General features: G+C 41.5%; 67 protein-coding genes, 2 rRNA genes and 2 other annotated features (1 of these 71 only partly in view). Of the genes, 1 reads left to right on the top strand and 68 read right to left on the bottom strand.

The genetic code is table 11. The annotated features are described in order from the left end of the window. Positions 1-114 precede the first annotated feature (114 nt). Entirely contained in the window at positions 115-1,569 is a 1,455-nt protein-coding gene (locus tag AC3ISB_RS00875) for a DHA2 family efflux MFS transporter permease subunit (protein WP_141994052.1), read from the top strand. Between the two features lie 169 nt (positions 1,570-1,738). Here AC3ISB_RS00875 and rpsI read toward each other — a convergent pair whose 3' ends face one another. From rpsI to AC3ISB_RS00535, 68 genes are all read right to left on the bottom strand, one after another. Continuing rightward, entirely contained in the window at positions 1,739-2,131 is a 393-nt protein-coding gene (gene rpsI, locus AC3ISB_RS00870; protein ID WP_034304957.1) for a 30S ribosomal protein S9, read from the bottom strand. 20 nt (positions 2,132-2,151) lie between these two features. Further along, positions 2,152-2,589 carry a 50S ribosomal protein L13 gene (gene rplM / locus AC3ISB_RS00865; protein WP_034304960.1) on the bottom strand — a complete coding sequence of 146 codons (438 nt, stop codon included), beginning with the start codon at positions 2,587-2,589 and terminating at the stop codon, positions 2,152-2,154. A gap of 267 nt (positions 2,590-2,856) precedes the next feature. Next, positions 2,857-3,597 carry a tRNA pseudouridine(38-40) synthase TruA gene (gene truA, locus AC3ISB_RS00860; protein WP_480340456.1) on the bottom strand — a complete coding sequence of 247 codons (741 nt, stop codon included), beginning with the start codon at positions 3,595-3,597 and terminating at the stop codon, positions 2,857-2,859. Between the two features lie 14 nt (positions 3,598-3,611). Next, positions 3,612-4,409, bottom strand: coding sequence for an energy-coupling factor transporter transmembrane component T family protein (locus tag AC3ISB_RS00855; protein WP_480340455.1), 798 nt, complete (start codon positions 4,407-4,409; stop codon positions 3,612-3,614). After that, positions 4,409-5,275, bottom strand: a complete 867-nt coding sequence (locus tag AC3ISB_RS00850) for an energy-coupling factor ABC transporter ATP-binding protein (RefSeq protein ID WP_098373562.1) — start codon at positions 5,273-5,275, stop codon at positions 4,409-4,411. Before AC3ISB_RS00850 ends, AC3ISB_RS00855 begins: the two co-directional genes overlap by 1 nt. After that, positions 5,251-6,087, bottom strand: a complete 837-nt coding sequence (locus tag AC3ISB_RS00845) for an energy-coupling factor ABC transporter ATP-binding protein (RefSeq protein WP_141994053.1) — start codon at positions 6,085-6,087, stop codon at positions 5,251-5,253. Before AC3ISB_RS00845 ends, AC3ISB_RS00850 begins: the two co-directional genes overlap by 25 nt. Positions 6,088-6,457: 370 nt before the next feature. Beyond that, positions 6,458-6,820 carry a 50S ribosomal protein L17 gene (gene rplQ, locus AC3ISB_RS00840; RefSeq protein ID WP_034304973.1) on the bottom strand — a complete coding sequence of 121 codons (363 nt, stop codon included), beginning with the start codon at positions 6,818-6,820 and terminating at the stop codon, positions 6,458-6,460. An 82-nt stretch (positions 6,821-6,902) separates the two neighbouring features. Continuing rightward, positions 6,903-7,847 carry a DNA-directed RNA polymerase subunit alpha gene (locus tag AC3ISB_RS00835; protein ID WP_034304976.1) on the bottom strand — a complete coding sequence of 315 codons (945 nt, stop codon included), beginning with the start codon at positions 7,845-7,847 and terminating at the stop codon, positions 6,903-6,905. 177 nt (positions 7,848-8,024) lie between these two features. Then, complete coding sequence (rpsK, locus tag AC3ISB_RS00830; RefSeq protein WP_028390438.1) at positions 8,025-8,414, bottom strand: 30S ribosomal protein S11; 390 nt, start codon at positions 8,412-8,414, stop codon at positions 8,025-8,027. 22 nt (positions 8,415-8,436) lie between these two features. After that, positions 8,437-8,802 carry a 30S ribosomal protein S13 gene (rpsM, locus tag AC3ISB_RS00825; RefSeq protein ID WP_063235804.1) on the bottom strand — a complete coding sequence of 122 codons (366 nt, stop codon included), beginning with the start codon at positions 8,800-8,802 and terminating at the stop codon, positions 8,437-8,439. Between the two features lie 22 nt (positions 8,803-8,824). Continuing rightward, positions 8,825-8,938 carry a 50S ribosomal protein L36 gene (rpmJ, locus tag AC3ISB_RS00820; protein WP_003156543.1) on the bottom strand — a complete coding sequence of 38 codons (114 nt, stop codon included), beginning with the start codon at positions 8,936-8,938 and terminating at the stop codon, positions 8,825-8,827. Between the two features lie 40 nt (positions 8,939-8,978). Then, positions 8,979-9,197, bottom strand: coding sequence for a translation initiation factor IF-1 (gene infA, locus AC3ISB_RS00815; protein ID WP_028390440.1), 219 nt, complete (start codon positions 9,195-9,197; stop codon positions 8,979-8,981). Between the two features lie 565 nt (positions 9,198-9,762). After that, positions 9,763-10,416, bottom strand: coding sequence for an adenylate kinase (locus tag AC3ISB_RS00810; protein WP_098373564.1), 654 nt, complete (start codon positions 10,414-10,416; stop codon positions 9,763-9,765). A 58-nt stretch (positions 10,417-10,474) separates the two neighbouring features. After that, on the bottom strand, positions 10,475-11,770 hold the full coding sequence (secY, locus tag AC3ISB_RS00805) for a preprotein translocase subunit SecY (RefSeq protein WP_098373565.1): 1,296 nt from the start codon (positions 11,768-11,770) through the stop codon (positions 10,475-10,477). Further along, positions 11,770-12,210, bottom strand: a complete 441-nt coding sequence (gene rplO, locus AC3ISB_RS00800; RefSeq protein WP_034304982.1) for a 50S ribosomal protein L15 — start codon at positions 12,208-12,210, stop codon at positions 11,770-11,772. Before rplO ends, secY begins: the two co-directional genes overlap by 1 nt. 32 nt (positions 12,211-12,242) lie before the next feature. Then, positions 12,243-12,425 carry a 50S ribosomal protein L30 gene (gene rpmD / locus AC3ISB_RS00795; protein WP_034304984.1) on the bottom strand — a complete coding sequence of 61 codons (183 nt, stop codon included), beginning with the start codon at positions 12,423-12,425 and terminating at the stop codon, positions 12,243-12,245. A 16-nt stretch (positions 12,426-12,441) separates the two neighbouring features. Continuing rightward, a complete protein-coding gene (gene rpsE / locus AC3ISB_RS00790; protein WP_034304987.1) occupies positions 12,442-12,942 on the bottom strand; it encodes a 30S ribosomal protein S5 in 501 nt (166 codons plus the stop codon). A 22-nt stretch (positions 12,943-12,964) separates the two neighbouring features. Next, a complete protein-coding gene (rplR, locus tag AC3ISB_RS00785) occupies positions 12,965-13,327 on the bottom strand; it encodes a 50S ribosomal protein L18 (RefSeq protein WP_063235799.1) in 363 nt (120 codons plus the stop codon). 32 nt (positions 13,328-13,359) lie between these two features. Beyond that, positions 13,360-13,896 carry a 50S ribosomal protein L6 gene (rplF, locus tag AC3ISB_RS00780; protein ID WP_076372861.1) on the bottom strand — a complete coding sequence of 179 codons (537 nt, stop codon included), beginning with the start codon at positions 13,894-13,896 and terminating at the stop codon, positions 13,360-13,362. A gap of 30 nt (positions 13,897-13,926) precedes the next feature. After that, on the bottom strand, positions 13,927-14,325 hold the full coding sequence (gene rpsH, locus AC3ISB_RS00775) for a 30S ribosomal protein S8 (RefSeq protein ID WP_034304995.1): 399 nt from the start codon (positions 14,323-14,325) through the stop codon (positions 13,927-13,929). A gap of 30 nt (positions 14,326-14,355) precedes the next feature. Further along, positions 14,356-14,541: a type Z 30S ribosomal protein S14 gene (locus AC3ISB_RS00770; RefSeq protein ID WP_034304998.1), complete on the bottom strand. Its 186-nt coding sequence runs from the start codon at positions 14,539-14,541 to the stop codon at positions 14,356-14,358. Positions 14,542-14,566: 25 nt separating this feature from the next. Continuing rightward, positions 14,567-15,106, bottom strand: coding sequence for a 50S ribosomal protein L5 (gene rplE / locus AC3ISB_RS00765; protein WP_063235797.1), 540 nt, complete (start codon positions 15,104-15,106; stop codon positions 14,567-14,569). A 29-nt stretch (positions 15,107-15,135) separates the two neighbouring features. Further along, the gene (gene rplX, locus AC3ISB_RS00760; RefSeq protein ID WP_063235796.1) at positions 15,136-15,447 is read right to left on the bottom strand and encodes a 50S ribosomal protein L24; all 312 of its coding nucleotides are present in this window, start codon (positions 15,445-15,447) and stop codon (positions 15,136-15,138) included. Between the two features lie 43 nt (positions 15,448-15,490). Then, a complete protein-coding gene (rplN, locus tag AC3ISB_RS00755) occupies positions 15,491-15,859 on the bottom strand; it encodes a 50S ribosomal protein L14 (RefSeq protein WP_034305005.1) in 369 nt (122 codons plus the stop codon). Positions 15,860-15,900: 41 nt separating this feature from the next. Continuing rightward, on the bottom strand, positions 15,901-16,164 hold the full coding sequence (rpsQ, locus tag AC3ISB_RS00750) for a 30S ribosomal protein S17 (RefSeq protein ID WP_034305007.1): 264 nt from the start codon (positions 16,162-16,164) through the stop codon (positions 15,901-15,903). 18 nt (positions 16,165-16,182) lie between these two features. Then, entirely contained in the window at positions 16,183-16,386 is a 204-nt protein-coding gene (gene rpmC, locus AC3ISB_RS00745; protein ID WP_034305010.1) for a 50S ribosomal protein L29, read from the bottom strand. Then, the gene (gene rplP, locus AC3ISB_RS00740) at positions 16,376-16,810 is read right to left on the bottom strand and encodes a 50S ribosomal protein L16 (protein ID WP_034305012.1); all 435 of its coding nucleotides are present in this window, start codon (positions 16,808-16,810) and stop codon (positions 16,376-16,378) included. Before rplP ends, rpmC begins: the two co-directional genes overlap by 11 nt. Position 16,811: 1 nt before the next feature. Next, the gene (rpsC, locus tag AC3ISB_RS00735; protein WP_034305014.1) at positions 16,812-17,468 is read right to left on the bottom strand and encodes a 30S ribosomal protein S3; all 657 of its coding nucleotides are present in this window, start codon (positions 17,466-17,468) and stop codon (positions 16,812-16,814) included. A gap of 3 nt (positions 17,469-17,471) precedes the next feature. Further along, positions 17,472-17,813, bottom strand: a complete 342-nt coding sequence (rplV, locus tag AC3ISB_RS00730; protein WP_034305017.1) for a 50S ribosomal protein L22 — start codon at positions 17,811-17,813, stop codon at positions 17,472-17,474. Positions 17,814-17,830: 17 nt separating this feature from the next. After that, on the bottom strand, positions 17,831-18,109 hold the full coding sequence (rpsS, locus tag AC3ISB_RS00725; RefSeq protein WP_034305018.1) for a 30S ribosomal protein S19: 279 nt from the start codon (positions 18,107-18,109) through the stop codon (positions 17,831-17,833). A gap of 60 nt (positions 18,110-18,169) precedes the next feature. Next, positions 18,170-19,000, bottom strand: coding sequence for a 50S ribosomal protein L2 (rplB, locus tag AC3ISB_RS00720; RefSeq protein WP_063595511.1), 831 nt, complete (start codon positions 18,998-19,000; stop codon positions 18,170-18,172). A gap of 26 nt (positions 19,001-19,026) precedes the next feature. Beyond that, entirely contained in the window at positions 19,027-19,311 is a 285-nt protein-coding gene (gene rplW, locus AC3ISB_RS00715; RefSeq protein ID WP_063595512.1) for a 50S ribosomal protein L23, read from the bottom strand. After that, positions 19,311-19,934, bottom strand: coding sequence for a 50S ribosomal protein L4 (gene rplD, locus AC3ISB_RS00710; protein WP_053349064.1), 624 nt, complete (start codon positions 19,932-19,934; stop codon positions 19,311-19,313). The genes rplW and rplD overlap by 1 nt, the downstream gene beginning before the upstream one ends. 25 nt (positions 19,935-19,959) lie before the next feature. Next, positions 19,960-20,589: a 50S ribosomal protein L3 gene (gene rplC, locus AC3ISB_RS00705; RefSeq protein WP_034305028.1), complete on the bottom strand. Its 630-nt coding sequence runs from the start codon at positions 20,587-20,589 to the stop codon at positions 19,960-19,962. 40 nt (positions 20,590-20,629) lie between these two features. Beyond that, positions 20,630-20,938 carry a 30S ribosomal protein S10 gene (rpsJ, locus tag AC3ISB_RS00700; protein ID WP_019244375.1) on the bottom strand — a complete coding sequence of 103 codons (309 nt, stop codon included), beginning with the start codon at positions 20,936-20,938 and terminating at the stop codon, positions 20,630-20,632. A gap of 422 nt (positions 20,939-21,360) precedes the next feature. Further along, a complete protein-coding gene (gene tuf, locus AC3ISB_RS00695) occupies positions 21,361-22,548 on the bottom strand; it encodes an elongation factor Tu (protein ID WP_034305030.1) in 1,188 nt (395 codons plus the stop codon). 120 nt (positions 22,549-22,668) lie between these two features. After that, on the bottom strand, positions 22,669-24,747 hold the full coding sequence (gene fusA / locus AC3ISB_RS00690) for an elongation factor G (RefSeq protein ID WP_061440380.1): 2,079 nt from the start codon (positions 24,745-24,747) through the stop codon (positions 22,669-22,671). Positions 24,748-24,791: 44 nt separating this feature from the next. Next, positions 24,792-25,262 (bottom strand): 30S ribosomal protein S7, encoded by a 471-nt coding sequence (rpsG, locus tag AC3ISB_RS00685; RefSeq protein ID WP_034305035.1) that lies wholly within the window; start codon positions 25,260-25,262, stop codon positions 24,792-24,794. A 41-nt stretch (positions 25,263-25,303) separates the two neighbouring features. After that, complete coding sequence (rpsL, locus tag AC3ISB_RS00680; protein WP_034305038.1) at positions 25,304-25,726, bottom strand: 30S ribosomal protein S12; 423 nt, start codon at positions 25,724-25,726, stop codon at positions 25,304-25,306. Between the two features lie 104 nt (positions 25,727-25,830). Beyond that, a complete protein-coding gene (locus AC3ISB_RS00675) occupies positions 25,831-26,079 on the bottom strand; it encodes a 50S ribosomal protein L7ae-like protein (RefSeq protein WP_034305040.1) in 249 nt (82 codons plus the stop codon). 293 nt (positions 26,080-26,372) lie between these two features. Continuing rightward, a complete protein-coding gene (gene rpoC / locus AC3ISB_RS00670) occupies positions 26,373-29,972 on the bottom strand; it encodes a DNA-directed RNA polymerase subunit beta' (protein ID WP_098373566.1) in 3,600 nt (1,199 codons plus the stop codon). 184 nt (positions 29,973-30,156) lie between these two features. Then, the gene (gene rpoB, locus AC3ISB_RS00665; protein ID WP_048677874.1) at positions 30,157-33,726 is read right to left on the bottom strand and encodes a DNA-directed RNA polymerase subunit beta; all 3,570 of its coding nucleotides are present in this window, start codon (positions 33,724-33,726) and stop codon (positions 30,157-30,159) included. A gap of 238 nt (positions 33,727-33,964) precedes the next feature. After that, positions 33,965-34,570, bottom strand: coding sequence for a class I SAM-dependent methyltransferase (locus AC3ISB_RS00660; RefSeq protein ID WP_260288212.1), 606 nt, complete (start codon positions 34,568-34,570; stop codon positions 33,965-33,967). Between the two features lie 192 nt (positions 34,571-34,762). Then, the gene (rplL, locus tag AC3ISB_RS00655) at positions 34,763-35,122 is read right to left on the bottom strand and encodes a 50S ribosomal protein L7/L12 (RefSeq protein WP_053349071.1); all 360 of its coding nucleotides are present in this window, start codon (positions 35,120-35,122) and stop codon (positions 34,763-34,765) included. A gap of 63 nt (positions 35,123-35,185) precedes the next feature. Beyond that, a complete protein-coding gene (gene rplJ, locus AC3ISB_RS00650) occupies positions 35,186-35,686 on the bottom strand; it encodes a 50S ribosomal protein L10 (RefSeq protein ID WP_063235792.1) in 501 nt (166 codons plus the stop codon). Between the two features lie 39 nt (positions 35,687-35,725). Next, positions 35,726-35,876: a sequence feature (ribosomal protein L10 leader region), on the bottom strand. 46 nt (positions 35,877-35,922) lie between these two features. Continuing rightward, positions 35,923-36,618, bottom strand: a complete 696-nt coding sequence (gene rplA, locus AC3ISB_RS00645) for a 50S ribosomal protein L1 (RefSeq protein ID WP_057276474.1) — start codon at positions 36,616-36,618, stop codon at positions 35,923-35,925. 104 nt (positions 36,619-36,722) lie between these two features. Continuing rightward, entirely contained in the window at positions 36,723-37,148 is a 426-nt protein-coding gene (gene rplK, locus AC3ISB_RS00640) for a 50S ribosomal protein L11 (RefSeq protein ID WP_034305057.1), read from the bottom strand. 174 nt (positions 37,149-37,322) lie between these two features. Further along, positions 37,323-37,856 (bottom strand): transcription termination/antitermination protein NusG, encoded by a 534-nt coding sequence (gene nusG / locus AC3ISB_RS00635; RefSeq protein WP_048677866.1) that lies wholly within the window; start codon positions 37,854-37,856, stop codon positions 37,323-37,325. A 257-nt stretch (positions 37,857-38,113) separates the two neighbouring features. Next, positions 38,114-38,296: a preprotein translocase subunit SecE gene (secE, locus tag AC3ISB_RS00630; protein WP_076372883.1), complete on the bottom strand. Its 183-nt coding sequence runs from the start codon at positions 38,294-38,296 to the stop codon at positions 38,114-38,116. Positions 38,297-38,346: 50 nt separating this feature from the next. Continuing rightward, entirely contained in the window at positions 38,347-38,496 is a 150-nt protein-coding gene (gene rpmG / locus AC3ISB_RS00625) for a 50S ribosomal protein L33 (protein WP_081113075.1), read from the bottom strand. A gap of 200 nt (positions 38,497-38,696) precedes the next feature. Then, positions 38,697-39,329: an RNA polymerase sporulation sigma factor SigH gene (sigH, locus tag AC3ISB_RS00620; protein WP_094246690.1), complete on the bottom strand. Its 633-nt coding sequence runs from the start codon at positions 39,327-39,329 to the stop codon at positions 38,697-38,699. 85 nt (positions 39,330-39,414) lie between these two features. Then, on the bottom strand, positions 39,415-39,924 hold the full coding sequence (locus tag AC3ISB_RS00615) for an NYN domain-containing protein (RefSeq protein WP_098373569.1): 510 nt from the start codon (positions 39,922-39,924) through the stop codon (positions 39,415-39,417). Between the two features lie 4 nt (positions 39,925-39,928). Further along, on the bottom strand, positions 39,929-40,672 hold the full coding sequence (gene rlmB, locus AC3ISB_RS00610; protein ID WP_063235788.1) for a 23S rRNA (guanosine(2251)-2'-O)-methyltransferase RlmB: 744 nt from the start codon (positions 40,670-40,672) through the stop codon (positions 39,929-39,931). Next, on the bottom strand, positions 40,669-41,091 hold the full coding sequence (locus AC3ISB_RS00605) for a Mini-ribonuclease 3 (protein ID WP_034305071.1): 423 nt from the start codon (positions 41,089-41,091) through the stop codon (positions 40,669-40,671). The genes rlmB and AC3ISB_RS00605 overlap by 4 nt, the downstream gene beginning before the upstream one ends. Positions 41,092-41,094: 3 nt before the next feature. Beyond that, positions 41,095-42,492, bottom strand: a complete 1,398-nt coding sequence (gene cysS, locus AC3ISB_RS00600) for a cysteine--tRNA ligase (RefSeq protein ID WP_489275285.1) — start codon at positions 42,490-42,492, stop codon at positions 41,095-41,097. A gap of 1 nt (position 42,493) precedes the next feature. Continuing rightward, complete coding sequence (cysE, locus tag AC3ISB_RS00595; protein ID WP_141994055.1) at positions 42,494-43,144, bottom strand: serine O-acetyltransferase; 651 nt, start codon at positions 43,142-43,144, stop codon at positions 42,494-42,496. Between the two features lie 84 nt (positions 43,145-43,228). Then, positions 43,229-43,477: a binding site (T-box leader), on the bottom strand. A 42-nt stretch (positions 43,478-43,519) separates the two neighbouring features. Beyond that, positions 43,520-44,977 (bottom strand): glutamate--tRNA ligase, encoded by a 1,458-nt coding sequence (gene gltX / locus AC3ISB_RS00590; protein WP_098373572.1) that lies wholly within the window; start codon positions 44,975-44,977, stop codon positions 43,520-43,522. 90 nt (positions 44,978-45,067) lie between these two features. Further along, positions 45,068-45,547, bottom strand: a complete 480-nt coding sequence (ispF, locus tag AC3ISB_RS00585; protein ID WP_098373573.1) for a 2-C-methyl-D-erythritol 2,4-cyclodiphosphate synthase — start codon at positions 45,545-45,547, stop codon at positions 45,068-45,070. Positions 45,548-45,561: 14 nt separating this feature from the next. Next, entirely contained in the window at positions 45,562-46,248 is a 687-nt protein-coding gene (gene ispD / locus AC3ISB_RS00580) for a 2-C-methyl-D-erythritol 4-phosphate cytidylyltransferase (protein WP_141994056.1), read from the bottom strand. A gap of 21 nt (positions 46,249-46,269) precedes the next feature. Then, positions 46,270-47,367, bottom strand: coding sequence for a PIN/TRAM domain-containing protein (locus AC3ISB_RS00575; protein ID WP_076372901.1), 1,098 nt, complete (start codon positions 47,365-47,367; stop codon positions 46,270-46,272). Positions 47,368-47,592: 225 nt separating this feature from the next. Further along, the gene (gene disA / locus AC3ISB_RS00570) at positions 47,593-48,666 is read right to left on the bottom strand and encodes a DNA integrity scanning diadenylate cyclase DisA (RefSeq protein WP_076372903.1); all 1,074 of its coding nucleotides are present in this window, start codon (positions 48,664-48,666) and stop codon (positions 47,593-47,595) included. A 2-nt stretch (positions 48,667-48,668) separates the two neighbouring features. Further along, positions 48,669-50,057, bottom strand: a complete 1,389-nt coding sequence (gene radA / locus AC3ISB_RS00565) for a DNA repair protein RadA (protein ID WP_076372905.1) — start codon at positions 50,055-50,057, stop codon at positions 48,669-48,671. Between the two features lie 205 nt (positions 50,058-50,262). Next, positions 50,263-52,704 (bottom strand): ATP-dependent protease ATP-binding subunit ClpC, encoded by a 2,442-nt coding sequence (gene clpC / locus AC3ISB_RS00560; protein ID WP_098373576.1) that lies wholly within the window; start codon positions 52,702-52,704, stop codon positions 50,263-50,265. Between the two features lie 130 nt (positions 52,705-52,834). Beyond that, positions 52,835-53,911 carry a protein-arginine kinase McsB gene (mcsB, locus tag AC3ISB_RS00555; protein WP_141994058.1) on the bottom strand — a complete coding sequence of 359 codons (1,077 nt, stop codon included), beginning with the start codon at positions 53,909-53,911 and terminating at the stop codon, positions 52,835-52,837. Beyond that, positions 53,908-54,459: a protein-arginine kinase activator protein McsA gene (gene mcsA, locus AC3ISB_RS00550; protein ID WP_098373578.1), complete on the bottom strand. Its 552-nt coding sequence runs from the start codon at positions 54,457-54,459 to the stop codon at positions 53,908-53,910. Before mcsA ends, mcsB begins: the two co-directional genes overlap by 4 nt. A 21-nt stretch (positions 54,460-54,480) precedes the next feature. Next, positions 54,481-54,942, bottom strand: a complete 462-nt coding sequence (locus AC3ISB_RS00545; RefSeq protein WP_098373579.1) for a CtsR family transcriptional regulator — start codon at positions 54,940-54,942, stop codon at positions 54,481-54,483. Positions 54,943-55,306: 364 nt separating this feature from the next. Beyond that, positions 55,307-55,422: ribosomal RNA gene (gene rrf, locus AC3ISB_RS00540) — 5S ribosomal RNA — on the bottom strand. A gap of 64 nt (positions 55,423-55,486) precedes the next feature. Then, a 23S ribosomal RNA gene (locus AC3ISB_RS00535) occupies positions 55,487-57,004 on the bottom strand; it runs 1,415 nt beyond the window's last position.

The following is a 57,004-nucleotide window of genomic DNA, read 5'->3' as shown; positions in this document are numbered from 1 at the left end:
GATTAGTGAACATTTTCAAGAAAACTGTTCATGGTAAGCAACATATATTTTTGTTACCATCGATTTTATCGACACGTTGTTGAGAATGCAAGTCAAAAATAAAGGAGTTTACGAATGAGTAATGATATAACAGAAAGAAATAAAAAAATTTTATTAATTGTACTGATTGCTGGTTGTTTTTTATCAACATTAAATCAGACTTTATTAAATGTTGCATTGAGTGGTTTAATGGACGTATTTCATGTAACTGCTGCAACTGTACAATGGTTATCAACAGGATTTATGCTAGTGAACGGTGTTTTAGTGCCGATTACAGCTTTTTTAATGAAACGGTTCACAACAAGGCAGCTATTTATTAGTTCGATGTTCTTTTTGTTAATCGGATCTGCACTTTGTGCATGTGCGGAGAATTTTGGCATGCTGTTAACGGGAAGAATGATTCAAGCAATTGGTGCCGGGATTATAATGCCTCTAATGATGACAGTTATTTTATATTTATATCCTAGCGAAAAGCGTGGAAGTATTATGGGGACAATCGGCTTTGCGATAATTTTTGCTCCAGCCATAGCTCCTACATTATCTGGTTTTATCATTGAATATGTTTCATGGAGATGGTTATTTATTGGGTTAACCCCATTTATAATAATCGTCATTGTTCTAGCGTTCAAATATTTAATGAATGTTGCAGAGACAACAAAAGCAAAATTAGATATCACAAGTGTCATTTTATCAACGATCGGTTTTGGCTGCATATTATTTGGATTTAGCAGCGCAGGAAGCAAGGGGTGGGATAATCTCGTTATCATTACTACAATAATCGCCGGAATAATCGTGACGGCTCTATTCTGTTTACGTCAAATGAAATCCAGCGATCCATTATTAAATTTATCTGTATTTAAGTACAAAGTTTTCACGCTCACATCTTTCCTCAATGTACTAATTACGATGATTATGTATGCGGATTTAATTCTTTTACCAATTTACTTGCAGAATGGACGAGGTTTTACACCATTTGAAGCAGGTTTACTGTTATTGCCTGGAGCTGTGATTAATGCCTTCTTGTCCCCTGTCACTGGTAAAATGTATGATAAATATGGTGCTAAACCACTCTTTATTACAGGTTTAGTATTTATCATTGTTTCGATGTGGGGAGTCATAGATATAAACGAATCCACAACCTATATCTATTTAATGGCCCGTACCATTATATTACGAATTGGATTAAGCTTTATTACCATGCCTTTAAATACAGCAGGGCTGAATGCTTTACCAAGAGAATTGGGTTCCCATGGTTCAGCTGTAAATAATACCATTCGCCAATTGTCAGGTGCTATTGGAACAGCAGTTGTCATCACAGTGTATACAATGCAAGCAACTTCACATGCCTCTGAGCTAACAGTGCAAAATGAAAACATTACAGCAATACAACTAGAGGCATTAGCTTCTACCTTCGGCTCAAGTGATGCTTATGTTTTTATGTTAATCCTATCTTTTGTGGCGTTAATTTTTGCATGCTTTATGCCGAAAAAAGCCGCAATTAAAAAAAGTGAAAGTGAATCCCCTAACTAAAATCGTTAACAATACGTTATTTAAAATAAAGCATATCTGGGATGTCCCGGATATGCTTTATTATTTTTAATATATAAGTTCACGGAGCGTGATGTGATCAAAATCTTTTTCCGGACAAAAAAAGACCCCCAACCAAAATGGTTGAGAGCCTTTCGAAACGGTAATAGAATTAACGTTTTGAGAACTGAGGTGCACGACGTGCGCCTTTAAGACCGTATTTTTTACGCTCTTTCATACGTGGGTCACGAGTTAGTAAACCAGCAGTTTTAAGAGATGGACGGTATTCTGGATCAACTTGTAGCAATGCACGGGCGATACCGTGACGGATTGCTCCAGCTTGACCAGTGTATCCACCACCGCTAACGTTTACTAGAACGTCGTAATTTCCAGTAGTTTCTGTTGCAACTAGTGGTTGGTTAACAACTTCACGTAATGCTGCGAAAGGAATATATTCATTAATGTCACGACCGTTAATAACGATGCGACCTTCGCCTGGTACTAAACGTACACGAGCTACTGAGCTCTTACGGCGACCAGTACCATAATATTGAACTTGTGCCAAGATAGTAACCTCCTTAGTAATTATCCGCGTAATTCGTATACTTCTGGTTGTTGAGCAGCGTGTGGGTGCTCAGCTCCAGCGTATACGTGTAATTTTTTGTAGATTTGACGACCAAGAGAATTCTTTGGAAGCATACCTTTGATAGCAAGTTCAAGCATTCTCTCAGGGTAGTTTGTACGCATTTCAAGAGCAGTTCTAGTTTTAAGACCGCCTGGATGCATAGTGTGACGGTAGTAAATTTTGTCTGTCAATTTTTTACCAGTCAAGTGGATTTTTTCAACATTGATAAGAATTACATGATCACCAGTGTCAATGTTCGGTGTAAAAGTTGGTTTATGTTTACCACGTAAGATGGATGCTACTTCAGTAGAAAGGCGACCTAAAGTTTTGCCTTCAGCGTCAATCACATACCATTTACGTTCTACTTCATTAGCTTTCGCCATAAATGTCGTACGCATGGTTAACCTCCTAAAAAACTTTTTAATTTTTTATATTTATTTTCAATCACAATAAACTTCCGGGGCTTATCGTGGGATTAAAATACATACCATATTATATTAACTTCTCCCAGATTCATTGTCAAGGGAATGTTACACTAGGATAAGTTGTCTATAAAACACTCTCTGCAACTCCATGAAAAGGTCAGTATAGCGACAAACCGCTCCATTACTGATTCCATCCCGTTTTCCAGTTGTAAAAAAACTGGTATCACTTCGAAAATATTTTTATTTGTAAAATACTTTCCATAAATATAAGCCTTGGGCTGGCGCTGTTTTCCCTGCAAAACTGCGGTCCTTTTTCTCCAAAATCCCGCTCATGTCACGGGGTGACATCTTGCCGCTGCCGACATCCAGTAGCGTCCCAACCAGGATACGGACCATATTATACAAAAAACCTTCGCCAACGAAGCGGAAAACCATGAAATCATCGCTCTCTTCAAAATCCATTTCTTTTATGGTTCGAACTTTATCGACCACTTCCGTTTTTGCCGAACAAAAACTTGTAAAGTCATGTGTCCCTATCAAATAGGAGATTGCTTCCTTCATCGCCTCCCCATCTAATGGGTAGGGATAATGATAGGCGTAATTCCGCTTAAACGGATCCCGTAGTTTCGAACGGGCTATGATATAACGGTACTCTTTCCCAGTCGTATGAAACCTCGCATGAAAATCGGCAGGCACGATATCGACTTCCAGAACGATGATATCGGTCGGAAGAAGGGCGCTGAACGCCTTTACCCAGTTTTCAGTAGGGAATGTAAGGGGCGAATCAAAGTGAAGTACTTGCCCCTTTGCATGGACCCCTGAGTCTGTCCTGCCTGAAGCAGTCACTTTTATAATTGTGCCTTTATGCATTTGGGCCAAGACTGCCTCGAATTCACTTTGTATGGTGCGTTTCTCTGGCTGCACCTGATAACCAGCAAAATCCGTGCCGTCATAAGCGATCACACATTTATATTTTGGCATAGTTCTCTTCCTTATTATGAACGTAATAAAAATAACATGAGCGTTAGAACACCTATTGAGACCATCAAAAGACTATCACTCGTCTTCCAGTCCAATTGGCGATATTTCGTGCGGCCTTCCCCGCCACGGTATCCTCTTGACTCCATGGCAGTTGCCAACTCCTCCGCCCGTTTGAACGAACTGACAAATAAAGGAACAAGCAGCGGTACAATCGATTTAACCCTGTCCTTTATCGGGCCAGATGAAAAGTCAACGCCCCTTGCAGTTTGGGCCTTCATGATTTTTTCCGTTTCCTCCATTAGCGTTGGAATGAATCGAAGGGCAATGGACATCATCAATGCCAGTTCATGTACAGGCATCTTCCACTTTTTCAAGGGCCCCAACAGCTCTTCCATCCCATCTGTAATGGATATCGGGGATGTCGTCAAAGTTAAAAGTGACGTAACAAGGATTAGTAAAGTAAATCTAACGGATATGAAAAAACCTTGAATCAGACCGCCTTCATAGATTTCAAACCAACCGTATTCAAAAAGCAATTCCCCTTCTTTCGTAAACAATATATGGAGAAGGAATGTAAAAACGATCAAGAAAAAGATTGGTTTTAACCCATTATAAAGATAGCGAAGCGGTATTTTGGAAAGACTGATCAAAAGGATGGTGAATACAGCAAGCAACCCGTAAGAAACGACATTATTCGCCAAAAAGACGACACAAACGAACAGGAACACGAGGAGCAATTTAGCCCTTGGGTCCATCTTGTGCATCAGTGAATTTGCAGGGACATAACGCCCGATGATCATTTTATCCAGCATCAGCGGTTCCCCCGTTTCATGGCTTTATCTATTTCTATCGCTAAATCACCGATATTAAGACATGGATGATCAAATCGAACACCAAGTTCCTTCTGGAGCTTTAGCTGAAAACGGACCGTATCAGGAACATCCAGGCCAAGCTCCATTAATTGTTCCGGCTCTGAGAAAATTTCCTGGGGGGTTCCTTTTTTGAACACCGTACCCTTATGCATGATAATGATGTCATCCGCATACTTGGCTGCATCCTCCATGCTATGTGTCACAAGAATCGTTGAAATGCCCCTTACTTTATGCAGATCATAAAACATATCCATGATTTCTTTGCGTCCTCGCGGATCCAATCCCGCAGTGGGCTCATCAAGCACCAATACTTCGGGCTCCATGGCAAGTACCCCAGCAATGGCCACCCGTCGCATTTGTCCGCCGGATAAGTCGAATGGTGATTTTTCAAGAATTTCCTCATCCAATCCGACTTGCGCGATGGCTTTCCTGGCCAGTTTCTTAGCATCGATTTCAGAAACGCCAAAATTCATAGGTCCGAAACATATATCCTTTTCAACCGTTTCATCAAATAACTGATGTTCCGGAAACTGAAAAACAATTCCGACCTTTTGTCTTATTGGCCGCAAAGCCTTTTCTTTTCTTCCGGCTTCAATCGTCCGATCCCCAATGAAAACCCGACCCTTCGTCGGTTTTAAAAGAGCATTCAAATGTTGCAGTAGCGTGGATTTCCCGGACCCTGTATGCCCGATGATTGCGGTATAGGTTCCCGGCTCCATTGAAATATTGACATCATGAAGGGCTAGATGTTCAAAAGGAGTATTCACCTGATAGCGGTATTCTACATCATCGAGTGTAATTCGCATAAATCCTTCACCAACTCTTCCTCTGTCAAATGCCCATCAACTACACGAACACCATTTTTTTGTAACTCCTTGGTTAGTTTCACTGAAAAGGGAATATCCAGACCAAGAGCAATCAATTCATCCTCTAACTCAAAAATAACCTGAGGCGGTCCTTCACGATATAACCGACCTTGGTTCATCACTATCATTCGATCAGCTTTCGCAGCTTCCTCAAGATCATGGGTGATTGATATGACAGTGATCTCGTTTTCCTGTTTTAATTCCCTAACTGTTTCAAGCACTTCTTCACGGCCTCTTGGGTCAAGCATGGAGGTTGCTTCATCTAAGATGATTATGTCTGGCTGCAAGGCTATTACACCTGCTATGGCCACTCTTTGCTTTTGACCGCCGGATAGATGGTGCGGCTCTTGATTAAGAAAGGCATTCATTTTAACCTTATTTAACGCACCATGAACACGCTCCACCATAACCTGCTGAGAAACACCGGCGTTTTCTAAACCAAAAGCCACATCATCCTGAACTGTAGTGCCTACAAATTGATTATCTGGGTTTTGAAAAACCATGCCAATTTTCTGGCGTACATCCCAAACGGATTCTTCTGTCAAAAGTTGATCATTAATCGTAATGGTACCTGAGTTAGCGAACTGAAGACCATTCAGTAACTTCGCTAATGTCGACTTGCCAGAGCCATTATGTCCGACAATCGCAAGCCACTCCCCCTGATGAATATCAAAAGAAACATCATCCAAGGCGTTTCGAGACTGACCCTCATATTTAAAAACAATATTATTTAAAGAAACCAGCTTCTTCACCGTGTGGGCCTCCTCATCCTCGACTGCACTCGTCTAATCTAAACTCTGCTCACTCAATATAAATATAGTAGTTTTTCCTTCTGAAAATATAAAAAAACGCTGCACCCCTTCCACCGAAAGAATTTTCGGTAAATTAAGAGCAGCTAACAGCGGGCCTGTTACGAAAAACAGGTTATCTTATAATCGCTTATCAAAAGCGGGAAGGGATGCTTGAGCTAGACGTGAAGGCTCCCTGAACAATCCAGGTTCCGCCAGCCATCGTAACACTCAATGCGAATTTCTAAATGACAGAATTTCTATTTTAAAAAAAGAAAAAGGGCATAGAACAAGTGAGTATATTCATTTGTCCCGCCCTTTTTCATCGTTGTTATTAAACTAATTCAATAACCACGACTGGTGCACCGTCACCGCGGCGTGGACCAACTTTCATGATACGAGTGTATCCACCTTGACGTTCTTCATAACGTGGAGCCACGTCACTGAATAGTTTTTGAAGGGCATCTGTGCCATTCTCAGCGTCAGCGATTTCGTTACGGATGAAAGATGCAGCTTGACGGCGTGCATGCAAGTCACCACGTTTACCAAGAGTGATCATTTTATCTACTACAGAACGTAATTCTTTTGCACGTGCTTCAGTAGTTTCAATGCGCTCATGGATAATAAGATCCGTAGCTAAATCACGAAGTAATGCTTTACGTTGTGCGCTAGTGCGTCCTAACTTTCTGTAACCCATTAGAGATTCCCTCCTTTGTTGAAGTTCTATATTGTGTGTCTATAACAAGGCTCACAACATAATGGATTGATCCGCCATGTTATCAGTCGTCTTTACGAAGACCTAAGCCTAATTCTTCTAGTTTCGCTTTCACTTCTTCAAGTGATTTACGTCCTAGATTACGTACTTTCATCATATCTTCTTCCGTTTTATGAGCTAGCTCTTGAACGGTATTGATTCCAGCACGTTTCAAGCAGTTGTAAGAACGAACAGAAAGGTCTAATTCTTCGATCGTCATCTCAAGAACTTTTTCTTTTTGATCTTCTTCTTTTTCAACCATGATTTCAGCATTTTGAGCTTCATCGGTTAAACCAACAAAGATGTTTAAATGCTCTGTTAAAATCTTAGCTCCAAGTGCTACCGCTTCTTGCGGACCAGTACTGCCATCAGTCCAAACATCGAACGTTAACTTGTCAAAGTTAGACAACTGTCCAACACGTGTATTTTCAACTTGGAAAGATACGCGTGAAACTGGAGTGTAAAGAGCATCGATTGGAATTACACCAATTGGCTGGTCTTCTCTCTTGTTTTGAACAGCAGGAGTGTAGCCGCGGCCGCGACGTGCAGATAAACGCATACGCATATGACCGTTTTTACCAATTGTAGCAATATATAAATCCGGATTAAGAATTTCTACATCACTATCATGAGTGATATCAGCAGCCGTGATGACTCCGTCACCTTGAACGTCAATTTCCAGCGTCTTCTCTTCATCAGAGTAAATCTTAAGAGCTAGTTTTTTCACATTAAGAATGATAGATGTTACATCTTCCACGACGCCTTCAATTGTTGAGAACTCATGTAGCACTCCATCAATTTGTATAGCTGTGACAGCAGCACCTGGGAGTGAGGATAAAAGGATACGACGTAAGGAGTTACCCAATGTAGTACCATACCCACGCTCTAGTGGCTCTACGACGAATTTACCGTATTTGGTATCGTCGTTGATTTCAACCGTTTCGATTTTTGGTTTTTCTATTTCGATCATCAATAAACCCTCCTTCAAAACGTCAAAACCCCGGCAAGTAAACGAAGTCACTTAAACCGAAATTCCCCATGTATACGTTCCCGCTGTGCGCAACAACTGAAAATTAATCCTCTGTAAGAACGCAAACTCAGTATTATATCCCATTATTGACAGGAATACAAAATCTATACAGAAAAATTAAACACGGCGACGTTTTGGTGGACGGCATCCGTTATGTGGAACTGGAGTTACATCTTTAATTGCAGTTACTTCTAGGCCAGCGGCTTGAAGTGCACGAATAGCAGCCTCACGTCCAGCACCAGGTCCTTTAACTGTAACTTCAAGAGTTTTCATACCATGTTCAATTGATGTTTTAGCAGCTGTTTCAGCAGCCATTTGTGCAGCGAATGGAGTGGATTTACGAGATCCACGGAATCCTAGAGCTCCAGCACTTGACCATGAAATAGCATTACCATGAGAGTCAGTGATCGTAACGATAGTGTTATTGAATGTTGAACGAATATGAGCAATACCAGTTTCTATATTCTTTTTCACACGACGTTTACGTGTATTAGTTTTACGTGCCATGAAAAGTAACCTCCTTTACTAATTATTTTTTCTTGTTAGCTACAGTACGACGAGGTCCTTTACGCGTACGAGCATTGTTTTTTGTATTTTGACCGCGAACAGGAAGACCACGACGGTGACGTAAACCACGGTAAGAACCGATTTCCATTAAACGTTTGATGTTTAGGGAGATTTCACGACGAAGGTCGCCTTCTACTTTAAGCTTGTCAATGATATCACGAATTTTGTTCAATTCGTCTTCCGTTAAGTCACGAACGCGAGTTTCTTCAGAAATGCCTGCTTCTGCAAGAATCTTAATCGCTGTTTGTTTTCCAATACCATATATATATGTTAATGAGATAACAATCCGTTTGTCACGGGGAATATCTACTCCAGCAATACGTGCCATGCTTGAGTGCACCTCCTTCTATTTAGCCTTGTTTTTGTTTATGTTTAGGGTTTTCGCAAATAACCATAACTTTACCTTTTCTGCGGATAACTTTACACTTTTCGCAGATTGGTTTGACTGATGGTCTGACTTTCATTGCTATCTAACCTCCTTATACAGATCGGAGCGTAACCGGATTATTTGAACCGGTATGTGATTCTGCCGCGAGTTAGATCATACGGGGAAAGCTCAACCGTAACTTTATCTCCAGGCAAAATGCGAATAAAGTGCATACGAATTTTACCGGATACATGAGCTAAAACAGTATGACCATTTTCTAATTCTACCTTAAACATTGCATTTGGCAAAGTCTCTTGTACTGTGCCTTCTACTTCAATTACATCATCTTTCGCCATTAAAGTGATTCTCCCTTCTCTATGCGTGAACCTATTAAAGGTACACATCTTTCCGTCAACATTACTACAGTCCAATTATCCTCATAAGTCTTACAATTCTGCATCAAGTATTCACCATTTTGTAGAACCAGGCTTAAACTGAGGACCTTTATCAGTTGGACCGAAATGAGGATTTTATGGGTCCTCATGTAAGTCTTGACCGATTCCGTGACCGACATACTCTCGAAATAGAGAAGCAATTAGTCTCGACATAGGTTTGAATAGCATGGGAGATGTTTGAAAGGCGCACGCCTGACATAGCTTCTTTCAACCCTCTATATCACGACTCTTTAGGAATCCCAATAGAGTCACTGCATTTCTTCATCAATTTTGCCGACCGGATATGTCCATGAAGATCACTTAAAAAGTAATCGCCCAATTCAGGGAATACCAAGTACAAGAACCTGATTAATAAATGTGCGAATGCTCTCGCGAAATCCATTATACCCTTTGTATTATAGGAATGCACCAAGTTTAATAAGTAAGTTATAAAAATGGTATGAATTTCATAAATCAATACGAATGATTAATTTTGTAAAGCACCAAGCAACACATCGATATTTTCAAATACCTTATTAATATCTTGCTGTCCGTTAATGTTGACCAAGTATCCTTTGTCTCCGTAGAAATCAAGAAGTGGTTTGGTTTGTTTCAAATTCACATCTAAGCGATTTTGAACCGTTTCTGCATTATCGTCGGCACGTTGATATAATTCTCCGCCGCAGCGGTCGCATACATCATCTTTAGCAGGAGGATTGAATACAAGATGGTATGTCGCACCACATGATTTGCAAATACGACGTCCTGTCAATCTTTCCATTAAAATGTTTTTATCAACATCGATATTAATGACAAAATTTATTTTGCGATCTAAATCAGTTAGAATGCTTTCAAGTGCCTCTGCCTGTGCCACAGTACGTGGAAATCCATCAAGCAAAAATCCTTTTAGGCAGTCTTCCTTGCTTAAACGTTCACGAACGATGCCAATGGTAACTTCATCAGGTACCAATTCGCCTTTATCCATGAATGATTTCGCCTTTAGACCTAATTCTGTTCCATCTTTGATAGCTGTTCGGAACATATCTCCAGTAGAAATATGAGGGATATTATATTTTTCTACGATTTGTTCAGCTTGAGTGCCCTTACCAGCACCCGGCAGACCCATTAACACTAGATTCAATTTTCTTCCCCCTCAAACTCTATAATGGGTAAAGGGAACAAGCCGTTCCCAAAACTCATTACTTTATAAAGCCCTTATAGTGTCTCTTCACAAGTTGTGATTCCAGCTGCTTCATCGTATCAAGGGCAACCCCCACTACGATCAGCAAACTGGTACCGCCAATCTGTGCAGATTGAGGTAAATCAGCAAGCTTAATGAAAAATACCGGTAAAACGGCAATGATGGCTAAAAATATAGAGCCTACAAACGTTAAACGGTATAAAACACGTGTTAAATATTCTTGTGTACTCTTACCTGGACGAATCCCCGGCACATAGCCACCTTGCTTTTTCAAATTCTCAGCCATTTGTTCAGGGTTAACCTGAATGAATGCATAAAAATACGCAAAAGCAATGATAAGAGCAACATATATGATCATACCAATTGGCTTGGTGTAATCAAGATTTGTTGATATCCAACTAGTCACGCTGTTCTTTCCAAAGAAAGAAGCGATTGTAGTGGGAGTAATGATAAATGCCATTGCAAAGATTACCGGAATAACCCCCGCAGCATTTACTTTCAATGGTAAATGAGTAGACTGGCCACCCATTTGTGTACGACCTACAGCAGCACGTTTCGCATACTGAATAGGAATTTTTCGTAATGCCTGCTGAATGAAAATAACAGCAACCACGATTGCTAATACTGCTAAAACAATGAGGATAATCGATATGATTCGCAAGAATAATTGATCACCGGCATTTTCAAATTGTTGGGCGTAAATCTGATTTGCCGTATTTGGCAAACTAGCTACGATACCAGCAAAGATTATGACGGAAATCCCATTACCCACACCCTTAGCAGTGATCAGCTCCCCTAACCACAAAAGAAAAGCTGTTCCTGCCGTTAAGACAGTCGCAATAAGCAAGTATGTTGCAATTCCAGGATTTTCAATCAACTGGCCACCTGACATATTATTGAACCCATAAGACATACCAACTGCTTGGATGAATCCTAGGATAATAGTGAAGTAACGAGTGAATTGAGCTAATTTACGGCGCCCTGCTTCTCCTTGTTTAGACCATTCAGTGAACTTAGGAACAACATCCATCTGTAACAGCTGAACGATAATGGATGCCGTGATGTACGGCATGATACCCATCGCTAATATAGAAAAGTTTTGCAGCGCTCCGCCGCCAAAGGTATTTAAAAGACCGATGACGCTCAGCTGGTCCTGTTCAGCGAGAAAATCGGCATTCACATGCGGTACAGGTATAAATGTACCGATGCGATAGACGATTAACATTAGAAGGGTAAAAATAATCTTATTCCTTATTTCACCCACGCGCATAAAATTGGAGATCGTGCGAAACATTAGATCACCTCTGTATTACCGCCAGCAGCTTCGATAGCTTCTTTAGCAGTAGACGAGAATTTGTGAGCTTTAACAGTAAGCTTTTTCTCAATGCTTCCTTTGGCAAGAATTTTGATTCCTGCTTTTTCTTTACTTACAACCCCAGTCTCAAGTAAAAGAGCTGGTGTTACTTCAGTACCGTCTTCGAAAAGATTTAACGTATCAAGGTTCACGATAGCATAGTCTTTACGGTTGATGTTGGTAAATCCACGTTTAGGTAAACGTCTGAATAGAGGAGTTTGACCCCCTTCAAATCCAAGACGCACACCGCCGCCGGAGCGAGCGTTTTGTCCTTTGTGTCCTTTACCTGCTGTTTTACCGTTACCAGATCCAATACCGCGACCTTTACGTTTACGTTCTTTACGAGAACCTTCTGCAGCTTTTAACTCATGAAGTTTCATGTTGGCACCTCCTTGTTAAGTTAAAAATTATTTTATTGTTCTTTTACAGTAACAAGATGAGCAACTTTGGTAATCATACCGCGAATCGCAGGGTTATCTTCTTGAACAACCGTTTGATGCATTTTGCGTAAACCCAAAGTGTTAACTGTAACACGTTGATCTTCAGGACGACCAATCAAGCTGCGAGTGAGGGTGATTTCTAATTTATTAGCCATAATTCGATTTCCCTCCTTATCCTAACAGTTCTTGTACTGATTTTCCACGTAACTTAGCTACGTCTTCAGCACGTTTCAATTGCTTCAATCCTTCAATTGTTGCGCGAACCATATTAATAGGTGTATTAGTACCTAGTGATTTAGACAAGATATCGCTAACTCCGCCTAATTCAAGTACCGCACGAACAGGACCACCAGCAATTACTCCTGTACCTTCAGAAGCTGGTTTCAATAGAATGTGACCTGCGCCATAGCGACCGTTCACAAGGTGAGGAATAGTAGTACCAACCATTGGTACAGTAATTAGATTTTTCTTAGCATCCTCAATAGCTTTACGGATAGCATCCGGAACTTCTTGAGCTTTACCAGTACCAAATCCAACATGACCATTTTTATCACCAACAACAACTAGTGCAGTGAAACGGAAACGACGTCCGCCTTTAACAACTTTAGCTACACGATTTACTGTAACTACGCGTTCTTCAAGTTCTAATTTATTAGGATCAATGCTACGCATCTGTTATGTCCCTCCTTATCCATTAAAATTCTAAGCCGTTTTCACGAGCAGCGTCAGCCAATGCTTTTACACGACCATGGAAGAGGTAACCACCGCGGTCAAATACCACAGCTTTGAAACCTTTTTCAACAGCACGTTTCGCAATAAGTTCGCCAACTTTTTGAGCTGCTTCAGCATTGCTACTAGCTTCGATACTGATCTCTTTATCAAGAGTTGAAGCACTTGCTAATGTTACGCCTTTTGCATCGTCAATTAATTGTGCGTAAATGTGTTTGTTTGAACGAAACACATTTAAACGAGGACGAGCTTCTGTTCCAGAAAGCTTAGCACGTACACGCGCATGTCTTTTCTGACGAGTAGCATTTTTATCAAGCTTCGTAATCATTTACGTCACTCCTTTCGTTTACTTATGCGGCATTACTTACCAGTTTTACCTTCTTTACGACGAACGAATTCGCCTTCGTAACGGATACCTTTACCTTTATACGGTTCAGGTGGGCGAACATCACGGATATTAGCTGCTAGAGCTCCTACACGTTCTTTGCTTGCACCTTTGATGATTACTTTTGTATTAGAAGGAACTTCAACTTCAACGCCAGCTTCTGGCTCTATTTCTACAGGGTGGGAATATCCTACGTTAAGGACAAGCTTGTTACCTTGCTTTTGTGCACGGTACCCAACCCCAATAAGTTCAAGTGATTTTACGAATCCTGTTGATACACCTTCAACCATGTTAGAGATAAGTGCGCGAGTAGTACCGTGTAAAGAACGGTGAGCCTTCTCGTCAGACGGACGTGTAACAGTTAACACGTTCTCTTCAACAACGATTGAAAGGTCAGGATTGAATGATCTAGTTAATTCACCTTTAGGTCCTTTAACAGTTACTTCACTTCCAGTAACAGTAACTGTCACGCCTGCAGGGATTTCAATAGGTTTTTTACCTATACGAGACATAATGTGCACCTCCATTCTTGTGAAAATGTATTACCAAACGTATGCTAAAACTTCTCCGCCAACTTGTTTAGAGCGAGCTTCCTTGTCTGTTAAAACTCCGTGAGAAGTAGAAACAATTGCGATACCTAAACCGTTAAGAACGCGTGGTACCTCTCCAGTTTTTGCATATACACGCAAACCAGGTTTGCTGATACGTTTTAGACCAGTGATAACACGTTCGTTGTTTGCACCGTATTTTAAGAAGATACGGATGATACCTTGTTTGTTGTCTTCGATTAATTCAAAGTCACGTACGAAGCCTTCACTTTTTAAGATCTCAGCAATTTCCTTTTTGATCTTTGAAGCAGGAACTTCCAGTTTTTCGTGACGAACCATATTCGCATTACGGATGCGAGTAAGCATATCTGCAATAGGATCTGTCATGACCATTATATTTTACCTCCTTCCCAAACTCGGGTTTTACCAGCTAGCTTTTTTAACGCCAGGAATTTGTCCTTTATATGCAAGTTCGCGGAAACAAATACGACAAAGTTTAAATTTACGTAATACAGAATGTGGACGTCCGCAACGTTCGCAACGTGTATATTCTTGTACTTTAAACTTTTGTTCGCGTTTTTGCTTTACGATCATAGACTTTTTAGCCACGATTTCGCCTCCCTTTATTTAGAGATTACTTTTGGAACGGCATTCCAACTTGAGTAAGTAGTTCACGAGCTTCTTCGTCAGTGTTGGCAGTCGTTACGATAACGATGTCCATACCACGAACTTTGCTCACTTTATCGTAATCAATCTCAGGGAAGATAAGTTGTTCTTTAACGCCTAATGTATAGTTTCCACGTCCGTCAAAAGATTTCTTTGAAACGCCACGGAAATCACGTACACGCGGTAAAGATACAGATACTAGCTTATCAAGGAATTGATACATACGTTCTCCACGTAATGTAACTTTCGCTCCAATAGGCATACCTTCACGCAAACGGAAGCCTGCGATTGATTTTTTTGCTTTTGTTATAACAGGTTTTTGACCAGTGATCAATGTAAGTTCTTCAACAGCTGTATCTAAAGCTTTCGAGTTAGATACTGCGTCACCCACACCCATGTTAATAACGATTTTCTCAATGTTTGGTACTTGCATTACTGATTGATAGTTGAATTTGCCCATCAATGATGGTGTAATTTCACTTTTTAATTTTTCTTTAAGGCGGCTCATTGCTTAGTGTACCTCCCTTCATTTATGACTTATTTATCTAAAGTTTCACCTGATATTTTAGCTACGCGTACTTTTTTACCATTTTCAATCTTATATCCAACACGAGTCGGTTTACCTGATTTAGGATCAAGTGGCATTACATTGGATACGTGAATAGCAGCTTCTCTGCTGATAATTCCACCTTGTGGATTAAGTTGAGATGGCTTGGAATGCTTTTTCACGATGTTAATTCCTTCAACAAGCACACGATTTTGTTTCGGATATGCAGAAAGAATTGTTCCTTGTTTGCCTTTGTCCTTACCAGAGATGACTACGACTTTGTCACCTTTTTTAACATGCATTAGCTTGGCACCTCCTTGAAAGGCTTTATACAAATTTTACATATTATAGAACTTCTGGAGCTAGAGAAACGATCTTCATGAAACTATTGTCACGTAATTCACGAGCAACAGGTCCAAAAATACGAGTTCCACGTGGGCTCTTATCGTCACGGATAATTACACATGCGTTTTCATCAAAACGAATGTAAGAACCGTCAGGACGACGCATACCACGTTTTGTACGGACAACAACAGCCTTAACGACTTCACCTTTTTTAACAACGCCTCCTGGTGTTGCCTGTTTAACTGTACAAACGATGATATCACCGATGTTTGCAGTTTTACGGCCAGAACCACCTAGGACTTTAATTGTTAGCACTTCACGAGCACCTGAATTGTCAGCGACTTTTAAACGAGATTCTTGTTGAATCATGTACGGTACCTCCCTTCGGAATTAGCTTAATCCGAACTATATTAAATGATTACTGCTTTTTCTACTACTTCTACAAGACGGAAGCGTTTTGTAGCTGAAAGTGGACGAGTTTCCATGATACGTACTACGTCGCCTGCTTTAGCTTCGTTTAGCTCGTCATGAGCTTTTAACTTTTTAGAGTATTTCACGCGTTTACCGTATAAAGAATGCTTTTTATAGGTTTCTACAACTACTGTAACTGTTTTATCCATTTTGTCGGATACTACGCGTCCAGTGTAGATTTTGCGTTGGTTGCGTTCGCTCATTCTGCAAACCTCCATTCATTATCGATTAGTGACACCGATCTCTCTTTGACGAACAACTGTTTTCATACGAGCAATCGATTTGCGAACTTCACGGATGCGAGCTGTATTTTCAAGTTGTCCAGTAGCTAACTGGAAACGAAGATTAAATAGTTCTTCTTTAAGAGATTTTAGTTTTTGTTCAATTTCAGCAGTGGTTAGATCTTTGATTTCATTAGCTTTCATTTGTTTCACCACCAATTTCCTCTCTTTTTACAAACTTGCATTTGATTGGAAGTTTGTGTGCTGCAAGGCGCAATGCTTCTCTTGCCACCTCTTCAGATACACCAGAGATTTCAAACATAACTTTGCCCGGTTTAACTACTGCTACCCAACCTTCAGGAGCACCTTTACCGGAACCCATCCGTACTTCAAGCGGCTTAGCTGTGTAAGGTTTGCTTGGGAAGATTTTGATCCAAACTTTCCCTCCACGTTTCATATAACGAGTCATCGCAATACGAGCTGCTTCGATTTGACGGTTCGTGATCCAGGAAGCTTCTTGAGCTTGAAGTCCAAATTCTCCGAAATGAACTTCAGTGCCGCCTTTAGCCATCCCTCTCATCTTACCGCGGTGTTCACGACGGTATTTTACGCGTTTTGGCAATAACATATTATTTTCCTCCTTCCTCAGATTTCTTCTTAGTAGGAAGAACTTCTCCACGGTAGATCCAAACTTTCACGCCTAGCTTACCGTAAGTAGTATCTGCTTCAGCATGAGCATAATCTATGTCTGCACGAAGTGTGTGAAGTGGAACTGTTCCTTCGCTGTAATGTTCAGCACGAGCAATATCAGCACCGCCAAGACGACCAGAAACTTGAGTTTTGATTCCTTTTGCTCCAGAACGCATAGTACGTTGGATAGCTTGCTTTTGAGCGCGACGGAATGAAACACGGTTCTCTAATTGACGAGCGATGTTTTCAGCAACCAATTTTGCGTCAAGATCTGCTCTTTTAATTTCGATGATATTGATATGAACTCTTTTGCCAGTCAGCTGGTTCAAAGCTTTACGAAGTGCTTCGACTTCAGTACCGCCTTTACCGATAACCATTCCTGGTTTAGCAGTGTGGACAGATACATTGATACGGTTAGCTGCACGTTCGATTTCAACCTTTGAAACTGAAGCATCATTTAGACGTTTCGCGATATATTCACGAACTTTAATGTCTTCATGCAAAAGAACTGCGTAGTCTTTATCAGCGTACCATTTGGATTCCCAGTCACGGATTATCCCGATACGCATACCGATTGGATTTACCTTTTGACCCACAGATTACCCCTCCTTCTTTTCTGATACAACGATTGTAATATGACTAGTACGTTTGTTTATAGCACTCGCACGACCTTGAGCGCGAGGACGGAAACGTTTTAATGTTGGTCCTTCGTTAACGTATGCCTCTGAAACGACTAGGTTATTAATATCCATTTCGTAGTTGTGTTCTGCATTTGCGATAGCAGATTTCAGAATTTTTTCTACGACTGGAGAAGCAGATTTTGGTGTTAAGCGAAGAATCGCTACTGCTTCACCTACTTGTTTTCCTCGAATTAAATCTGCGACTAAACGCACTTTACGAGGAGCAATACGAACTGTTTTAGCGACAGCTTTAGCTTGCATGAGATGCCCTCCTCTCATTAACGTCTTGTTTTCTTGTCATCACTTGCGTGACCTTTATAAGTGCGTGTAGGCGCGAATTCGCCTAGTTTGTGACCTACCATATCTTCTGTTACATAAACCGGCACATGCTTACGACCGTCATAAACGGCGATTGTGTGTCCGATGAATTGCGGGAAGATTGTTGAGCGACGAGACCAAGTTTTTACTACCTGTTTCTTGTCAGCTTCATTTAATTTTTCAACTTTTACCAATAAATGATCATCAACAAAAGGCCCTTTTTTTAAGCTACGACCCATGCGAGTACCTCCCTTCGTGACTGTTCTACGGTTCTATATATGAACCGTAGCTCAATCCCGTTATTTTTTACGACGACGTACGATAAATTTATCGGATTTATTTTTCTTCTTACGAGTTTTGAATCCAAGAGTAGGTTTACCCCATGGAGACATTGGTGATTTACGTCCGATTGGAGATTTACCTTCACCACCACCGTGTGGGTGATCATTCGGGTTCATTACAGATCCACGAACTGTTGGGCGTTTACCTAACCAACGGTTACGGCCAGCTTTACCAATGTTGATAAGTTCATGCTGTTCATTACCAACTTGACCGATTGAAGCACGGCAAGTAGCAAGAATCATACGAACCTCACCTGAGTTTAAACGTACAAGTACATAACGACCTTCTTTACCAAGTACTTGAGCAGATGTTCCTGCTGAACGGACTAATTGTCCACCTTTTCCTGGTTTAAGTTCGATGTTATGAATTACTGTACCAACTGGGATGTTAATAAGAGGTAGAGCGTTACCCACTTTAATGTCAGCTTCTGGACCTGACATAACTTCCAAACCTACTTCTAGGTTTTTCGGAGCTAGGATATAACGTTTTTCTCCATCAACGTAATTAATTAATGCAATGTTTGCAGAACGATTTGGATCGTACTCAATAGTAGCAACGCGTCCAGGTATACCATCTTTATTCCGTTTGAAATCGATGATACGGTATTGACGCTTGTGGCCGCCACCTTGATGACGAACTGTTAACTTACCTTGGTTATTACGGCCGCCTTTGCTGTGTAAAGGAGCAAGTAATGATTTTTCCGGTTTGTCTGTAGTGATCTCAGCAAAATCCGAAGTTGTCATATTACGTCGACCGTTAGAGGTAGGTTTATACTTCTTAATCGCCATTTGTATTTCCCTCCTTCTCTAATGAATTAAGCTTCGAATAGCTCGATTTCTTTGCTGTCAGCAGTTAATTTAACAATAGCTTTACGGCGCTTGTTAGTATAGCCTGCATGTTTGCCCATGCGTTTGAATTTACCTTTGTAGTTCATGATGTTTACTTTCTCAACTTTAACGCCGAAAATTTCTTGAACAGCATCTTTAACTTGAGTTTTATTAGCTTTAACATCAACTTCAAAAGTATATTTCTTTTCAGCCATTACGTCTGAAGAGCGTTCAGTGATTACGGGGCGCTTAATGATATCGCGTGCATCCATTATGCAAGCACCTCCTCTACTTTTTCGACAGCTGATTTAGTCAAGATCAATTTGTTGTGTGAAACAACATCAAGAACGTTAAGACCAACAGCTTCAACTACAGTAACACCAGGGATGTTACGTGCAGAAAGAGCAACTTTCTCATCTAAACCGTCAGTAACAACTAACGTTTTAGTATCAACAGAAAGATTTTTAAGTACTGCTACAAATTCTTTTGTTTTTGGAGCTTCGAAAGACAAGCTTTCAAGTACCAAAATGTTCTCTTCCAATGCCTTTGCAGACAATGCAGATTTAATAGCTAAACGACGTACCTTTTTAGGTAGCTTGTAAGCGTAAGATCTTGGAGTAGGTCCAAAAACAACGCCACCGCCACGCCATTGTGGAGAACGGATAGAACCTTGACGCGCACGTCCAGTTCCTTTTTGTTTCCAAGGTTTACGTCCACCGCCTGCAACTTCAGAACGGTTTTTAACTTTATGAGTTCCTTGACGTAAGGAAGCTCGTTGCATGATGATTGCTTCAAATAATACATGATTATTAGGTTCGATACCAAAGATGGATTCATTTAGTTCGATGTCGCCAACTTGTGAACCTGTTTGGTTGAACAATGTAACTTTTGGCATTCTATTGCTCCTCCTTTCTCAGAAATTACTTTGCTTTAACAGCAGTTTTAACTTTGATCAATGCTTTTCTAGCACCAGGTACATTACCTTTGATCAATAGTAGGTTGCGTTCAACATCAACTTTAACGATAGCTAAGTTTTGAACAGTAATTTGTTCTCCACCCATACGTCCTGGTAATAGTTTACCTTTGAATACGCGGTTTGGAGCTACAGGACCCATTGAACCTGGGCGACGGTGGTAACGAGAACCATGAGACATAGGTCCGCGAGATTGTCCATGACGCTTGATAGAGCCTTGGAAACCTTTACCTTTTGAAATTCCTGATACATCTACTAAATCGCCTTCAGCGAAAATACTAACATTGACTTCTTGACCGATCTCATATTCAGTAAGATCCGTTCCGCGGAATTCGCGAATGAAGCGCTTAGGAGTAGTATTTGCTTTTTCAACATGGCCCTTTTCAGGTTTGTTAGAAAGCTTTTCGCGTTTGTTTTCAAAACCAACTTGAACTGCTTCATAGCCATCAGTTTCAACAGTTTTCTTTTGAAGAACCACGTTATTAGCAGCTTCGATAACTGTTACCGGAATAAGTTCACCGTTTTCAGCAAAAACTTGAGTCATACCGATTTTTCTTCCTAAGATTCCTTTGGTCATAAGTCACACCTCCTAGAGTAATTGTTCATATTTATATGAATTATAATTTGATTTCAATGTCAACGCCTGATGGTAAATCTAAACGCATCAATGAATCAACTGTTTGTGGAGTTGGATTAACGATGTCGATTAGACGTTTATGCGTACGCATTTCGAATTGTTCACGAGAATCTTTGTATTTATGAACCGCACGTAGGATCGTATATACCGATCTTTCAGTAGGTAATGGAATTGGACCAGATACAGCCGCACCAGAACGTTTTGCAGTTTCAACAATTTTCTCAGCAGATTGATCAAGAATTCTGTGATCATATGCTTTTAAACGGATACGAATTTTTTGTTTTGCCATAATTTTCCCTCCTTTTCGCCTATTTTAAAATAGACCTTCTCAATGGAAATTTCCCACACACTCGCCATGGCAAAGCGGCCGGGTGTGTCAGCAACCTTCCATATCATCGCAGTCAAAGACCAACATTGTCTATTATACATAATGCACAAGTAAAATGCAAGTTAAACTTAAACTTTTCTTGTGCAACACACTTTTATTATTATACATACTATCACAAGTATTTACAAGTAGATTCTACATGGTCTTTCATATCCATTTTCTTCAATTCGAAAATCATCATGAAACTTAATAAATCCACTAATTTTTTTACCGATATTATAGAAGAAAAAAATGAAAAACCTTTAGAAAATAGAAAAGAAGCAGATGGCGTCCCATCTGCTTCTCCCGGAAGGCGTCCCTTCCAATATTGTTTTATGAATCAATTACTCTGTGATTGTAGCAACTACGCCAGCGCCTACAGTACGTCCACCCTCACGGATAGAGAATTTAGTACCTTCTTCGATAGCGATTGGAGCGATAAGTTCTACAGTCATTTCGATGTTGTCTCCAGGCATAACCATTTCTACGCCTTCTGGAAGGTTACAAATACCAGTTACGTCAGTTGTACGGAAGTAGAACTGAGGACGGTAGTTTGTAAAGAATGGAGTGTGACGTCCACCTTCTTCTTTAGAAAGAACATAAACTTCAGCTTTGAACTTTGTGTGTGGAGTGATTGTACCTGGTTTAGCAAGTACTTGTCCACGTTGGATATCTTCACGGGATACACCACGAAGTAGTGCACCGATGTTGTCACCAGCTTCAGCATAGTCAAGAAGCTTACGGAACATTTCAACACCAGTTACTGTTGTTGGTTTAGACTCTTCGTTGAAACCGATGATGTCAACAACGTCACCGACTTTAACTTGTCCACGCTCAACACGGCCAGTTGCAACTGTTCCACGACCAGTGATTGAGAATACATCCTCAACTGGCATCATGAATGGTTTTTCAGTGTCACGAGTTGGTTCTGGGATATACTCGTCAACAGCTGCCATTAATTCATGAATTTTTTCTTCCCAAGCTTCGTCTCCTTGAAGAGCTTTTAGTGCAGATCCTTTGATAACTGGAATGTCATCGCCAGGGAATTCGTATTCAGATAGAAGATCACGGATTTCCATTTCTACTAATTCAAGAAGTTCTTCGTCATCAACCATATCGCATTTGTTCATGAATACTACAAGGAATGGTACACCTACTTGACGAGAAAGAAGGATGTGCTCACGAGTTTGTGGCATTGGGCCATCAGCAGCAGATACTACTAGGATACCGCCGTCCATTTGTGCAGCACCTGTGATCATGTTTTTAACATAGTCAGCATGTCCTGGGCAGTCAACGTGTGCATAGTGACGAGTAGCTGTTTCATACTCAACGTGTGCAGTAGAGATTGTGATACCACGTTCTCTTTCTTCTGGAGCACCATCGATTTGGTCATAAGCGCGAGCTTCTGCGCCACCAGATTTAGCAAGTACAGTTGTGATTGCAGCAGTTAGAGTAGTTTTACCATGGTCAACGTGACCAATTGTTCCAACGTTAACGTGCGGTTTTGAACGATCAAATTTAGCTTTTCCCATTAGGAATTCCTCCTTAAAATTATAAATAAAAGATTAAGTATATAGGGCTGTGAAAGAAGACTAATTCTTCCATCACAGCTTACATAAGATAGTTATACTTTAATAAGAGATGAAAATCAATTATTCACCTTTATTTTTTTTGATGATTTCTTCAGAAATGCTCTTAGGTACTTCTTCATAATGATCGAAGTGCATAGAGAATGTTCCGCGTCCTTGAGTGTTAGAACGTAAAGATGTAGCATATCCGAACATTTCAGATAGTGGAACCATCGCTTTAACCATTTGCGTGTTACCGCGAGCTTCCATACCTTCTACGCGACCACGACGAGATGTGATATCTCCCATGATGTCGCCTAGGTAATCTTCTGGAATAACTACTTCCACTTTCATGATTGGTTCAAGGATGACAGGCTTACATTTAGATGCTGCATTTTTAAGTGCCATTGATGCAGCAATTTTAAATGCCATTTCGTTGGAGTCAACGTCATGGTAAGAACCGTCAAATAATTTTGCTTTGATGTCGACTAGCGGGTAACCAGCAAGTACACCACGGTCAAGTGAATCAACTAATCCAGCTTGTACAGCAGGGATATATTCACGTGGTACTACACCACCGACGATAGCATTTTCAAATTCGAATCCTTTACCTTCTTCGTTTGGACCAAATTCGATCCATACGTGTCCGAATTGTCCACGACCACCTGATTGGCGAACGAATTTACCTTCAACTTTAGCTGAACCACGGAAAGTTTCACGGTATGCTACTTGAGGAGCACCAACGTTAGCTTCCACTTTAAATTCGCGACGCATACGGTCAACAAGGATGTCCAAGTGAAGTTCACCCATACCAGCGATAATCGTTTGACCAGTTTCTTGGTCAGTATGCGCACGGAATGTTGGATCTTCATCTTGTAGCTTTTGTAAAGCTTGACCCATTTTGTCTTGGTCTGCTTTGGATTTCGGTTCAACTGACAGTGAGATAACTGGTTCTGGGAATACCATGGATTCAAGAATTACTTGGTTCTTGTCGTCACATAGAGTATCACCAGTTGTAGTATCTTTCAAACCAACAGCAGCAGCGATATCACCTGCATATACAGTTGAGATTTCTTCACGGCTGTTTGCATGCATTTGAAGGATACGTCCAATACGTTCACGCTTACCTTTTGTTGAGTTGATTACATAAGATCCTGATTCTAATGTACCTGAGTACACGCGGAAGAATGTAAGTTTACCAACGTAAGGGTCAGTCATAACTTTAAACGCTAAAGCGGAGAACGGTTCAGAATCATCTGAATGGCGTTCTACTTCATCTTCTGTATCCGGTAGAGTACCTTTAATAGCCGGCACGTCTAATGGAGATGGAAGGAAGTCGATAACGTTATCAAGCATTAATTGAACACCTTTGTTTTTGAAAGCTGATCCACAGATAACTGGGAAGAATTCAACGTTAACAGTTGCTGTACGAATAGCTGCTTTTAATTCAGCAATGCTGATTTCTTCGCCGCCAAGGTATTTTTCCATTAAGTCTTCATTAACTTCTGCTACTGCTTCAATTAACTTTTCACGGTATTCTTCAGCTAATTCCCTATGTTCTTCAGGAATTTCACCAACAGTGATATCAGTTCCTAGATCATTGGCATAGAAATGAGCTTTCATTTCAATAAGGTCAATGATTGCAGAGAATTGATCTTCAGCACCGATTGGTAACTGAACCGGGTGAGCATTAGCTTGTAGACGATCGTGGATTGTTCCAACTGAATATAGGAAATCCGCACCGATTTTGTCCATTTTATTTACGAATACGACACGTGGTACACCGTAAGTTGTAGCTTGGCGCCAAACTGTTTCAGTTTGAGGCTCAACACCTGATTGGGCATCAAGTACAGCTACAGCTCCATCAAGTACACGCAATGAACGTTCAACTTCAACTGTGAAGTCTACGTGTCCTGGCGTATCGATGATGTTTACACGGTGACCTTTCCACTGTGCAGTTGTTGCAGCGGATGTGATCGTGATTCCACGTTCTTGTTCCTGTTCCATCCAGTCCATTTGTGAAGCACCTTCGTGTGTTTCACCAATTTTATGAATTTTACCAGTATAGTATAGAACGCGTTCTGTTGTTGTCGTTTTACCAGCATCGATGTGAGCCATGATACCGATATTACGAGTATTTGCTAAGGAGAACTCTCTTGCCATTTGTCTTTCTCCTTCCTTTTATAAGGATTTTATAGTGATATATCTTACCAGCGATAATGAGCGAATGCTTTATTAGCTTCAGCCATTTTGTGTGTATCTTCACGTTTCTTAACAGCTGCTCCAGTATTGTTAGCAGCATCCATGATTTCATAAGCTAAACGCTCTTCCATCGTTTTTTCTCCACGAAGACGAGAGTATTTCACTAACCAACGAAGTCCTAGAGTTGATTTGCGGTCTGGACGCACCTCAACTGGTACTTGGTAGTTAGCTCCACCTACACGGCGTGCTTTTACTTCTAATACAGGCATGATGTTTTTAAGTGCTTGATCAAAAACTTCGATTGATTCATTGCCAGTACGTTCTTTGATTAAATCAAATGCAGAGTAAAGAATTTTTTGTGATTTACCTCTTTGTCCATCAACCATTAATTTGTTGATTAAGCGAGTCACAAGTTTAGAATTATAAATCGGATCTGGTAATACGTCTCTTTTCGTTACAGGTCCTTTACGAGGCATTATATTTCCTCCTTTCAAGAAAGTTTAATTTTTGTTTGAGATTATTTTTTTGCTGCTTTCGGACGCTTAGTACCGTATTTAGAACGGCCTTGCATACGATTGTTAACTCCAGCTGTATCAAGAGCACCACGTACGATATGGTAACGTACCCCTGGTAAATCTTTTACACGACCGCCACGGATAAGAACCACGCTGTGTTCTTGTAGGTTGTGACCGATACCTGGGATATAAGCTGTTACCTCGATACCGTTTGTTAAACGTACACGCGCATATTTACGTAACGCGGAGTTTGGTTTTTTCGGTGTCATAGTACCCACACGAGTGCAAACACCACGTTTTTGCGGAGATGATACGTTAGTTTGTGCTTTTTTAAAGCTGTTGTAGCCTTTGTTAAGTGCTGGAGATTTTGAATTAACCTCTTTAGACTCGCGTCCTTTACGCACTAATTGATTAATAGTAGGCATTACATTTTTCCTCCCTTCACGTTTTCATTTCTAGTACCACACATCCAGGTGGTTCATAAATGGGTAAAAACAAAGTCTTTGCAAATATAATTGCAAAAACATTTTTACTTTTTAATGGCAACAGTTGCTGCTCCGACATCAATACCACATGCTTTGCCAAGCATTCTCATCGAATCAACATATGTGATAGGAACATCCAATTCTTTGGCGGTCTCAACGACACGCCCAGTCAAGTATATATCTGCATCATCAGCGATGATAACTTCTTGAATTAAATTGTTTTTAAGAGCTCTAACTGCTTGTTTCGTCCCTATAATCACTGACTTTGCCTGTATTACTTTTTCATAAGACATGGTCCATATCCTCCAAAGTTACAGGGTAACATAGGAGCACCTTTGCTATAGTATCATTATTAGTCGGATACTGTCAACTTCTTTCAAGAAAATAATTTCAGCAAAAGGTTTTCCTTACATAATTCTATTAAGATAATCAATTTGCCTAAAGGAAATATTTCTGATCCTCGTAAGGCTGTTCAGTCAGCCATGAGTAATAAGAGAGACCAGCTCAATAAATTCTGATCCTTCAGCTCCAATAGGAAACAGGAGTGCGGTTTTCAGTTTAAATTATTGAGCTGGTCCTTTTTCCTTTAATCCACTGTTACTGTATCGGCACTTTCATCACCAACAACGACAGGGTTTGCTTTTCTGTATCTAAGCATTCCCGTTCCTGCAGGGACAAGTTTACCGATGATGACATTTTCTTTAAGTCCAAGCAATTCATCACGTTTTCCTTTTATTGCTGCATCAGTCAAGACTCTGGTTGTTTCTTGGAATGACGCGGCGGACAAGAAGGAATCCGTTTCTAGAGATGCTTTTGTGATACCTAGCAATACTGGACGACCTGTAGCTGGTAATTTGTTAGTCAGCAATGCATCTGTGTTTGCAGTAGTGAACTGGTTAACATCCAATAATGTTCCTGGAAGCACTTCAGTTTCGCCTGCATCAAGCACACGGACTTTACGCATCATTTGTCTAACCATTACCTCGATATGTTTATCACCGATCTCAACACCTTGCATCCGGTATACTTTTTGAACTTCATGAAGCAGGTATTCCTGAACAGTAAGCACGTCTGTAACCTTAAGCAATTCTTTCGGATCGATGGAACCCTCTGTTAACTCTTCACCACGACGGACAGGAGTATCAACAGTTACTCTTAAACGGGCAGTGTATGGCGCAGTATATGTGCGTGATTCAACTGCACCTTGAACAACGATTTCCTGTTGTTTATCCCGAATTTCATTAATCGAAACAATCGTTCCTTCGATTTCGGAAATGACAGCTTGACCTTTAGGATTTCTCGCTTCAAATATTTCTTGGATACGAGGAAGACCTTGAGTGATATCATCCCCAGCAACCCCACCTGTATGGAATGTACGCATCGTTAACTGTGTACCAGGTTCTCCGATTGATTGAGCGGCAATAATACCGACTGCTTCGCCCACTTCAACTTCTTGACCTGTAGCCAAGTTGCGTCCATAACATTTTTTACATACACCATGGCTGGTGTTACATGTAAAGGCAGAACGGATCCATGCTGTTTCAATTCCAAGTGATTCAATATAATTAGCAAGATCTTCAGTAATAAGATCATTTTCAGCCACGATTACATCATTTGTTTCTGGATGTTTGATCGCTTTTCTTGCATAACGGCCAATTAGGCGCTCTTCAAGATGCTCAATTATTTCAGTGCCCTCTCTCAAGGCTGAAATTTTCAAGCCGCGGTCGGTTCCACAATCGTCATCACGGATGATAACATCTTGGGCAACGTCAACAAGTCGACGAGTAAGGTAACCGGAATCGGCTGTTTTAAGTGCTGTATCGGCAAGACCTTTACGCGCACCATGTGTAGAGATGAAGTACTCCAACACTGTTAAACCTTCACGGAAACTTGATTTGATCGGTAATTCAATGATACGTCCAGCCGGGTTGGCCATCAAACCACGCATACCCGCAAGCTGCGTAAAGTTGGAAGCATTACCACGGGCACCGGAGTCACTCATCATGAAGATTGGGTTGCGTCGGTCCAGTGAGTCCATAAGTTTGGACTGAATGGTATCCTTGGCAGCACTCCAAATTGAAATGACGCGATCATAACGCTCATCCTCAGTAATAAGACCGCGTCTGAATTGTTTCAAGACATTATCCACTTTGGTTTGAGCCTCAGTAATGATTCCTTGTTTTTCTTTTAAAACGACAATATCAGCCACACCAACGGTAATACCAGCTTTTGTCGAATATTTGAATCCAAGATCTTTCATCCGGTCAAGCATTTTGGATGTTTCGGTAATTTTAAAGCGTTTAAAGACTTCCGCAATGATATTTCCAAGAATTTTTTTCTTGAAAGGATCAATAGCAGGTTGAGCCTCAATCAATTCAGGGATATTAGCGCCTTTTTCCACAAAATATTTCTCCGGAGTTTTCGTTTCCAAATTATATCGTGTTGGTTCGTTAATATACGGGAATGATTTTGGTAAAATTTCATTGAAGATCAATTTACCGACAGTGGTAATTAGAAGTTGGCCGTTTTGTTCTTCAGTGAATGTTTCATTATTTAGTGACGATGCATGTACAGCACAACGGGAATGCAAGTGTACATATCCGTTTTGGTATGCAAGTAATGCTTCACTTGTATCTTTAAAGATCATACCTTCACCGATAGCGCCTTCTCTTTCCAATGTTAAGTAATAGTTACCTAATACCATATCTTGAGAAGGTGTAACGACAGGTTTACCATCTTTAGGGTTCAAAATGTTCTGTGCTGCAAGCATAAGCATGCGTGCTTCGGCTTGGGCTTCAGAAGATAGAGGAACGTGGACCGCCATTTGGTCACCGTCAAAGTCAGCGTTGTAAGCTGTACATACGAGCGGATGCAACCGAATTGCGCGACCTTCAACCAACGTTGGTTCAAATGCTTGGATACCAAGTCTATGAAGTGTCGGTGCACGGTTCAATAGTACTGGGTGTTCTCTAATAACTTCTTCTAGTACATCCCATATTTCAGGAGATAAACGTTCAATTTTACGCTTAGCGGATTTGATGTTATGCGCTAAACCTCTTTGAACAAGCTCCTTCATAACGAATGGTTTGAATAATTCAATCGCCATTTCTTTCGGAAGACCACATTGGTACATCTTTAAGTTTGGTCCGACTACGATAACGGAACGGCCAGAATAATCAACACGTTTACCAAGAAGGTTTTGACGGAAACGGCCTTGTTTACCTTTTAACATGTGAGATAAAGATTTTAACGGACGGTTACCAGGTCCAGTTACCGGACGGCCCCGACGGCCATTATCGATAAGAGCATCGACAGCTTCTTGCAGCATACGCTTCTCATTTTGAACGATAATGCTTGGTGCTCCAAGATCCAGTAATCTTTTCAATCGATTATTACGGTTGATAACACGGCGATATAAATCATTTAGATCAGATGTGGCAAAACGTCCTCCATCAAGTTGAACCATAGGACGAAGTTCCGGTGGAATGACCGGAAGCACGTCAAGGATCATCCATGAAGGCTCATTTCCGGAGTTACGGAATGCTTCAAGCACTTCCAAGCGTTTGATTGCACGGGTTCTGCGTTGTCCTTGAGCTGTTTTAAGCTCCTCTTTCAACGACTCTACTTCCTTTTCCGTATCAATATCTTGTAAAAGTTTTTTAATAGCTTCCGCACCCATGGCAGCTTGGAATTTCTTACCGTATTTTTCACGGTATGTACGATATTCCTTTTCAGAAAGAAGCTGTTTCTTTTCTAAAGTTGTATCGCCCGTTTCAGTTACGACGTAAGATGCAAAGTAAATAACTTCTTCCAAAGCCCGTGGAGACATGTCAAGCACAAGTCCCATACGGCTAGGAATTCCTTTAAAATACCATATGTGTGAAACTGGAGCTGCCAGCTCAATATGACCCATACGCTCACGACGTACCTTAGCACGAGTGACTTCAACGCCACAACGGTCACAGACTACGCCTTTATAACGAACACGTTTATATTTTCCGCAATGACATTCCCAGTCCTTTTGAGGTCCAAAAATTCTCTCACAGAATAAACCGTCTTTTTCTGGCTTTAACGTACGATAGTTGATTGTTTCTGGTTTTTTAACTTCTCCATGGGACCAAGAACGAATCTTGTCTGGTGAAGCAAGACCAATTTTCATATACTCAAAATTATTAACGTCTAACAAGGGGCCTACCTCCCTTTTAATCTCCAGGTTTAACCCTTGATTGCCGTCAAATATCAGGCAATCTTACACCGGATGATGGTTGATTGAATCAATAAGGCTCTAACAAGGCAGCATGATCTTCAAACGAACATCTCGCTGCCAGTCAGAGCAGGTAATATATAACTAGATATGTTTATATTTAATTTTATTCTTTGACAGGTGCCCCTACTTCGGAAGCAACCATATCTTTAGTTTCTGAATCAAGGCTTAATTTGTCTGCTTGGTTGGCTTCATCTTCATCTTCCAAGTCACGCATTTCGATTTCACGATCTTCGGCATTGAGAATTTTAACATCCAATCCTAAACTTTGAAGCTCCTTAATCAATACTTTGAAGGACTCAGGAACGCCTGGTTCAGGGACATTTTCACCTTTGACGATCGCTTCGTACGTTTTAACACGACCTACGACATCATCTGATTTAACGGTTAGGATTTCTTGTAATGTATAAGCAGCACCATAAGCTTCAAGTGCCCATACTTCCATCTCACCGAAACGCTGTCCACCAAATTGCGCTTTACCACCAAGTGGTTGCTGCGTAACAAGGGAGTAAGGTCCAGTTGAACGTGCATGAAGTTTATCATCGACCATATGTGCCAGTTTGATCATATACATGACACCGACTGATACACGGTTATCGAATGCTTCACCTGAACGGCCGTCATAAAGGACAGTTTTTGCATCACGGGACATCCCGGCTTCTTCAATCGTACCCCAAACATCTTCCTCAGTAGCACCATCGAATACAGGAGATGCTACATGAATGCCAAGTGCGCGTGCAGCCATACCTAAGTGAAGCTCCAACACCTGACCGATATTCATACGTGAAGGTACACCCAATGGGTTTAACATGATGTCGACTGGAGTGCCGTCTGGTAAATAAGGCATATCTTCTTCAGGAAGAATCCTGGAGATTACCCCTTTGTTACCATGTCGTCCAGCCATTTTATCGCCTTCATGGATTTTACGTTTTTGAACGATATATACACGTGCGAGTTGGTTTACACCAGGAGGCAGTTCATCGCCGTCTTCTCTGTTAAATACTTTAACATCAAGAACGATTCCGCCGCCGCCGTGAGGTACACGAAGTGATGTATCCCTTACTTCACGTGCTTTTTCACCGAAGATTGCATGTAATAGACGTTCCTCAGCAGTCAGTTCCGTTACACCTTTAGGCGTGACTTTACCAACGAGAAGGTCTCCGTCTTTCACTTCAGCACCCACACGGATTATTCCGCGCTCATCAAGATTACGAAGCGCATCTTCCCCTACGTTAGGGATATCACGTGTGATTTCTTCAGGTCCTAATTTTGTATCGCGTGATTCAGATTCATATTCTTCAATATGAATGGAAGTGTACACATCATCTTTAACCAATCGTTCACTCATGATGATGGCATCTTCATAGTTATATCCATCCCATGTCATGAAGGCAACCAATACGTTACGTCCAAGTGCCAACTCACCTTTTTCCATTGAAGGACCATCAGCAAGAATTTCACCTTTTACAACGTTGTCGCCAACACTTACGATAGGGCGTTGATTATAGCACGTTCCTTGGTTGGAACGAATGAATTTTAATAGACGGTATTTATCAAGGTTTCCTTTTACTTGCTGTCCGTCAACCTCACTTACCCTACGTACCCATACTTCACGTGATTCAACGTGCTCTACGATACCAGGGTGTTTACAGATTACAGCAGCACCGGAGTCTTTCGCTGAAACATACTCCATACCCGTTCCTACTCGAGGGGCTTCCGGTTGCAGCAAAGGAACTGCTTGACGTTGCATGTTCGCTCCCATAAGGGCACGGTTGGAGTCATCATTTTCCAAGAAAGGAATACATGCTGTCGCAGCAGATACAACCTGTTTAGGAGATACATCCATGTAATCTACGCGGTCACGCGGAACAACGGTATTTTCACCGCGGAAACGTGCAACAACATCATTATCAAGGAATGAGCCGTCATCTGACAGTCGTACATTCGCTTGGGCAACTACATAATTATCTTCCTCATCAGCTGTTAAGTAGTCAATTTGGCTTGTGATTTTACCTGTTTCAGGGTCCACACGGCGGTATGGTGTTTCAATGAAGCCATATGGGTTAACCTTTGCGAAACTGGATAATGAGTTAATCAAACCAATATTCGGTCCCTCAGGCGTTTCGATCGGACACATGCGGCCATAGTGGGAATAATGAACGTCACGTACTTCAAAGCCAGCACGCTCACGTGTCAGACCACCAGGTCCCAATGCAGATAGACGACGTTTATGCGTCAATTCAGCCAACGGGTTCGTTTGATCCATGAATTGGGAAAGCTGTGAGCTTCCAAAGAACTCTTTAATGGATGCAATGACCGGGCGAATGTTGATTAGTTGCTGTGGAGTAATTGTATTCGTATCCTGAATGGACATTCTTTCACGGACAACACGCTCCATACGGGATAAACCAATTCTGAATTGGTTTTGCAGCAATTCACCAACGGAACGCAGACGACGGTTACCTAAATGGTCAATGTCATCCGTGATTCCCACACCATGCAATAAATTAAAGAAATAACTGATGGAAGAAATGATATCAGCCGGTGTAATGTTTTTGACCTGGTCGGTCACATAGGCATTACCGATGATATTGATCACTTTTTCGCCTTCAGCATCGTTTGGTGCAAACACTTTAATAGGTTGAAGAAGAGTTTCTTCCTCTACTACACCGCCTGATGGATGGAATGTTTTGAATCCGATTCCACCTTCGATATGAGGCAGGATCCTATCAAGAGTCCGACGATCAAGCATTGTCCCTTTTTCAACGATGATTTCACCTGTTTCAGGATCAATCAAAGTCTCTGCAATACGTTGTCCGAATAAACGGTTCTTGATATGCAGTTTTTTATTAATTTTATAACGGCCTACATTAGCTAAATCATAACGTTTCGGATCAAAAAAGCGTGATACTAAAAGACTTTTCGCGTTTTCGACAGTAGGCGGTTCACCTGGGCGTAGACGCTCATAGATTTCTAGTAATGCTTTTTCTACACTCTCGGTGTTATCCTTTTCAAGAGTGTTGCGAAGATATTCGTTGTCTCCGATCAAATCGATGATTTCTTGATCTGTTCCGAATCCAAGGGCACGCATCAATACCGTGATCGGTAATTTCCTGGTGCGGTCGATCCTAACATACACAACATCCTTGGCGTCTGTTTCATATTCGAGCCATGCGCCACGGTTAGGAATAACGGTCGCAGAGAATCCAAGCTTACCGTTTTTATCCATTTTCCCGTTGTAGTAAACACTCGGTGAGCGCACTAATTGGGATACAATTACCCGTTCAGCACCATTGATGACAAATGTACCTGTTTCAGTCATCAGCGGGAAGTCGCCCATAAATACATCCTGGTCTTTCACTTCCCCTGTTTCTTTGTTAACAAGGCGCACTTTCACACGAAGTGGTGCAGAATACGTAACATCGCGTTCTTTTGTTTCTTCCACAGAATACTTCGGCTCAGCTAAGCTGTAATCGATGAATTCTAACGATAAATTACCTGTAAAATCCTCAATAGGAGAAATATCCTGGAACATTTCCTTTAAACCTACATCTAGAAACCATTGATAAGAAGCTGTTTGAATTTCAATCAGATTCGGAAGATCCAAAACCTCACTGATTCTTGCATAACTTCTACGTTGGCGGTGTCGTCCATACTGAACAAGTTGACCTGTCAACTGATTCACCCCTTAAATCAAGCGTTATAAGGATCCATTTGCCTCGGAAAAGGAATCATTTCCATAGACAAAAAGAAAATGGTTTTTATTTTAAAAACCACTATTTCTCATAAAACGAACTATTATTTATATATTTTTTCCATATTATCCATTGATTATACATCAATGGTATAAAAATTGCATAGTTACGGAATTATATATATGCATTTTATAATACTAACATAGCGAAAATTTAGAGTCAAACCTTTTTGGATAATAGTATATAGTAACCTTTTTTCTTAACGGGCACTTCAACATTTCCAAATAATTGCTCCATTTTATCCATTGCGGATGGAGCCCCTTGTTTTTTTTGAATAACAACCCATAATTCTCCACCAGCTACCAAACTGCGATAGCCTTCTTCTAAAATTTCGTGGACTACACTTTTACCTGCGCGAATGGGAGGGTTCGTAAGAATCGCCGCGAATTGATTGGAGGCAACTTTGTCAAAACGATCACTTTCGTATATCTTCACATTTGCGATCCCATTAGAAGCCGCATTCTCTTTTGACAATTCAACTGCCCTGCTATTTATATCAATCATTTCTATCGTTCTATCGGGATAAGCTGCCGCAATCGATATTCCGATTGGTCCATATCCGCAACCAACATCGAGAATATCTCCTTCCACAGCTTCATCAAGGTTAAAACTCTCAACCAAAAGACGCGATCCGAAATCAACTTCCTTTTTCGAAAAAACACCATTATCACTTTTGAAGCGAAATGTACGTCCCTTTAATGTGAAATCCCAAAATTTCGGATTACTTACGACATCCGGTTTATGTGAGTAGTAATGCTCTGTCAGAGTCATCTCCCCCTATCAGAAAGGAATATTGAAGATTTAATGAGAGAAGAGAATTGAAGAATGGATGCTTGCACGCCAGAATGTTTGAATAACTAAACCCTATTAATCAAACCATTAACGGCTTTTTTTCGTCATTTCTTTAAAATGAAGAAAAAAGCCCGCCAGTGATAGCGAGCTTTTTTTTATGCAAGATTACTTAACTTCAACGCCAGCTCCAACTTCTTCAAGTTTAGCTTTAACTTCTTCAGCTTCTTCTTTAGAAGCGCCTTCTTTGATTGCCTTTGGAGTGTTGTCAACAAGTTCTTTTGCTTCTTTAAGTCCAAGACCTGTTACTTCACGTACAGCTTTGATAACTTTGATTTTTTGATCTCCAGCAGATGTAAGGATTACATCAAACTCAGTTTGCTCTTCAGCAGCAGCGCCACCAGCAGCAGCTACAGCTACAGGTGCAGCAGCAGTTACGCCAAATTCTTCTTCGATTGCTTTTACAAGGTCGTTTAATTCTAAAACAGTCATGTTTTTAACTGCTTCTAAGATTTGATCTTTAGTCATTGTTATTTCCTCCTCGAAATGGTTGGTTTTTTTTTGAATCATTAGGCTAAATAAGCGATTAGCTTACGCGCCTTGTTCTTCTTTTTGATCTGCAACTGCTTTTGTAGCAAGAGCAAGTCCGCGCATTGGTGCTTGTAGCACGCTGAGTAGCATTGAAAGTAGGCCTTCGCGTGAAGGTAGTTCTGCAAGAGCTTTAATTTCTTCAGCAGTTGCAACATTTCCTTCGATAACTCCAGCTTTGATTTCTAAAGCTTCATGTTTTTTCGCAAAATCGTTAAGGATTTTTGCTGGCGCAATAACATCTTCAGTTGAGAATGCAATTGCGTTTGGTCCTGTTAATGATTCGTTCAAAGCGCTAAGTTCAGCACTTTCCGCAGCACGGCGAGTCATAGAGTTTTTGTAAACTTTAAACTCAACGCCAGCTTCACGAAGTTGCTTACGAAGTTCTGTTAATTCAGCAACAGTCAATCCACGGTAGTCAACAACTACTGTTGATTGGCTTGCAGTTAATTTATCAGTAATCTCAGCAACGATTTTTTGCTTTTGTTCAATAATTGCGTTCATCCTTACACCTCCTGTAGATTTGCTTGAAAACATTTATACCGTTTCAAAGAAAAAGCCTTCATCTCTATTGCAGACATGAAGGCAGTAATTTCAAAAGTCATAGTCAAGGACTATTATTATCGAATTACCTCGGCAGGGAATTAAGCTCGTAACGAGCACCTACTGTCTACGGTACAAATGATATTCATTTATTCACAACAAAACTTATTATAACAATAATAGTTTTGGAATGTCAATTATTTATTGAAAGTAGAAGGATCAACTTTCACGCCAGGGCCCATTGTAGTTGTTACAGAAACGTTTTTCATGTAAGTTCCTTTAGCAGCCGCAGGTTTAACTTTCATTAATGTATCATAGATAGTAGTGAAGTTTTCCACTAGTTTAGCATCCTCGAAAGATACTTTACCGATTGGAGCATGGATGTTTCCAGCTTTATCTACGCGGTATTCAACTTTACCAGCTTTGATTTCATTAACAGCTTTTGTTACGTCGAATGTTACTGTGCCAGTTTTAGGGTTAGGCATTAATCCTTTAGGTCCTAATACACGGCCAAGTTTACCAACTTCACCCATCATGTCTGGAGTCGCAACGATTACATCGAATTCGAACCATCCTTGTTGGATTTTGTTGATGTAGTCAGATTCGCCAACGTAGTCAGCACCAGCAGCTTCAGCTTCTTTTGCTTTTTCGCCTTTAGCGAATACTAATACGCGTTGAGTTTTACCAGTACCATTCGGCAGAACAACTGCTCCACGAATTTGTTGGTCAGCTTTCTTAGGGTCTACGCCTAAACGGAAAGCAACTTCAACAGTCGCATCGAATTTTGCGAAGTTTGCTTTTTTAGCAACTTCGATTGCTTCAGTTACAGCATAAGCCTTAGAAACTTCTACAAGCTTAGCTGCTTCAAGATACTTTTTACCTTTTTTCGCCATGATATAAATCCTCCTAAATTGTGGTTTTAACGGAATGACCTCCCACGAATAAAGGTTGCGAGTATCAATCGCAACCCCGTAGAAACAAATAGCAATTACATGGATTAGTCTTCGATGACAATACCCATGCTGCGAGCAGTACCTTCAACCATACGCATTGCAGCTTCAACGCTTGCAGCGTTTAGGTCAGGCATTTTAGTTTCAGCAATCTCGCGCACTTGATCACGCTTGACTGTAGCAACTTTATTACGGTTAGGTTCACCAGAACCAGACTCGATACCAGCTACTTTCTTAAGCAATACTGCAGCCGGCGGAGTTTTTGTAATGAATGTAAATGAACGGTCTTCAAATACCGTGATTTCAACAGGAATAATTAGACCAGCTTGATCTGCTGTACGAGCGTTGAACTCCTTACAGAATCCCATGATGTTTACACCAGCTTGACCTAATGCAGGACCGACTGGCGGTGCCGGATTCGCTTTACCAGCAGGAATTTGCAATTTAACCATTTTAATTACTTTTTTAGCCACGAGACACACCTCCTTATAAGTCCGTGATGTGGTAATAGGGTAATACCCTCCCACTCATCTTGAATTCTTTATATATTAATAAAGAATGCTTGTATCGTTGAGGCCTAAAAATTGAAACATACTGACCTTTGAAATTTTACCACTTTCTAAAGGCAATTTCAAGTTTTTTTCCGTTTATAATTTTTCCACTTGATTAAAATCAAGTTCAACCGGTGTATCACGACCGAACATATTGACTAGGACCCTTACTTTCCCTTTGTCTTTATCAAGTTCTTCAATCGGCCCTGCAAAGGTTGCGAAAGGTCCTTCTTTAACTTGAACCGTATCACCGATTTCAAAATCAACTTCGATTTTGCTCTCATCAACGCCCATTCGTTTAAGGACGACTTCAATTTCTTCCGGAAGCAATGCAGTCGGTTTTGACCCAGCTCCAGATGAACCTACGAAACCTGTTACGCCAGGCGTATTCCGGACAACGTACCATGAATCATCCGTCATGATGATCTCAACCAATACATAACCTGGAAATACTTTCTTTTTAGTCACTTTCTTTTTGCCATCTTTCACTTCTGTTTCTTCTTCTTCTGGAACTACAACGCGAAAGATCTTGTCTTCCATCCCCATAGTTTCAACACGTTTTTCCAAGTTAGCCTTAACCTTGTTCTCATAACCTGAATAGGTGTGAACTACATACCAATTCTTTTCCATGTGTTAGGACTTTAACGTCCTTCCCTCCCTGCAATCAATCATTTTCTTTATTAATCTTTATCTTTGAACGTTTTAGCCAAAAAACCATACCAGCGTCATCCTGACTTAACTAGAAAATATTGTGATGATTCATATTACAGCAGTGCTCGATTTTGAGCTTCTTCACTTATTAAAAAAGACAAATTAAAAAACCCGTTTCCGGGCTTTTCTGCTGACACATATTATTCTATCACTATTATACCTTATTTTCGAATCTCTTATTCAATAACTAAGCGAATTAATTCGGAAATGCCCAAATCGACCACTGTAAAGAATAAAGCCATAAACAATACAGTCGTTACTACCACGATTGTATATTTGGTAAGCTCCTTGCGTTTCGGCCAGCTTACTTTTCGCATTTCGCGAGCGACTCCGCTGAAAAATTCGGTAAAACGTTTCATGAATGTACCTCCAAGCATTAGAAGCTTCTGTCAATCTATTTATAAAACGGTTATTTCGTTTCTTTATGAATCGAGTGTGAGTTGCATGTACTGCAAAATTTCTTGATTTCCAGTCGTTCGCCGCTTGTCGATTGTTTGCTCTCATAACTATAATTTCTTGAACCGCAATCAGTGCATGCAAGAACTATTTTTTTTCGCATTAGATACACCTATCCTATCTACTATATCCATAAAACCTTATCACGGCTGTTTTTTATTGTCAATATCAAAGCGGGTTTCACCTATTACGGACACCGGAAATCAAAACATCGGTTACTTAACATCCATTAAAAATTTTAGTGAATAATAAACATCCTTGTGGAGAAGGGACAGATGAAATTAAGCGGAAAAAGCGGAGGGATTATAAACTGATTTCCCTTACTTCCAGATAGCGCTCGAGCTTTCTTTTCACCCGCTGAAGGGCGTTGTCGATTGACTTAACATGCCGGTTCAACTCTTCCGAAATTTCTTGGTAGGTTTGTCCATCCAGGTAAAGAGCTAACACTTTTCTCTCAAGATCACTCAGGAGCTCGGCCATCTTTAATTCGATATCGTCAAACTCTTCTTGGTTGATGATCAGTTCTTCCGGGTCCAAAACTTTCGTACCCGATATAATATCCATTAGAGTTCGGTCCGATTCCTCATCATAAATGGGCTTGTCCAGGGAAACATAGGAATTGAGCGGAATATGTTTTTGACGTGTTGCTGTTTTGATAGCTGTAATGATCTGCCTCGTAATGCATAGTTCTGCAAATGCTTTAAAGGAAGATAATTTATCCCCTTTAAAATCACGGACGGCTTTATATAAACCAATCATACCTTCTTGCACGATGTCTTCCTTATCGGCACCAATCAAGAAATAAGTCCTTGCTTTCGCTCTTACAAAATTACGATACTTTTGGATCAAATAATCCAGCGCCTCACTGTCTCCAGTGTGCACCAACCCTATCAATTCATCATCCTCAAACTGCAGATACTTTTCGTTCAGCTTCATTCCGAATTTGAGACCCACATTATATCCCCCTGACCTGACTCAGATAGAAATATTATACAGCAGGTAAATTTTACCCGTCAATGGTTCAAATTTTACCTCGGCGCCATTTTTCAAAAATTTCTGCCACTTCTTCACTTAAAGGAATTTTGGCCACGGGTCTTATCGTCGTTGTTTTTCGTACATCTTTCTTGATTTCGCCTTGAATTTCTTCCATTTCAATAAGCAGTTCACGAGCGGATTTCCTTAGGGCCCCTTGGCCAAAGATCACCCACTGTTCCGTGAAGTCAGAGGTTGCCACTTGAATTTGCGTTTTGACATTATTCAGTTCAATGGCCATCTTTTCTATTCTTTCATCCGCAGTTTCATTTTCTTTTGTAAAAATTACGTCAACCTTGTGATTTTTGAATATGCGGGCAATTCCCTGAACATATTGAGCGTCAAATACGATAATTACACGGTATCCGGTAAATGCTTGATATTCCGCCATCATTTCTATCAACCGGTCTCTTGCAGCAGCAAGATCCCGTTCTTTTAATTCTCTCAGTTCCGGCCAAGCTCCAATAATGTTATAACCGTCCACCAACAGAATATTCATTCCATCATTGCCCTAGAGGATTTCTTTTTCTATAAACCTCATACATCAATAAACCGGCCGCTACCGATGCATTTAACGAAGTTACTTGTCCTGCCATAGGGAGACGGATGAGAAAATCACATTTATCCTTCATTAGCCGTGCCATGCCTTTTCCTTCGCTGCCGATAACAAGTCCGATAGGCATTTTTCCGTCCATGTTACGGTAATCATCGCTGCCTTTCGCATCGGTACCGACTATCCATACCCCTCGCTCTTTCAACTCTTCAACCGCTCGTGCCAAATTTGTAACGCGAGCTACCGGAATATATTCGATTGCACCCGTCGAAGCTTTTGCCACTGTTGCCGTCAAGCCCACCGCTCTTCTTTTTGGGATGATGATTCCATGGGCCCCAACTGCATCAGCCGTCCTCATGATCGAACCTAAATTATGCGGATCTTCAACTTCATCAAGGATCATGAAAAAAGGTGCTTCGTCCCGTTCAGCCGCTTTTGCGAATAAGTCATCCAGCTCCACATATTCATATGCAGCCACTTGTGCGATAACGCCTTGATGGATGCCTTCTGCCATTTGGTCAATTTTTTTCTTCGGTACGATTTGCACGAATACCTTCTTTTCCTTCGCCAGACCGATTAGTGGTTGCATCGAGCCTTTTTGCGAGCCCTCGGCTATCCAAATTTTATTAATATCCCGTTCGGAGCGAAGTGCTTCCAATACGGGGTTTCTGCCAATGATATATTCTTCGCTCATGGGTTACTCCCCTTTTCTTCTTCAATGTATTCAATGGATTTTTTGATGAGTTCTTCCATTCTTTCTATTCGACCGGATAAATACAAAAATCCCATAAGTGCCTCGAAGGCTGTACTGTAGCGATACGTTTGCACATCTGTATTCTTCGGTACCGTACCGGATTTTGCATTTCGGCCGCGCCGAACGACAGCGGATTCCTCTTCCGATAACCAATCTGACTCCAGGAAAAAGTGGATGATTTTATTTTGCGCTTTAGCAGCTACAAAAGATGTAGCTTTTTTGTGTAGTAGATTGGGCTTGACCGCTCCTTTTTGAATGAGGTGATGCCGTATATACGTTTCGTATACAGCATCACCTATATATGCCAAAGCAAGACTGTTCAGCATTTTTGCATCTACCTTACTATCGTAATGAAGCATTAATTACCCTCTTTTCCATCTTGTACCTTGAGGGGTATCCTCTAATATGATATTCATGTTTTTCAAGCGATCACGAATTTCATCGGACAACCCAAAATTGCGGTCTTTCCGCGCTTGAATTCTCTGCTGTATCAAGCCTTCAATTTCTTCATCCAAAAGCCCCTCTTCTTCAAGGGACAACCCTAGGACAGAAAATAAGATGTTGAATTTATCAAGGAAAGCATCAATCACTTCCCTGTCTGTGTTTTTCTCCATCAAGTAATAATTTGCCTGTTTGGAAAGTTCAAAGAGCATGGATATTGCATTAGCTGTGTTGAAATCATCGTCCATTTCTTTAATGAATTGTTCATGTAATTTATTCAGCTTCCCCAACCAAACATCATTATTCTCAGTCAATCCGTCACTAACTTGAAGGCGATGCTTTAAGTTTTGATAAGATGTCCTTAAGCGATCGAGGGACGCTTTTACATTTTCAAGCACTTCTTCACTATAATTGATGGGATGACGGTAATGTACAGATAACATAAAGAAGCGTAACACTTGTGGATCATGCTTCTTAATGATGTCATGCACAAGGACGAAATTGCCTAAGGACTTAGACATTTTTTCATTCTCAATATTTATATACCCGTTATGCATCCAATAATTCGCAAAAGTCTTACCCGTCAATGCTTCGGATTGTGCAATTTCATTTTCATGATGCGGGAAAGCCAGATCTTGACCTCCGGCATGAATATCGATTGTATCACCCAAATACTTTTTGACCATTGCAGAGCATTCGATATGCCAGCCAGGACGCCCTTTACCCCATGGGCTCTCCCAAGATATTTCATCATCCTTTGCCGTTTTCCAAAGGGCAAAATCAAGGGCATCTTGTTTTTTCTCCCCTATTTCAATACGTGCCCCCACTCGCAGCTCATCGATGGACTGATGTGAAAGTTTTCCATACCCCTCAAACTTACGAGTTCGGTAATACACATCCCCTTCGGATTCATAAGCGAATCCTTTCTCAATTAATGCCGAGATGAATTCAATGATTGCATCCATGTTCTCCATTACGGTTGGGTGAGCATCGGCTTTTTTGCAGCCCAATGCCGACACGTCTTCAAAATAAGCCTTGATGAAACGCTCTGATATGGTTGGGACATCTTCCCCCAATTCTTTTGCCGCACGAATCAGCTTATCATCCACATCCGTAAAGTTCGAAACGAATTGCACATCATATCCACGGTAATCCAAATACCTACGAACGGTATCGAATACGATTGCCGGTCTTGCATTACCAATATGAATGTAATTATAGACAGTGGGTCCGCATACGTACATCTTCACCTTTCCCTCTTCCATCGGGACGAAGGTTTCCTTTTTTCTTGTAGCTGTGTTATATATTTTAATCGCCATATTATAGACTCCTTTCCTTCTGCTTCTGTTCAGCCATCTTCGCTCTTAAAGCCCTGATTTCACTATCCAATTCCTTAAAGCGATCAGCGATTGGATCAGGAAGATCACAATGATTTAGATCTTTGTTGATTTTGATACCATCTTGAATGACCACTTTACCTGGAATACCCACCACTGTGGAATTAGGTGGCACTTCCTTTAAAACGACCGATCCTGCACCGATTTTTGAGTTTTCCCCAACAGTGATGGAACCCAGCACTTTTGCTCCTGTAGCAATCAAAACGTTATCCTTTATCGTAGGATGACGTTTTCCCTTTTCCTTTCCTGTCCCCCCAAGGGTTACACCTTGAAAGACAGATACATTGTCGCCTATTTCACAAGTTTCGCCAATGACGATCCCCATTCCATGGTCAATGAAGAAACGACGGCCAATCGTAGCCCCTGGATGAATTTCAATTCCGGTAAAAAACCTACTGATCTGAGATATACTTCTTGCCAGGAAAAAGAACTTCTTCTTAAATAGTGCATGAGCCATCCTATGACTCCAAATCGCATGTAAACCCGCGTACGTCAATATGACTTCCAAATAGCTGCGCGCAGCAGGATCTTGATCAAAAACCACTTCGATATCCTCTTTAAACATCTTTAACAAAATGATTCCCCCCTATGTTGCGTTCTTTTCCAACATCCCCTTTGAAGCTTTTAAAGCATATAAAAAAGCGTCTCTGTCCAAATAGACAGAGACGCTTTAAGCGCGGTTCCACTCTGTTTGGAATGTACGAAGCAGGTAAAGCTTTTTCCTGTTTTTTCATCCCCAACTTTAATCCCTGTAACGGAGGACATTCCGCCTGTGCCTACTATAGGTTAGTTCAGCAAAGGACTCAAGGGTGCATTTCAGAAAACGAGAGGCTTGAACCACTTTCAGCAGGTTATGGTTCTCTCTAAAAAGCTTCGTTTACTTACTTCTCCCCATCTACGCGTTCTTTTGTAAGATTATTAAATACTATATTACATTTTTGACAAATTGTTAATATAAAATACTCTGAATACGCTGTTTAATTTTTTCTTTGCCCAGTAATGAAATCGCCTTAGGCAAGTCAGGACCATGTGTTTGACCCGTGACGGCCGCCCTTATCGGCATGAATAATTTTTTCCCTTTATGGCCTGTGCTTTTTTGTACGGCTTTAATCGACTTCTTGATTTCATCCGCGTTAAATTCTTCAAGGCCATCGATCTCCTGAAGGAAAGCTTTCATGACTTCCGGTACCTGTTCTTCAGCCAGTACTTCCTTGGCTTCTTCTTCGAACACGACCTCATCCATGAAAAACAGTTCAGATAGCTCGACTATTTCCGCTCCATAGCTCATCTGCTCTTGAAAAAGGGAAACTAGCCCATGTACCCACTCTTCTTCTTCGGCGGTCAGTGTCTCTGAAACCTTCCCGGCTTTAATTAAGTGAGGCATTGACAATTCCACTGCACGATTTCCGTCCAATTGCTTCACATATTGGTTATTCATCCATGTAAGCTTTTGTTTATCGAAAAGTGCAGGTGATTTAGACAGCCGATCAGCATCGAAAAGATTAATGAATTCTTCCTTCGTGAAAATCTCTTCTTCCCCGACCGGAGACCATCCTAATAATGTAATGAAATTGAATAAAGCTTCAGGTACATAACCAAGCTCTTCATATTGCTCAATGAATTGAATGATGGACTCATCACGTTTACTCAGTTTCTTCCTGCTTTCGTTTACAATCAGCGTCATATGTCCGAATACCGGCGGTTCCCAGCCGAAAGCTTCGTAAATCATCAGTTGTTTGGGAGTATTGGAGATATGATCATCACCGCGAAGGACATGGGAAATCTTCATCAAGTGATCATCGACGGCCACTGCAAAGTTATAGGTTGGAATGCCATCTTTTTTAACAATGACAAAATCACCAAAGCCATCCGCTTCAAACGAAACCTCATCCTTAACCATATCTTTGAAAGTAAGGACCTTCCCAGCTGGAACGGCAAAGCGAATGCTCGGTTTTCTTCCTTGAGCCACTAGTTCCGCTTGCTCTTCTTCAGTTAAATGCTTGCACTTCCCTGAATATTTTGGCGTTTCATTCCGTTCGACCTGTCCTTCACGCTCTGCTTCAAGCTCTTCTTCCGTACAATAGCATTTATATGCCAAACCCTTATCTAAAAGCTCTTGATACAATTCCTGATAAAGGTCGTTCCTTTCGGATTGACGATATGGCCCGAATTCACCGCCAACATCAACACCTTCATCCCAATCCATACCAAGCCATTTCAAATATTTAAGCTGACTTTCCTCTCCGCCTTCAATATTTCTCTTTTGGTCGGTATCTTCAATACGGATGATGAATTTCCCGCCTTTATTTCGTGCGTATAAATAGTTAAATAAAGCAGTCCGTGCATTACCAATATGTAAATGTCCAGTCGGACTCGGTGCATAGCGAACTCGAATATCGCTGCTCATGATATATATAGACCTCCCAGTCGTTCTATTCTATTGTATATATTATCATTTAAATACATTGGGATAAAGGCATCCACTCTAAAAACGAAATTAGTTTGATTTAACCAATAAAACCACAGCCTGTGCCGCGATTCCTTCGCTCCTGCCTGTAAATCCAAGTTTCTCGGTAGTGGTCGCCTTTACATTGATTCTGTCTATCGGCGCATCTAAAAGTTCAGCAATCCTGCCGCGCATTTCCTCAATATACGGTGCCATTTTCGGGCTTTGTGCAATGATTGTACAGTCCGCATTGCCTAGGGAATATCCTTCTTTTTTTACGATCGCCCAAATATACTGCAGCAGTTTTGCCGAATCGGCATCTTTAAATTCAGGATCGGTATCCGGAAAATGCTTACCGATATCCCCTGCACCAATTGCCCCCAAGCAGGCATCAGCAACAGTATGCAGAAGGACATCCGCATCCGAATGACCTAGCAAACCTTTCTCATACGGAATCGTAATCCCGCCAATAATCAAAGGTCTCCCCTCCACAAGCTGATGAACGTCATATCCTTGTCCTATTCTAAACATATCATTCTCCCCAATCATCTTTTTCCATGTTGTTTATGTAAAATCGCTTCTGCAAAATAAAGGTCTTCCTGAGTCGTAATTTTAATATTATCATAATTGCCCTCAATAATAACTACCTGTTCATTGATCCGCTCTAGCAAACTTGCATCATCCGTCCCTAAAAATGCTTCAGCTTCTGCCTGTTCATACGCGCTTTTTAATATGGATACACGAAAAGCTTGTGGAGTTTGTACCGCCCACAAGCTAGATCGTTCCACTGTTTCCACTACCTTATTGTTTGACGCTTTTTTAATCGTATCCTTAACGGGCACTGCAATTACGGCACCTCCATGAAGGGAGGCGGCAGTAGTCAATTCACTGATTTGCCCAACATTGATAAAAGGGCGGGCACCGTCGTGGACCAGGACGATTTCTTCTCCTGCATGTTGCAGTCCATTATAAACGCTTTGTTGGCGCTCCTTGCCACCCATGACCAGTTTCTTGACCTTTTTAAGCCCATATGCTGCAATCAATTGACTGAAATAATCCTTTTCTGCCGGGTTTATCGAAAGGATAATCCCCCGACAGTCAGGATCTTCTTCGAAGACACGCAGTGTATAAACAATGATCGGGATACCCGATAGTTCAATAAAAAGTTTATTCTTGCCCGCCTTCATTCTTTTGCCTTGTCCAGCTGCAGGTATCACTACTTCATAAAACATAACGGTTTCTCCTACTCTTCTTTATAATGCTTTTTCTAATAGTTTCGGTTTAGCGAATATCATACGGCCTGCAGAGGTTTGCAATACACTTGTGACAAGTACATCGATGCGTTTCCCGATATGGTCACGGCCACCCTCGACAACGATCATGGTGCCATCGTCTAAATAAGCGATGCCCTGGTTCTGCTCTTTCCCGTCCTTGATGACCTGAACATTCATCTCTTCCCCAGGAAGCACAACAGGTTTTACGGCATTGGCAAGGTCATTGATATTAAGGACCGCCACATTTTGAAACTCGCATACTTTGTTTAAATTGAAATCATTGGTAACGACCATTCCGCCCGATATTTTGGCAAGTTTCACTAGTTTACTGTCCACTTCCTGAATGTCTTCAAAATCCCCCTCGTACATCTCCACTTTAATCGGAAGATCTTTTTGAATCCGATTCAAGATATCCAAACCACGTCTTCCACGATTCCTTTTCAATGCATCAGATGAATCGGCAATGTGCTGCAGTTCGTTTAATACGAATTGAGGAATGACTATGGTACCCTCCAGAAAGCCTGTCTGACAAATATCCGCAATTCTACCATCAATGATGACGCTTGTATCGAGAATCTTCAGCCGCTTGCTATACCCCTCTTCATCCTCTTCGCTCGCTTCACCATCAGTGTTCTTTTTCTTATTGCTTTTCGTGAATAAACTCAATAGCTCATCACGCTTTTTAAAGCCCACCTGAAAACCAAGATAACCAAATAAAAGCGTAAGGATGATGGGAACCACTGTATTTAAAATAGGAACCTTGATGGCACTGAAGGCGGAGCCAACCAAGAACGCCGCAAGCAGTCCCACTAAAAGACCGACGCTGCCAAAGATTATATCCGTAATTGGTATCTTTACAAGCTGTTCCTCCAGCCACTTCATAAAATAGATCACATGATCTACTGCCCAAAAAGTTATAAGATAAAAGATAATGGCACCCAACAGTACACTTACATAAGGATTGTTTATTAAAGCAATATCATCTGCATGTAAAACAATTAATAATTCTGGAATAAGTAACATACCAAGTGTTCCGCCGACTATTAAGAAGCATGCTTGTATAATGCGTTTTAACATCCCTTTCACCTCCTTCTATTCATTATTGACCAATAAAATAAAATGAAACCTTCGAAAATTCGTTTTCATTATATACGTTAAATTCACTTAAGGAATTAGTGGATTTACAAATATGATTTTTTCTCTTTTTCGTAATATTAGCCTAGCACCCTGAGTTTTGAGTGTCAAAAATAAACACCAATCAATTTCAAGCTAGTTCAGGGGAATTTAAAAGGCCAGCTGCACCTACATCCTTCTATTTGTGACAAGCTGATTTTTCAAAATCCGGAGTCCTTCTTTGATTTTATTGGCGCGGACTTCGCCTATGCCCTCCACATCGTCAAGGTTTTCAACCGTAGCTTTATTGACTTCACTAAAGCTTCCGAACTGTTTCACTAAATTTTCGATGATCAAACCCGGCAAGCGTGGGATTTTATGAAGAATACGGTAACCACGGGGATGTACTGACTCATCAAGGTGTATGTATCCATGATAGCCCAGCACCTTTAGAAGAATGCTTTCATCCAGTTTTTCCTGCATGGCCAACTCTTGAAGCCTAAAAATGATTTCCTCGGGATTTTCATCATTACTGGAGGTATAATCCTTGATAAGCCATTTTCCTTCCGTTTCAATATCTGCCAGGATTTCATTCATTTGCAAACGGATCAATCTTCCTTCCGTACCAAGCTCATTAAGGTACGTTAATAGCTCCGCCTTGATTCTGAGCACCATTACATATCGGTGAAATACCTGCAAAAGGTCGGCATAGGTCACGATTTCCTCAAACTCGAGTGCTCCTAAAACCGATATGCTCTGCTGCAGGACCACCTTGTATTTTTCCAAGGTCTGGATGGCTAAATTAGCCTTGGCAAGTATGACTCCTATATCTTTAAGGGCGTATCGGAAATTTCCTTGATATAAAGTGATGACATTCCGACGTTGTGAGATTGCGATGACCAACGACTTGGTCTCCCTTGCCACACGTTCCGCTGTCCTATGCCGCATTCCCGTTTCTGTGGAAGGTGTACTGTTATCCGGCACTAGTTGGGCATTTGCGAAAATGATCTTATCGGCTGTTTCATTTAAAATGATGGCCCCGTCCATCTTTGCCAACTCATATAATGTGCTGGGGGTACAGCTGCAATTGATTTCGAAGCCGCCATCCACGATCACTCGCACCTTCTCATTATATCCGACCACTATCAAACCACCTGTGTTTGCCCTCAGGACATTTTCAATCCCCTCCCGAAGCGGGGTACCTGGAGCAACAATTTGCAGAATTTCCAATTTTGTTTTCTCATACCCTTTTTTATCTGTCATACTTAACCCCCTAACGATTGTTTAAGAGCCTCCGAAACAGATGAAACACCAACGATCTTAATACCCTTCGGCGCGGTCCATCCCCCTATATTATTAGCCGGTATGATAACCCGCTCAAACCCTAATTTTGCTGCTTCCTGCACCCTTTGTTCAATTCTTGACACCCTTCTTACCTCACCAGTCAGCCCCACTTCACCAATGATGCAATCGGCAGGGTTTGTTGGTTTATCACGGAAGCTTGAAGCAATGCTTATTGCGACAGCGAGGTCAATTGCAGGTTCATCCAGCTTGACACCACCGGCAACCTTTAAATACGCATCTTGGTTTTGAAGAAGCAAGCCCACTCTCTTTTCCAGAACAGCCATTAAAAGCGAAACTCGATTGTGGTCGATTCCCGTGGCCATTCGCCTCGGATTGCCAAAACTCGTAGGTGAAATCAATGCTTGAATTTCGACTAGCACCGGCCTTGTGCCCTCCATGGATGCGACGACTGTGGAACCCGAGGCTCCCTGCGACCGTTCTTCAAGGAAAATTTCCGATGGATTAGCGACCTCTTCCAATCCATGTTCTTTCATTTCAAAAATACCCATCTCATTCGTCGAACCAAAGCGATTTTTAACCGCACGTATAATTCGATATGTATGGTGTCTTTCACCTTCAAAATATAATACTGTATCGACCATGTGCTCAAGCAGCCGTGGCCCCGCGATGGCCCCTTCCTTTGTAACGTGTCCGACGATAAAAATCGCGATTCCGTTCGTTTTAGCAATGCGCATGAGTGAGGCTGTGCACTCCCTCACTTGTGAAACGCTTCCTGGGGCAGATGTAACCTCCGAATGGTATACCGTTTGAATGGAGTCAATAATGACCAAATCCGGTTTTACATCCGTAATTGCCTGTTGGATATAATCCATATCGGTTTCAGCATAAACGAATAGATTTTCCGACATGGTCCCAAGCCGATCCGCTCTCAATTTGGTCTGCTTGACTGATTCTTCACCAGAAATATAAAGCACTTTTTTCTGTTTATGCGCCAATTGGGATGATACCTGTAAAAGCAGGGTGGACTTACCGATACCCGGGTCCCCTCCGATCAATACAAGTGATCCCTGTACGATCCCGCCCCCAAGAGCACGATTCAATTCCATTAAATCCGTCTTAATCCGGGGTTCTTTTTCTGATTGAATAGTCGTTATGGGTGCTGCCTTCTCCCGTTCCCCGGAACCTCTAACCTCTGAATTGGTAAAAGCGCCTTTTCTAGCAGGTTTAACGATTTCGGTTTCCTCGACCATTTTGTTCCATTCACCGCATCCTGGACATTTCCCCATCCATTTCGGTGACTCATATCCACAAGACTGACACATAAATTTTGTTTTCTTCTTTACAGCCATAAATTACTCCTTTTCCTCTGGAAAAAATATCTATATTAAGGATATTATACCTCGGTTTTATTTAAACCTTCTTAAGGCTAAGTTTTTTAAAAAAAATATTCACTCTGCACTCTGCTTGTCCCATTTATACTCAAATCTACCTATAGATAAAAAACAGAGGTACACTGCAAAAGAATCTGCGTGTACCTCGAAGTTTAGGATCTGGTTATTCACTTACATTAACAGGCTCGCCTTGTCGGATTGCAAACTCATTATTCACGACATCCATTACGACCGTTTGCCCTTTTTTCACGTTGCCCTTAAGCAACTCTTCGGATAGATAATCTTCTACATGCTTCTGAAGTGCCCTGCGGATTGGCCGTGCCCCATATTCCGGATCAAAACCTTCCGTAGCAATTTTTTCTCTAGCCGCATCTGTCAGCTCCAAGTATATCTCCTGTTCTTTCAAACGGGTAGTAAGCTGATTTGACATTAATGTAACGATTTGTTTCAAATGATCCTTCTCTAATGAGTGGAACACGATAGTTTCATCAATACGATTCAGGAATTCCGGACGGAATGCACGTTTGAGTTCTTCCATCACTTTCCCTTTCATATTTTTATAGTCCTGGCCAGTATCCTGGATATTAAAGCCGACATACTTATCAATTTTCAAGGCCGACGCCCCTACATTCGATGTCATAATCAGGATGGTATTCCTGAAATCGACAGTACGCCCCTTGGAATCTGTCAGTCTTCCGTCTTCCAATACTTGAAGAAGAATATTGAAGACATCCGGATGCGCCTTTTCTATTTCATCAAGCAGAACGACGGAGTATGGTTTCCTCCGCACTTTTTCCGTTAACTGACCGCCTTCTTCGTATCCAACATATCCTGGAGGGGATCCAACAAGACGTGAAGTCGAATGTTTCTCCATATATTCGGACATATCGATGCGGATCATGGCATCTTCATCACCAAAAATGGATTCAGCTAAAGCACGGGCTAGCTCGGTTTTACCGACCCCTGTAGGTCCTAAGAAGATGAATGAACCAATTGGACGTTTAGGATCTTTCAAACCTGCCCTTGCACGTCGTACTGCTTTAGAAACCGCAATGACAGCCTCTTCCTGCCCAATTACACGATCATGGAGGATTGACTCCATATTAAGCAGTTTGTCTGACTCTGTTTGTGCCAATTTAGTAACTGGAACTCCCGTCCAACTGGATACGACGTGTGCAATGTCATCCACAGTCACTTCACTGTTCTCCTGCCCTTGTTTTTCTTTCCAAGTCTTTTTCGTTTCTTCCAATTGTTCTCTTAAGCGTTGTTCTGTATCGCGAAGCGAAGCTGCTTTTTCAAATTCCTGACTCTGAACGGAAGCATCCTTTTCCTTACGAACATCATCCAGCTTCACTTCAAGTTCTTTTAAGTTAGGTGGCGTTGTGTATGAACGCAGCCTAACCTTGGAACCAGCTTCATCAATCAAGTCAATCGCTTTATCCGGTAAAAAGCGATCGGAAATATAACGGTCGGATAATTTGACTGCGGCATCAATCGCTTCGTCAGTAATCGATACGCGGTGATGTGCCTCATAACGGTCACGCAGCCCCTTGAGAATTTGGATGGATTCCTCAATAGTCGGCTCATCGACTTGGATTGGCTGGAAACGACGTTCAAGCGCGGCATCCTTTTCAATATACTTCCGGTACTCATCCAAAGTCGTGGCACCGATACATTGTAATTCACCTCGCGCCAATGATGGTTTAAGGATATTGGAGGCATCAATGGCACCTTCTGCACCACCTGCACCAATCAATGTATGCAATTCATCGATGAATAGGATGATATTACCCGCCTGACGTATTTCATCCATAACTTTCTTCAACCGGTCCTCAAATTCACCCCGGTATTTAGTACCAGCCACAACAGTACCCATATCAAGTGTCATTACGCGTTTATCACGTAAAATTTCAGGTACCTCATTATTGATGATCTGTTGGGCAAGCCCTTCAGCAATGGCTGTTTTACCAACCCCAGGTTCACCGATTAATACTGGGTTATTTTTTGTACGACGGCTTAATACCTCGATGACACGCTGTATTTCCTTACTTCTTCCGATAACGGGATCCAAACTTCCTTCCCTGGCAATCGCCGTTAAATCACGTGCAAGGCCATCCAGTGTCGGCGTGCTTGCATTTGAAGCGGCTGAACCTTGGTGACCACCTGATTCATTGCTTCCCAGAAGTTGTAATACTTGTTGTCGAGCTTTATTTAAACTTACTCCCAGATTATTCAATACGCGGGCAGCTACACCTTCCCCTTCACGGATAAGACCTAGAAGAACATGCTCTGTCCCAACATATGAGTGACCTAATTTTCTTGCCTCATCCATGGAAAGTTCAATGACTTTCTTGGCTCTTGGGGTATAATGTATCGTTTGAGCCGTATCCTGTCCTCGGCCAATTAGATTTTCCACTTCTTTCTGAATCTTATCCGGACCCAAGCCAAGAGCATATAACGCTTTGGCTGCAATACCATCACCTTCTCGGACAAGGCCCAGTAAAATATGTTCCGTGCCGATATTATTATGACCTAAACGGATTGCCTCTTCTTGGGCTAATGCTAATACTTTCTGGGCTCTTTCAGTAAAACGACCAAACATCATAGGGAATTCCTCCTTAAGAATTTTCGTTTTGAATAAAGTTGCTGGCAATTCTTTAAGTTATGGCAGAAGCTTCTTCTTGCTCTATATCTATTACATGAAATTTGATACTCCCTAAAGGGGTCAATGACCTCTATGAGGAGGAAGATTCCGTGAAATTCAAGCGTTCCCGGATGAGTGCCGCTCTACGGATATCCCTTTCATGGGGTCTTAAAGGGCCACCTGCGTACTTTTGTAAAAATCCCGACTGCGTCAAAATCATCAACTCATTTAGAATGCTTTTAGAAATATTCTTTATATACCCAAGATCTATCCCTAATCTAACATCGGAGATACAGGTAGCTGCTTCCTTGGTCTCGATGATGCGAGCATTGGACAAAATCCCATATGAACGGAAAATTCTATCTTCTAATTGTATGTGGGAAGTCCTCGCTAATGCATCCCTCGCTGACCGTTCCTGGGCTATGATTTGTTGCACTACACTTGTTAGATCTTCAACGATATCCCTTTCCGACTTTCCAAGAGTAATTTGATTGGAGATTTGAAAAATATTCCCCAAGGCTTGACTGCCCTCTCCATAAATCCCTCGAACCACCAACCCCAATTGGTTGATAGCCGGTATGATATTATTCATCTGCTGTGTAAGGACAAGGCCAGGCAGATGAATCATGACCGAAGCTCTTAATCCTGTTCCCACATTAGTCGGACAACTAGTTAGGTATCCTCTTTCCTCATCATATGCATAGTCTATGGATTCTTCAATCCAATCGTCAAGAACATTTGCAATCTTTAAGGTTTCCTTTAGCTGCAACCCCGACATTAAACATTGAATACGGAGATGATCCTCTTCGTTTATCATGATACTTATTTCTTCATTTTCCGAAAGGAGACATGCGCTTTTCGCTGAATCTTCAACTAAATGGGGACTGATTAAATGTTTTTCAACGAGAACACGCTTTTCCAGTGGCTGCAATTGGTCAATCTCTAATAGTTCCAGTTTTCCAATCTCTGGGGTTACTTCTTCTTCGATTCTTTTTTTGACCAATTCAATGATTTTTTTAGCTTCTTCGTTAGAAAAGGAGGTTGGGAAGGTAAAGTCTTTAAAATTCCTGGCCAGCCGAATCCGCGAACTCAATACAATATCGATTTCCGGCCCTTCGGCACTCATCCAGGAACTCAAGGCGTTTTCTACAAACTTTTCCAAGCTCATAATTCCTCGCCTCCCTCTTGCGCTTCATACCTTTTTTCAAGGGAACGAACCTTATCTCTTACCTCTGCCGCTTTCTCAAACTCCTCTTGATCAATGTGGACCTTTAAAACTTCTTTTAAATCCAAAATTTGCTTTCGAAGATATATGGTGCCACCAATCCTTTTTGGAATTTTCCCTATATGTGCTGTATTGCCGCTATGAACCCTCTTTAAAATGGGATTTAACTGTTCATTGAACGTTTTATAACATTCGGCACAGCCAAACTTACCAATATGGACAAATTCTTTATAAGATCGATGACAATGCGGGCAACGCCTCTCTTCCGTTTTGGGAAATGCATTTGCCTTTGTCTGTTGAATATTCGACTCCATATTCAACAATCCTGCTAATAAATTATTTATTGAAAAACCAGGTCCACCTGCATCCATGAACATTTCACCTTTTTCCTGAGCACATTTCTCACAAATCATGACTTCAGTCTTTTTTCCATTGATGATTTTGGTGAAGTGCAGGGTAGCAGGCCTTTGATGACATTCTTGGCAAATCAACGCTCATCACCTCTGCCAGTTTCATTTATATTTTAAAGTCGTAAGCATCGCAGTTAAAATTCTTGCCCTAAGCTCATCGCGGTCAGGTAGGTCGATATAAATCACCGATCTATCTATGACGCTCATCATAATCTTTGCTTCTCGTTCATTAATGACGTCTTCATTCATCAGCCTTGAAATTACTCCTTCAGCCATCGATTGGGTTACCCTTGAACCAATAAGCGATAATAATTGGTTGATAAGTTGCACGGAATCCTGCGATTCCACTTTCATGATGCGTATGTAACCGCCGCCTCCACGCTTACTCTCTACAACATAACCTCGCTCGATGGTAAACCTGGTATTGATTACGTAATTGATTTGAGAAGGAACACACTGAAATTTATCTGCTATTTCACTTCTTTTAATCTCTAAGATATCTTTTTGACTTATTTCAAGTACTTGCTTTAAATAAGTTTCGATAATATCAGATATGTTTCTCACTCAGCCTCCTCCATTCTGACTTTGACTATATTTGACTATTATTATACAAGGAATAATGCATTTTGCAACTTAAACGCACTTTCTCTTTCTGTATTATCCATTTTCCCCAAATTATATGTAGTTACATACCCCATTGAACATTAAAGTTGAAATATCTTACATAAATACCCTAAAAAGATAAATGCAAAACCTGATATTTTTCTTCTCTCTTAAGGTTTCACCACTTAAATTCGGCCCAATTCCTCCTCATGATATTGTAACCAATTCAAATAAGGCCAGCCCTATGCTGTCCCTGAAAATAAAAAACCTTTTTTTAATTACGAACAACAAAAAAGACCAGCCGGATGGCTGATCTTTTTAAATGGCTTGGCGGCGTCCTACTCTCACAGGGGGAAACCCCCAACTACCATCGGCGCTGAAGAGCTTAACTGCCGTGTTCGGAATGGGAACGGGTGTGACCTCTTCGCTATCGCCACCAAACATAAAAGGAACGTTGTTCCTTCAAAACTAGATAATAAGAAGGTATTTCATTTTTTAAAAAGCGTTGGTTAAGTCCTCGATCTATTAGTATCAGTCAGCTCCACATGTCGCCACGCTTCCACCTCTGACCTATCAACCTGATCATCTTTCAGGGATCTTACTAGCTTGCGCCATGGGAAATCTCATCTTGAGGGGGGCTTCATGCTTAGATGCTTTCAGCACTTATCCCGTCCGCACGTAGCTACCCAGCTATGCCTTTGGCAAGACAACTGGTACACCAGCGGTGCGTCCATCCCGGTCCTCTCGTACTAAGGACAGCTCCTCTCAAATTTCCTGCGCCCGCGACGGATAGGGACCGAACTGTCTCACGACGTTCTGAACCCAGCTCGCGTACCGCTTTAATGGGCGAACAGCCCAACCCTTGGGACCGACTACAGCCCCAGGATGCGATGAGCCGACATCGAGGTGCCAAACCTCCCCGTCGATGTGGACTCTTGGGGGAGATAAGCCTGTTATCCCCGGGGTAGCTTTTATCCGTTGAGCGATGGCCCTTCCATGCGGAACCACCGGATCACTAAGCCCGACTTTCGTCCCTGCTCGACTTGTAGGTCTCGCAGTCAAGCTCCCTTGTGCCTTTACACTCTACGAATGATTTCCAACCATTCTGAGGGAACCTTTGGGCGCCTCCGTTACTCTTTAGGAGGCGACCGCCCCAGTCAAACTGCCCACCTGACACTGTCTCCCACCCCGATAAGGGGCGCGGGTTAGAATTTCAATACAGCCAGGGTAGTATCCCACCAACGCCTCCACCGAAGCTAGCGCTCCGGCTTCTCAGGCTCCTACCTATCCTGTACAAGCTGTACCAAAATTCAATATCAGGCTGCAGTAAAGCTCCACGGGGTCTTTCCGTCCTGTCGCGGGTAACCTGCATCTTCACAGGTACTATAATTTCACCGAGTCTCTCGTTGAGACAGTGCCCAGATCGTTACACCTTTCGTGCGGGTCGGAACTTACCCGACAAGGAATTTCGCTACCTTAGGACCGTTATAGTTACGGCCGCCGTTTACTGGGGCTTCGGTTCAAAGCTTCGCTTGCGCTAACCTCTCCCCTTAACCTTCCAGCACCGGGCAGGTGTCAGCCCCTATACTTCGCCTTGCGGCTTCGCAGAGACCTGTGTTTTTGCTAAACAGTCGCCTGGGCCTATTCACTGCGGCTTTTCTGGGCTATTCACCCTAAAAAGCACCCCTTCTCCCGAAGTTACGGGGTCATTTTGCCGAGTTCCTTAACGAGAGTTCTCTCGCACACCTTAGGATTCTCTCCTCGCCTACCTGTGTCGGTTTGCGGTACGGGCACCTTACATCTCACTAGAGGCTTTTCTTGGCAGCGTGGAATCAGGAACTTCGGTACTATATTTCCCTCGCCATCACAGCTCCGCCTTAATGGAAACGGGATTTGCCTCGTTTCCGGCCTAACTGCTTGGACGCGCATATCCAACAGCGCGCTTACCCTATCCTTCTGCGTCCCCCCATCGTTCAAACGATGTATAGGTGGTACAGGAATATCAACCTGTTGTCCATCGCCT

This window comes from Peribacillus sp. GL_122 (assembly GCF_057835005.1).
This window is presented reverse-complemented; position numbering and strand designations above follow the sequence as displayed.

What these genes read in the sequence shown, in the direction of transcription:
- rplM (WP_034304960.1), bottom strand. Translation starts at nt 2,589, where the DNA reads ATGCGTACGACATTTATGGCGAAAGCTAATGAAGTAGAACGTAAATGG.
- rpsG (WP_034305035.1), bottom strand. Translation starts at nt 25,262, where the DNA reads ATGCCTCGTAAAGGACCTGTAACGAAAAGAGACGTATTACCAGATCCG.
- rpsQ (WP_034305007.1), bottom strand. Translation starts at nt 16,164, where the DNA reads ATGAGCGAACGCAACCAACGCAAAATCTACACTGGACGCGTAGTATCC.
- rpmJ (WP_003156543.1), bottom strand. Translation starts at nt 8,938, where the DNA reads ATGAAAGTCAGACCATCAGTCAAACCAATCTGCGAAAAGTGTAAAGTT.
- secE (WP_076372883.1), bottom strand. Translation starts at nt 38,296, where the DNA reads ATGAAACGTTTTACCGAATTTTTCAGCGGAGTCGCTCGCGAAATGCGA.
- rplV (WP_034305017.1), bottom strand. Translation starts at nt 17,813, where the DNA reads ATGCAAGCTAAAGCTGTCGCTAAAACAGTTCGTATTGCTCCTCGTAAA.
- rpsL (WP_034305038.1), bottom strand. Translation starts at nt 25,726, where the DNA reads ATGCCTACTATTAATCAATTAGTGCGTAAAGGACGCGAGTCTAAAGAG.
- AC3ISB_RS00605 (WP_034305071.1), bottom strand. Translation starts at nt 41,091, where the DNA reads ATGCTTCATTACGATAGTAAGGTAGATGCAAAAATGCTGAACAGTCTT.
- secY (WP_098373565.1), bottom strand. Translation starts at nt 11,770, where the DNA reads ATGTTTCGCACGATCTCCAATTTTATGCGCGTGGGTGAAATAAGGAAT.
- rpmD (WP_034304984.1), bottom strand. Translation starts at nt 12,425, where the DNA reads ATGGCTAATAAATTAGAAATCACCCTCACTCGCAGCTTGATTGGTCGT.
- clpC (WP_098373576.1), bottom strand. Translation starts at nt 52,704, where the DNA reads ATGATGTTTGGTCGTTTTACTGAAAGAGCCCAGAAAGTATTAGCATTA.
- AC3ISB_RS00675 (WP_034305040.1), bottom strand. Translation starts at nt 26,079, where the DNA reads ATGTCTTATGAAAAAGTAATACAGGCAAAGTCAGTGATTATAGGGACG.
- rplN (WP_034305005.1), bottom strand. Translation starts at nt 15,859, where the DNA reads ATGATTCAACAAGAATCTCGTTTAAAAGTCGCTGACAATTCAGGTGCT.
- rpsK (WP_028390438.1), bottom strand. Translation starts at nt 8,414, where the DNA reads ATGGCACGTAAAACTAATACACGTAAACGTCGTGTGAAAAAGAATATA.
- rpsM (WP_063235804.1), bottom strand. Translation starts at nt 8,802, where the DNA reads ATGGCACGTATTGCTGGAGTAGATATTCCCCGTGACAAACGGATTGTT.
- truA (WP_480340456.1), bottom strand. Translation starts at nt 3,597, where the DNA reads ATGCCAAAATATAAATGTGTGATCGCTTATGACGGCACGGATTTTGCT.
- rplX (WP_063235796.1), bottom strand. Translation starts at nt 15,447, where the DNA reads ATGCATGTTAAAAAAGGTGACAAAGTCGTAGTCATCTCTGGTAAGGAC.
- rplP (WP_034305012.1), bottom strand. Translation starts at nt 16,810, where the DNA reads ATGTTATTGCCAAAACGCGTAAAATACCGTCGTGAACACCGCGGTAAG.
- sigH (WP_094246690.1), bottom strand. Translation starts at nt 39,329, where the DNA reads ATGAAGCTGAACGAAAAGTATCTGCAGTTTGAGGATGATGAATTGATA.
- rpsS (WP_034305018.1), bottom strand. Translation starts at nt 18,109, where the DNA reads ATGGGTCGTAGCTTAAAAAAAGGGCCTTTTGTTGATGATCATTTATTG.
- AC3ISB_RS00850 (WP_098373562.1), bottom strand. Translation starts at nt 5,275, where the DNA reads ATGCGAATTACACTCGATGATGTAGAATACCGCTATCAGGTGAATACT.
- mcsB (WP_141994058.1), bottom strand. Translation starts at nt 53,911, where the DNA reads ATGAGCTTGGAAAAGTTTGTAGAAAACGCCTTGAGTTCCTGGATGAGT.
- rplA (WP_057276474.1), bottom strand. Translation starts at nt 36,618, where the DNA reads ATGGCGAAAAAAGGTAAAAAGTATCTTGAAGCAGCTAAGCTTGTAGAA.
- AC3ISB_RS00875 (WP_141994052.1), top strand. Translation starts at nt 115, where the DNA reads ATGAGTAATGATATAACAGAAAGAAATAAAAAAATTTTATTAATTGTA.
- rpmC (WP_034305010.1), bottom strand. Translation starts at nt 16,386, where the DNA reads ATGAAAGCTAATGAAATCAAAGATCTAACCACTGCTGAAATTGAACAA.
- rpmG (WP_081113075.1), bottom strand. Translation starts at nt 38,496, where the DNA reads ATGCGAAAAAAAATAGTTCTTGCATGCACTGATTGCGGTTCAAGAAAT.
- rplF (WP_076372861.1), bottom strand. Translation starts at nt 13,896, where the DNA reads ATGTCTCGTATAGGTAAAAAACCTATTGAAATCCCTGCAGGCGTGACA.
- nusG (WP_048677866.1), bottom strand. Translation starts at nt 37,856, where the DNA reads ATGGAAAAGAATTGGTATGTAGTTCACACCTATTCAGGTTATGAGAAC.
- fusA (WP_061440380.1), bottom strand. Translation starts at nt 24,747, where the DNA reads ATGGCAAGAGAGTTCTCCTTAGCAAATACTCGTAATATCGGTATCATG.
- rplC (WP_034305028.1), bottom strand. Translation starts at nt 20,589, where the DNA reads ATGACCAAAGGAATCTTAGGAAGAAAAATCGGTATGACTCAAGTTTTT.
- rplE (WP_063235797.1), bottom strand. Translation starts at nt 15,106, where the DNA reads ATGAGCCGCCTTAAAGAAAAATTAAAAAGTGAAATTACACCATCATTG.
- rplD (WP_053349064.1), bottom strand. Translation starts at nt 19,934, where the DNA reads ATGCCAAAAGTTACATTGTTCAACCAAACAGGTTCACAAGTTGGCGAC.
- rplB (WP_063595511.1), bottom strand. Translation starts at nt 19,000, where the DNA reads ATGGCGATTAAGAAGTATAAACCTACCTCTAACGGTCGACGTAATATG.
- tuf (WP_034305030.1), bottom strand. Translation starts at nt 22,548, where the DNA reads ATGGGAAAAGCTAAATTTGATCGTTCAAAACCGCACGTTAACGTTGGA.
- ispF (WP_098373573.1), bottom strand. Translation starts at nt 45,547, where the DNA reads ATGTTTAGAATAGGACAAGGATATGACGTTCATCAGCTTGTGGAGGGG.
- rlmB (WP_063235788.1), bottom strand. Translation starts at nt 40,672, where the DNA reads ATGAGCGAAGAATATATCATTGGCAGAAACCCCGTATTGGAAGCACTT.
- cysS (WP_489275285.1), bottom strand. Translation starts at nt 42,492, where the DNA reads ATGGCGATTAAAATATATAACACAGCTACAAGAAAAAAGGAAACCTTC.
- infA (WP_028390440.1), bottom strand. Translation starts at nt 9,197, where the DNA reads ATGGCGAAAGATGATGTAATTGAAGTAGAAGGCACAGTACAAGAGACT.
- AC3ISB_RS00615 (WP_098373569.1), bottom strand. Translation starts at nt 39,924, where the DNA reads ATGAATATTCTGTTGGTGGACGGTTATAACATTATTGGAGCTTGGCCG.
- rplR (WP_063235799.1), bottom strand. Translation starts at nt 13,327, where the DNA reads ATGATTACGAAGCTTGATAAAAATGCTACTCGTCAGAAAAGACATGCG.
- AC3ISB_RS00835 (WP_034304976.1), bottom strand. Translation starts at nt 7,847, where the DNA reads ATGATCGAAATAGAAAAACCAAAAATCGAAACGGTTGAAATCAACGAC.
- radA (WP_076372905.1), bottom strand. Translation starts at nt 50,057, where the DNA reads ATGGCTGTAAAGAAGAAAACAAAATTTATGTGTCAGTCTTGTGGATAT.
- gltX (WP_098373572.1), bottom strand. Translation starts at nt 44,977, where the DNA reads ATGAGCAGCGATATTCGAGTTCGCTATGCACCGAGTCCGACTGGACAT.
- rpsE (WP_034304987.1), bottom strand. Translation starts at nt 12,942, where the DNA reads ATGCGTAGCATTGATCCTAATAAATTAGAACTTGAAGAACGCGTAGTT.
- rplL (WP_053349071.1), bottom strand. Translation starts at nt 35,122, where the DNA reads ATGACTAAAGATCAAATCTTAGAAGCAGTTAAAAACATGACTGTTTTA.
- AC3ISB_RS00575 (WP_076372901.1), bottom strand. Translation starts at nt 47,367, where the DNA reads ATGTTAAAACGCATTATACAAGCATGCTTCTTAATAGTCGGCGGAACA.
- rplO (WP_034304982.1), bottom strand. Translation starts at nt 12,210, where the DNA reads ATGAAACTTCATGAGTTAAAAGCTGCAGAAGGTTCTCGTAAAGAACGT.
- rpsH (WP_034304995.1), bottom strand. Translation starts at nt 14,325, where the DNA reads ATGGTCATGACAGATCCTATTGCAGATATGCTTACTCGCATCCGTAAT.
- rplJ (WP_063235792.1), bottom strand. Translation starts at nt 35,686, where the DNA reads ATGAACGCAATTATTGAACAAAAGCAAAAAATCGTTGCTGAGATTACT.
- rpsJ (WP_019244375.1), bottom strand. Translation starts at nt 20,938, where the DNA reads ATGGCAAAACAAAAAATTCGTATCCGTTTAAAAGCATATGATCACAGA.
- disA (WP_076372903.1), bottom strand. Translation starts at nt 48,666, where the DNA reads ATGACAGATAAAAAAGGGTATGAGAAAACAAAATTGGAAATTCTGCAA.
- AC3ISB_RS00855 (WP_480340455.1), bottom strand. Translation starts at nt 4,409, where the DNA reads ATGCTGGATAAAATGATCATCGGGCGTTATGTCCCTGCAAATTCACTG.
- ispD (WP_141994056.1), bottom strand. Translation starts at nt 46,248, where the DNA reads ATGTTTTATGAAGTAGTGATACCTGCAGCTGGACAAGGCAAAAGAATG.
- rplW (WP_063595512.1), bottom strand. Translation starts at nt 19,311, where the DNA reads ATGGATGCACGCGATATCATTAAGCGCCCCGTAATCACTGAACGCTCT.
- rplQ (WP_034304973.1), bottom strand. Translation starts at nt 6,820, where the DNA reads ATGGGTTACAGAAAGTTAGGACGCACTAGCGCACAACGTAAAGCATTA.